Annotated in this window: 56 protein-coding genes and 2 tRNA genes; 34 read left to right on the forward strand and 24 right to left on the reverse strand. The window is 42.6% G+C overall.

All coding sequences use genetic code 11. The features are described from left to right. Window positions 1–107 precede the first annotated feature (107 nt). Window positions 108–1,538, reverse strand: coding sequence for an IS4 family transposase (locus EO93_RS08680; protein ID WP_048162073.1), 1,431 nt, complete (start codon window positions 1,536–1,538; stop codon window positions 108–110). A 52-nt stretch (window positions 1,539–1,590) separates the two neighbouring features. After that, window positions 1,591–2,151: an acyltransferase family protein gene (locus EO93_RS08685; RefSeq protein WP_048162140.1), complete on the reverse strand. Its 561-nt coding sequence runs from the start codon at window positions 2,149–2,151 to the stop codon at window positions 1,591–1,593. A gap of 578 nt (window positions 2,152–2,729) precedes the next feature. Between EO93_RS08685 and EO93_RS08690 the strand changes: the two genes are divergently transcribed. Continuing rightward, window positions 2,730–3,266, forward strand: a complete 537-nt coding sequence (locus EO93_RS08690) for a cupredoxin family copper-binding protein (RefSeq protein ID WP_048162075.1) — start codon at window positions 2,730–2,732, stop codon at window positions 3,264–3,266. 362 nt (window positions 3,267–3,628) lie between these two features. Here the strand turns inward: EO93_RS08690 and EO93_RS08695 are convergent, their stop codons facing one another. Beyond that, window positions 3,629–4,534, reverse strand: a complete 906-nt coding sequence (locus EO93_RS08695; protein ID WP_048133768.1) for a RimK family alpha-L-glutamate ligase — start codon at window positions 4,532–4,534, stop codon at window positions 3,629–3,631. Window positions 4,535–5,118: 584 nt separating this feature from the next. Beyond that, window positions 5,119–6,315: a tetratricopeptide repeat protein gene (locus EO93_RS08705; protein ID WP_048162079.1), complete on the reverse strand. Its 1,197-nt coding sequence runs from the start codon at window positions 6,313–6,315 to the stop codon at window positions 5,119–5,121. A 219-nt stretch (window positions 6,316–6,534) separates the two neighbouring features. Here EO93_RS08705 and EO93_RS08710 point away from each other — a divergent pair, with 219 nt between their 5' ends. Beyond that, window positions 6,535–7,326: an HAD family hydrolase gene (locus EO93_RS08710; RefSeq protein WP_048162081.1), complete on the forward strand. Its 792-nt coding sequence runs from the start codon at window positions 6,535–6,537 to the stop codon at window positions 7,324–7,326. Between the two features lie 221 nt (window positions 7,327–7,547). Here EO93_RS08710 and EO93_RS08715 read toward each other — a convergent pair whose 3' ends face one another. Next, window positions 7,548–8,426, reverse strand: coding sequence for a tetratricopeptide repeat protein (locus EO93_RS08715; RefSeq protein WP_048133761.1), 879 nt, complete (start codon window positions 8,424–8,426; stop codon window positions 7,548–7,550). A gap of 1,017 nt (window positions 8,427–9,443) precedes the next feature. Continuing rightward, a complete protein-coding gene (locus tag EO93_RS08720) occupies window positions 9,444–9,956 on the reverse strand; it encodes a response regulator (RefSeq protein ID WP_048133817.1) in 513 nt (170 codons plus the stop codon). Window positions 9,957–10,201: 245 nt separating this feature from the next. Between EO93_RS08720 and EO93_RS08725 the strand changes: the two genes are divergently transcribed. After that, entirely contained in the window at window positions 10,202–10,483 is a 282-nt protein-coding gene (locus EO93_RS08725) for a helix-turn-helix domain-containing protein (RefSeq protein WP_048066210.1), read from the forward strand. Between the two features lie 166 nt (window positions 10,484–10,649). On the opposite strand, the gene trxB is transcribed toward EO93_RS08725, so the two are convergent. Then, entirely contained in the window at window positions 10,650–11,567 is a 918-nt protein-coding gene (trxB, locus tag EO93_RS08730) for a thioredoxin-disulfide reductase (RefSeq protein WP_048162083.1), read from the reverse strand. A gap of 72 nt (window positions 11,568–11,639) precedes the next feature. After that, a complete protein-coding gene (locus tag EO93_RS08735) occupies window positions 11,640–11,882 on the reverse strand; it encodes a thioredoxin family protein (RefSeq protein WP_048162085.1) in 243 nt (80 codons plus the stop codon). 164 nt (window positions 11,883–12,046) lie between these two features. On the opposite strand from EO93_RS08735, the gene dph5 reads away from it, so the two are divergent. From dph5 to EO93_RS08760, 5 genes are all read left to right on the forward strand, one after another. Then, window positions 12,047–12,847, forward strand: coding sequence for a diphthine synthase (dph5, locus tag EO93_RS08740; protein WP_048162087.1), 801 nt, complete (start codon window positions 12,047–12,049; stop codon window positions 12,845–12,847). A gap of 57 nt (window positions 12,848–12,904) precedes the next feature. After that, the gene (locus EO93_RS08745; RefSeq protein ID WP_048133755.1) at window positions 12,905–13,186 is read left to right on the forward strand and encodes a DUF357 domain-containing protein; all 282 of its coding nucleotides are present in this window, start codon (window positions 12,905–12,907) and stop codon (window positions 13,184–13,186) included. A 405-nt stretch (window positions 13,187–13,591) separates the two neighbouring features. After that, window positions 13,592–13,981, forward strand: coding sequence for a DUF555 domain-containing protein (locus EO93_RS08750; protein WP_048133753.1), 390 nt, complete (start codon window positions 13,592–13,594; stop codon window positions 13,979–13,981). Between the two features lie 276 nt (window positions 13,982–14,257). Continuing rightward, a complete protein-coding gene (locus EO93_RS08755; RefSeq protein ID WP_048133752.1) occupies window positions 14,258–15,157 on the forward strand; it encodes a carbohydrate kinase family protein in 900 nt (299 codons plus the stop codon). Window positions 15,158–15,290: 133 nt separating this feature from the next. Then, window positions 15,291–15,962: a diphthine--ammonia ligase gene (locus EO93_RS08760; RefSeq protein ID WP_048133750.1), complete on the forward strand. Its 672-nt coding sequence runs from the start codon at window positions 15,291–15,293 to the stop codon at window positions 15,960–15,962. Between the two features lie 85 nt (window positions 15,963–16,047). Here EO93_RS08760 and EO93_RS17400 read toward each other — a convergent pair whose 3' ends face one another. The 4 genes from EO93_RS17400 to EO93_RS08775 all read right to left on the reverse strand — a co-directional run bounded on the left by EO93_RS17400 (window position 16,048) and on the right by EO93_RS08775 (window position 18,036). After that, window positions 16,048–16,206, reverse strand: a complete 159-nt coding sequence (locus EO93_RS17400) for a hypothetical protein (protein WP_156161271.1) — start codon at window positions 16,204–16,206, stop codon at window positions 16,048–16,050. 247 nt (window positions 16,207–16,453) lie between these two features. Then, window positions 16,454–16,849 carry an AIR carboxylase family protein gene (locus tag EO93_RS08765; RefSeq protein WP_048162089.1) on the reverse strand — a complete coding sequence of 132 codons (396 nt, stop codon included), beginning with the start codon at window positions 16,847–16,849 and terminating at the stop codon, window positions 16,454–16,456. Between the two features lie 21 nt (window positions 16,850–16,870). Next, entirely contained in the window at window positions 16,871–17,158 is a 288-nt protein-coding gene (locus EO93_RS08770) for a chorismate mutase (RefSeq protein ID WP_048133745.1), read from the reverse strand. Beyond that, window positions 17,155–18,036 carry a shikimate kinase gene (locus EO93_RS08775; RefSeq protein ID WP_048162141.1) on the reverse strand — a complete coding sequence of 294 codons (882 nt, stop codon included), beginning with the start codon at window positions 18,034–18,036 and terminating at the stop codon, window positions 17,155–17,157. The genes EO93_RS08770 and EO93_RS08775 overlap by 4 nt, the downstream gene beginning before the upstream one ends. Before the next feature lie 242 nt (window positions 18,037–18,278). Between EO93_RS08775 and EO93_RS08780 the strand changes: the two genes are divergently transcribed. The 7 genes from EO93_RS08780 to EO93_RS08810 all read left to right on the forward strand — a co-directional run bounded on the left by EO93_RS08780 (window position 18,279) and on the right by EO93_RS08810 (window position 24,754). Further along, on the forward strand, window positions 18,279–19,274 hold the full coding sequence (locus EO93_RS08780; protein ID WP_082107612.1) for a phosphate uptake regulator PhoU: 996 nt from the start codon (window positions 18,279–18,281) through the stop codon (window positions 19,272–19,274). Window positions 19,275–19,733: 459 nt separating this feature from the next. Next, entirely contained in the window at window positions 19,734–20,375 is a 642-nt protein-coding gene (locus tag EO93_RS08785) for an Era-like GTP-binding protein (protein ID WP_048133742.1), read from the forward strand. A 5-nt stretch (window positions 20,376–20,380) separates the two neighbouring features. Further along, window positions 20,381–20,740: a DUF2073 domain-containing protein gene (locus EO93_RS08790; RefSeq protein WP_048133813.1), complete on the forward strand. Its 360-nt coding sequence runs from the start codon at window positions 20,381–20,383 to the stop codon at window positions 20,738–20,740. Between the two features lie 14 nt (window positions 20,741–20,754). Next, window positions 20,755–21,267 carry a hypothetical protein gene (locus tag EO93_RS08795; RefSeq protein WP_048133740.1) on the forward strand — a complete coding sequence of 171 codons (513 nt, stop codon included), beginning with the start codon at window positions 20,755–20,757 and terminating at the stop codon, window positions 21,265–21,267. 275 nt (window positions 21,268–21,542) lie between these two features. After that, complete coding sequence (gene hxlB, locus EO93_RS08800; protein ID WP_048141169.1) at window positions 21,543–22,157, forward strand: 6-phospho-3-hexuloisomerase; 615 nt, start codon at window positions 21,543–21,545, stop codon at window positions 22,155–22,157. A 127-nt stretch (window positions 22,158–22,284) separates the two neighbouring features. Beyond that, the gene (locus tag EO93_RS08805) at window positions 22,285–23,397 is read left to right on the forward strand and encodes a pyridoxal phosphate-dependent aminotransferase (RefSeq protein WP_048141171.1); all 1,113 of its coding nucleotides are present in this window, start codon (window positions 22,285–22,287) and stop codon (window positions 23,395–23,397) included. A gap of 421 nt (window positions 23,398–23,818) precedes the next feature. Beyond that, entirely contained in the window at window positions 23,819–24,754 is a 936-nt protein-coding gene (locus EO93_RS08810) for a cytochrome c biogenesis CcdA family protein (RefSeq protein ID WP_235284169.1), read from the forward strand. Window positions 24,755–25,052: 298 nt separating this feature from the next. On the opposite strand, the gene EO93_RS08815 is transcribed toward EO93_RS08810, so the two are convergent. Then, window positions 25,053–26,066 (reverse strand): NOG1 family protein, encoded by a 1,014-nt coding sequence (locus EO93_RS08815; RefSeq protein ID WP_200895022.1) that lies wholly within the window; start codon window positions 26,064–26,066, stop codon window positions 25,053–25,055. 672 nt (window positions 26,067–26,738) lie between these two features. Here EO93_RS08815 and EO93_RS08820 point away from each other — a divergent pair. After that, window positions 26,739–27,614 (forward strand): CBS domain-containing protein, encoded by an 876-nt coding sequence (locus tag EO93_RS08820; protein ID WP_048133733.1) that lies wholly within the window; start codon window positions 26,739–26,741, stop codon window positions 27,612–27,614. Window positions 27,615–27,773: 159 nt separating this feature from the next. Here the strand turns inward: EO93_RS08820 and hisE are convergent, their stop codons facing one another. From hisE to EO93_RS08835, 3 genes are all read right to left on the reverse strand, one after another. Then, window positions 27,774–28,088, reverse strand: a complete 315-nt coding sequence (gene hisE, locus EO93_RS08825; RefSeq protein WP_048162092.1) for a phosphoribosyl-ATP diphosphatase — start codon at window positions 28,086–28,088, stop codon at window positions 27,774–27,776. Window positions 28,089–28,157: 69 nt separating this feature from the next. Further along, window positions 28,158–29,420 (reverse strand): 3-isopropylmalate dehydratase large subunit, encoded by a 1,263-nt coding sequence (locus EO93_RS08830; protein ID WP_048162093.1) that lies wholly within the window; start codon window positions 29,418–29,420, stop codon window positions 28,158–28,160. Window positions 29,421–29,996: 576 nt separating this feature from the next. Further along, window positions 29,997–30,839: a YkgJ family cysteine cluster protein gene (locus tag EO93_RS08835; protein ID WP_156161275.1), complete on the reverse strand. Its 843-nt coding sequence runs from the start codon at window positions 30,837–30,839 to the stop codon at window positions 29,997–29,999. Between the two features lie 1,056 nt (window positions 30,840–31,895). Here EO93_RS08835 and nikR point away from each other — a divergent pair. Together nikR and EO93_RS08850 are read left to right on the forward strand one after the other, a co-directional pair. After that, window positions 31,896–32,318 carry a nickel-responsive transcriptional regulator NikR gene (gene nikR / locus EO93_RS08845; RefSeq protein WP_048133730.1) on the forward strand — a complete coding sequence of 141 codons (423 nt, stop codon included), beginning with the start codon at window positions 31,896–31,898 and terminating at the stop codon, window positions 32,316–32,318. 605 nt (window positions 32,319–32,923) lie between these two features. Further along, window positions 32,924–33,427, forward strand: coding sequence for an amino acid-binding protein (locus tag EO93_RS08850; RefSeq protein WP_048133809.1), 504 nt, complete (start codon window positions 32,924–32,926; stop codon window positions 33,425–33,427). 138 nt (window positions 33,428–33,565) lie between these two features. On the opposite strand, the gene EO93_RS18145 is transcribed toward EO93_RS08850, so the two are convergent. From EO93_RS18145 to EO93_RS18155, 3 genes are read right to left on the reverse strand one after another with little or no spacing between them, the layout of a single operon-like run. Further along, on the reverse strand, window positions 33,566–34,255 hold the full coding sequence (locus EO93_RS18145) for an ABC transporter permease (RefSeq protein WP_235284173.1): 690 nt from the start codon (window positions 34,253–34,255) through the stop codon (window positions 33,566–33,568). Then, window positions 34,233–34,427 (reverse strand): ABC transporter permease, encoded by a 195-nt coding sequence (locus EO93_RS18150; protein ID WP_235284174.1) that lies wholly within the window; start codon window positions 34,425–34,427, stop codon window positions 34,233–34,235. Before EO93_RS18150 ends, EO93_RS18145 begins: the two co-directional genes overlap by 23 nt. After that, on the reverse strand, window positions 34,408–34,803 hold the full coding sequence (locus tag EO93_RS18155; protein WP_235284176.1) for an ABC transporter permease: 396 nt from the start codon (window positions 34,801–34,803) through the stop codon (window positions 34,408–34,410). Before EO93_RS18155 ends, EO93_RS18150 begins: the two co-directional genes overlap by 20 nt. A 358-nt stretch (window positions 34,804–35,161) precedes the next feature. Here EO93_RS18155 and EO93_RS08860 point away from each other — a divergent pair, with 358 nt between their 5' ends. The 3 genes from EO93_RS08860 (at window position 35,162) to EO93_RS08870 (ending at window position 39,667) form a co-directional block, all read left to right on the forward strand. Continuing rightward, window positions 35,162–36,337: a DUF2117 family protein gene (locus EO93_RS08860; protein ID WP_048162097.1), complete on the forward strand. Its 1,176-nt coding sequence runs from the start codon at window positions 35,162–35,164 to the stop codon at window positions 36,335–36,337. Window positions 36,338–37,338: 1,001 nt separating this feature from the next. Beyond that, on the forward strand, window positions 37,339–39,270 hold the full coding sequence (locus EO93_RS08865) for a VIT domain-containing protein (RefSeq protein ID WP_048162099.1): 1,932 nt from the start codon (window positions 37,339–37,341) through the stop codon (window positions 39,268–39,270). Between the two features lie 196 nt (window positions 39,271–39,466). Next, entirely contained in the window at window positions 39,467–39,667 is a 201-nt protein-coding gene (locus EO93_RS08870) for a hypothetical protein (protein WP_156161272.1), read from the forward strand. Window positions 39,668–39,824: 157 nt separating this feature from the next. Here EO93_RS08870 and EO93_RS08875 read toward each other — a convergent pair whose 3' ends face one another. The 3 genes from EO93_RS08875 to EO93_RS08885 all read right to left on the reverse strand — a co-directional run bounded on the left by EO93_RS08875 (window position 39,825) and on the right by EO93_RS08885 (window position 41,642). Further along, a complete protein-coding gene (locus EO93_RS08875) occupies window positions 39,825–40,562 on the reverse strand; it encodes a hypothetical protein (RefSeq protein ID WP_048162102.1) in 738 nt (245 codons plus the stop codon). Window positions 40,563–40,859: 297 nt separating this feature from the next. Beyond that, the gene (locus EO93_RS08880; RefSeq protein ID WP_048133725.1) at window positions 40,860–41,159 is read right to left on the reverse strand and encodes a DUF3303 domain-containing protein; all 300 of its coding nucleotides are present in this window, start codon (window positions 41,157–41,159) and stop codon (window positions 40,860–40,862) included. 90 nt (window positions 41,160–41,249) lie between these two features. Beyond that, the gene (locus EO93_RS08885; protein WP_048133724.1) at window positions 41,250–41,642 is read right to left on the reverse strand and encodes an RDD family protein; all 393 of its coding nucleotides are present in this window, start codon (window positions 41,640–41,642) and stop codon (window positions 41,250–41,252) included. Window positions 41,643–42,274: 632 nt separating this feature from the next. Between EO93_RS08885 and iscB the strand changes: the two genes are divergently transcribed. Then, window positions 42,275–43,555, forward strand: a complete 1,281-nt coding sequence (gene iscB, locus EO93_RS08890; protein ID WP_048162104.1) for an RNA-guided endonuclease IscB — start codon at window positions 42,275–42,277, stop codon at window positions 43,553–43,555. Next, window positions 43,552–43,914, forward strand: a complete 363-nt coding sequence (locus EO93_RS08895; RefSeq protein ID WP_048134362.1) for a hypothetical protein — start codon at window positions 43,552–43,554, stop codon at window positions 43,912–43,914. Before iscB ends, EO93_RS08895 begins: the two co-directional genes overlap by 4 nt. Window positions 43,915–44,146: 232 nt before the next feature. On the opposite strand, the gene EO93_RS08900 is transcribed toward EO93_RS08895, so the two are convergent. After that, a complete protein-coding gene (locus EO93_RS08900; RefSeq protein WP_048134360.1) occupies window positions 44,147–44,467 on the reverse strand; it encodes a hypothetical protein in 321 nt (106 codons plus the stop codon). Window positions 44,468–44,975: 508 nt separating this feature from the next. Between EO93_RS08900 and EO93_RS08905 the strand changes: the two genes are divergently transcribed. The 11 genes from EO93_RS08905 to EO93_RS08960 all read left to right on the forward strand — a co-directional run bounded on the left by EO93_RS08905 (window position 44,976) and on the right by EO93_RS08960 (window position 55,544). After that, on the forward strand, window positions 44,976–46,112 hold the full coding sequence (locus EO93_RS08905; RefSeq protein WP_048162105.1) for a DUF373 family protein: 1,137 nt from the start codon (window positions 44,976–44,978) through the stop codon (window positions 46,110–46,112). Between the two features lie 69 nt (window positions 46,113–46,181). After that, complete coding sequence (gene mtnP, locus EO93_RS08910; protein ID WP_048134357.1) at window positions 46,182–46,958, forward strand: S-methyl-5'-thioadenosine phosphorylase; 777 nt, start codon at window positions 46,182–46,184, stop codon at window positions 46,956–46,958. A 559-nt stretch (window positions 46,959–47,517) separates the two neighbouring features. Continuing rightward, a complete protein-coding gene (locus EO93_RS08915; RefSeq protein WP_048134355.1) occupies window positions 47,518–49,998 on the forward strand; it encodes a DUF5814 domain-containing protein in 2,481 nt (826 codons plus the stop codon). Window positions 49,999–50,175: 177 nt separating this feature from the next. Next, complete coding sequence (locus EO93_RS08920) at window positions 50,176–50,574, forward strand: DUF3467 domain-containing protein (protein WP_048134353.1); 399 nt, start codon at window positions 50,176–50,178, stop codon at window positions 50,572–50,574. Between the two features lie 895 nt (window positions 50,575–51,469). Beyond that, the gene (locus tag EO93_RS08930; RefSeq protein ID WP_048134348.1) at window positions 51,470–52,891 is read left to right on the forward strand and encodes an APC family permease; all 1,422 of its coding nucleotides are present in this window, start codon (window positions 51,470–51,472) and stop codon (window positions 52,889–52,891) included. Beyond that, window positions 52,875–53,180, forward strand: a complete 306-nt coding sequence (locus EO93_RS08935; RefSeq protein WP_052735414.1) for a hypothetical protein — start codon at window positions 52,875–52,877, stop codon at window positions 53,178–53,180. Before EO93_RS08930 ends, EO93_RS08935 begins: the two co-directional genes overlap by 17 nt. Window positions 53,181–53,191: 11 nt before the next feature. After that, window positions 53,192–53,512 carry an AcrB/AcrD/AcrF family protein gene (locus EO93_RS08940; RefSeq protein ID WP_327037153.1) on the forward strand — a complete coding sequence of 107 codons (321 nt, stop codon included), beginning with the start codon at window positions 53,192–53,194 and terminating at the stop codon, window positions 53,510–53,512. A 539-nt stretch (window positions 53,513–54,051) separates the two neighbouring features. Further along, window positions 54,052–54,276, forward strand: a complete 225-nt coding sequence (locus tag EO93_RS08945) for an LSM domain-containing protein (RefSeq protein ID WP_048134347.1) — start codon at window positions 54,052–54,054, stop codon at window positions 54,274–54,276. Window positions 54,277–54,315: 39 nt separating this feature from the next. Next, window positions 54,316–54,717, forward strand: a complete 402-nt coding sequence (locus EO93_RS08950) for an Lrp/AsnC family transcriptional regulator (protein ID WP_200895030.1) — start codon at window positions 54,316–54,318, stop codon at window positions 54,715–54,717. Window positions 54,718–54,909: 192 nt separating this feature from the next. After that, window positions 54,910–54,987, forward strand: a tRNA-Glu gene (locus EO93_RS08955). A 479-nt stretch (window positions 54,988–55,466) separates the two neighbouring features. Next, window positions 55,467–55,544: transfer RNA gene (locus EO93_RS08960), tRNA-Glu, on the forward strand. Window positions 55,545–55,884: 340 nt separating this feature from the next. Here EO93_RS08960 and EO93_RS08965 read toward each other — a convergent pair. After that, window positions 55,885–56,865: a hypothetical protein gene (locus tag EO93_RS08965; RefSeq protein ID WP_235284180.1), complete on the reverse strand. Its 981-nt coding sequence runs from the start codon at window positions 56,863–56,865 to the stop codon at window positions 55,885–55,887. Between the last annotated feature and the right edge of the window lie 321 nt (window positions 56,866–57,186).

Raw genomic sequence — 57,186 nt, forward strand, 5'->3', positions numbered from 1 at the left:
AACCTAAGTTTGACAGTATCCACTAATTGGTACTGAATATTTCCCTTCTTTTTTGACCCAACTGGACTTGACAATTCTCTTAATTTTATAAAAATTTATTACATATTCTATGTAATTCCATTCCATTTTGCTACTATCAAGCTATTGATCCGGTCAAAATTCGCAAAAATATAGTTTTTGACTCTATTTATCTTGAACTTGATTGTAAGTGTCAAATTCTTCAAGCTTTTTTTAATGAATTTTGTAGATGTATGTTTTAGCTCTTCAAATTCATATCGCATCAGCGATATGAATAATTGAGCGATAAATCCAAGGATAATAGCTCCATAAATGCTATCCTCCGACCACACTCTTAATGGCTTGATATTAATTTCGTTTTTCAAAGAATGGAATATTTTCTCAATAGAATCCTTTTTTCTGTATATTATCAATGCATCTTCAAGTGTCAAATCTCTGTTCGATTTCAGACAGAAAAATCCTTCTCTTCCATTAATCAGTGAAGCTTTCAGGAGTTCTATAGCTTCGTCGTCACTAAGCTCTTCGAGCTTAGTTCTAAAAGAGTAATCAATCTCAATCAACTCATTATTTACTCTGAATTTCTTCGGAAGCTTTTTTTTGTTTATGACCGCTTTGTGAATCTCTTTTGCTTCCTTTAGTTTCCTCACAACAGCTCTTGCCTTTGCTTCCAACTGCCTTTTCTGTAAAGATTCAGAGAAATAGAAATACTTAATGCTGCTAGGCTTAACGATTTTTATCCCATATATACCTTTTTCGGAATCTATACATTCCGCTCTTTCCAGATCAAATTTCTCAATAATTTTATCGTCACTCGTATTCAGTTTCATGGCAGTGAGATAGTCCATCTCAGAATCCTGTATACTCTTGATATTCTCTGTAGTATTGGCTCCTTTATCAAAAACAATAAGAGAACCTTTTTTAAGTCTGCTTTTTACCTGGTTATATGTGTCAGAGAAGTGCTCCAAATCAAGAACGTTTCCCTTATTCACTGTCACTCCAATAGGAATGTTAATGGGGTCAGCTAATTCACTTATTCCAACGGTTATTTGCAGCTTATCAGGCCTGTGATCTCTACTATACCCGTATTTACCAAGGTTGGATTTAGTTCCGTAAAGGACTATACTCGTCCAGTCAAGGTTTATATTCGTCTCTTCAAAATCGTAGACAGAAAACAGAGAATCCAGAATATCAGAAATAATCTCCTCTCTGTTACGTCCTAAAAGCTCAAGAGTTCTGTAAAGAACTCTTTCATGAAACCTTTCGAGATTTAAGATGCCGAGAATTTCTTCCTGATTTAACCATTTGCCAGCTTCTTTGATACTAAAATTCTCAGTCAATTTGTAGCTTAACAAACCGATTAGTAAACTATTGATATCAAGACCTTTGCTTTTATGTTTGCCAAAAATATCGCAGAAATTAAGCTTTTCATAAAAGAGTTGGACGGCAAGGATCGAGCCGATAGGAACACATATATTCTTGTTAGGAATTGTAGGGAATGCTCTCTGTTTTGTGATGTTCATTTGACCGAATTACACAAAATAGAGAGCACTTATTTTTATCTAACTGTCAAAGTCAGGTTAAAAAGAATCCGAGATATACAATGGTAGAGGAAAGTAAGAGACGTTTTGTAGTCTTTGAGTACATAATGAGAAACGGATAAATGGCATAGAAAATAACAATTAAACCTACAAAATAAAGCGTTAGCATAGGAGATGCATAAGCCGGAGCAAGCAGGATTTGCAGCCCAAGTACATGTACAAATATATTAAAAAAACCGAATACATTTTCCGAATTGGGAAAAACAAAGCCCGAATTTAACCTCGGGGCAAATACGAAAAATACCAGTACAAATGTGGCCAGTGCAGCCCAGTAAAGGGGATAGATTCTAAGAAGCCTTTTTCTATAGAAATCGAATGCGTTTTGAAGCGAGTTTATCGAGTGATTATTGTAATATATCAGGTATCCACTCATAAATATAAAGAGACCCAAACCCATGTTTGCAAAGTAAGGATCAAAGGCATAGAGTGCTAATTTCCCATAAGTAGAATATAAAAAATTACTCAAGTGAGCTGGAATAATCATAATTATTGCTAATGCTCTTAAAAAGTCAAATGCAATTATTTTGTTTTTCATTATATCAGTCCCTACACATATCTTAAAATTGTCCCAGAAGTTTACCTCATGAATTAATTTTAGTTACCCAGAAGTTTATCTTATAAATCAAAGTTGCGCTGGCGCACCCCGGAGCAAGCTGGCGGGGTATTCGACTGAAGTTAATTTAAACTACCCAGAAGTTATCTCAGGAATTAATTTAAGCTAATTTCATTGGTCATCGGTCAAGGAATTTTCTTGCCTGAAGGCTATCGATTTTGTACCAGAAGTATGCCTCAAATTTTGTCCAATTAACCTCAAATCGATACCTTGCTCCATCTTATAAACTGATGTTTTTTTTGAAAACTTTTGTAGAAATGGATGCGATTTATCATGATTCCTCACTTAACCGAAGACGCATGAAGCCCTATTTTATAAATAGAGGACAATAAAACGCATAGAGAAAAAAATGATATGAGTTGACATCAAATAGCCATCATTTAAAACTCTTATTGACATACAATAATCCCGAAAAAGAACTATATTCCGAATTTGGTAGGAATTATTATAAAATCAAAACGTTATTTATAAAGCATTCTTATTTTGCATGGGGGAAAATAATGAGAAGAGAATTGGTTATTTTGCTAGTCTTATGTAGCGTATTTCTGGCAATAGGATGCGCAGAGAATGGTGCCGAAGAGCCTGCAACTCCGGTCGAAGAAGTGACTCCCGCTGAAACCGTAACTCCGGTTGAAACCGTAACTCCAGTTGAAACCGTAACTCCAGTTGAAGCTGTAACTCCAGTTGAAGCTGTAACTCCCATTGAAGCTATTACTTCAATTGAAGCTGTAACTCCCGTTGAAGCCGTAACTCCAGCTTCAAATGCAACGTCTGAAACCGGAGGGGAAGGCCAGACGGTTGATGTGTCAATCAAGGATTTTGCCTTTAACCCTGAAGAAGTCACAATATCAGCCGGAGATACCGTAAGATGGACGAACCTTGATTCAATTACCCATACAATAAAAGGTCCTGATTTTGAGTCTGATACACTCAGAGACGGAGACTCTTACTCTTTCGTGTTTACCAAACCGGGAGTCTATGAGTACGAGTGTTCTATCCATCCTTCTATGAAAGGAACTGTTACGGTTACGGAATAAAGGCTTTGCAGGGCAAAAGAGTATTGAGATTTAAGGTACTGGAGTTGCTGGAAATCTTCATTTTAAGTTTTTAAAAAACGGCGCTTTGCTTTTTACTCACTTTTCGCAGGCGTCTGTTCAATTCTTACTATTTTTTTCTGCTATTGGATTATCTAAAAACTGCATAAGTTATTCATACCTGTGGTTTTGAAATCTTCCACACTTTTTGACCTTGTACCTTCATTCAAAGATTTCAATTTCAATTTCTCGAATATTCGGTCAAAATAATAATTGCAGATTTTGGAGTAATTCTCCAAAAATGATAGCAAGAGGAATGCTTTATTTGAGGACATCTGTGGAATGTCAGATCAAAGATTTGACCTTTACTTTTCCCCCACCTTTCCCCTCACAAAATCGTAAATCATGCCTGCAACATTGACTTCGCAGCATTTTTCTATGCCCTCGAAACCAGGGGAAGAATTTGCCTCGCAGACTTTGAAGTGGTCGCCGTTGAAGAGAAGGTCGATGCCAGCTATGTCGAGTCCGAAAGTGCGGGCGGTTTCGGTTGCCAGCTGTTCTATCTCGGGGGTCATGTCGAATTTGCGGACTTCTCCGCCTCTGGAATAGTTGGACTTGAAACTACCTGCGGGAGCAATTCTTTCCATGCAGGCGACTGCCCGGCCTCCGATTACGAGGACGCGGAGATCTCTTCCGAGGCTGGATTTAATGAACTCCTGAAGGATTATGTTTGCATTGGGGTTGGTTACATGGATCAGTTCCATGATGTCCCGGAAATTGTCGTGGTTTTCCGAGAGGAAGATTCCTTTGCCCATGGAGCCGGAGAGGGCTTTTACTATAAGAGGGAAGCCCAGGTATTTTTCAACCAGGTTTATGTTGACCGGATTTTTGGCAAACATTGTATTGGGGGACGAAATTCCTCTTTCGGCCAGGATCTGCTGGGAATAGAGCTTGTCCTTGACGGTATCAATGCTCTGCGAAGAGTTAAAAACGCGAACTCCGAGGCGTTCCAGGTGGCGGATAACCGCAAGTGCGAAATATGTTGTGCCTGCACCCATTCTCGGCAGGAGAAAGTCCGGAAGGGGGACAACTTCCCCGTCCAGAAGAATGCTTTTTCTGTCATCCCTTGTTACAATCAGGTCGAACTGGTCGGGTTTTACAACCCTGAGCTCTATTCCCTTCTCACCCGCAACCTCGATGAAGCGGTGAATTTCGTACAGGTCGGGCCTTAATTCGGCAGCCGTGCTCTTGTAAAGAATCCATCCTTTCATTCTTTCATCCGCTCCACCCTGTGGGGAAGTGTTTCTAAATTTAAAGGGAGATGTACATCTATTTGAAAAGCGTTTCCGGTATATAGAATTATGCTTAAAATCATGCTTAGAATCATGCTTAGAATTATGTTTTTCGCTGCTGAGTCCTGTATTTTGCAGGATTTTATCTTTTTACGATTTTTAGATTTATCGGTTTTGTCGGACATTCCGGAAACCAGGAAACGAATCTAAAAAAGTGAAAATTTCCAAGATAAATTATAAAGTAGGAAGGGTGACTTCTTGATGACAATCCGTAAGGTTCAGGCCCTGTCGGAATTAACTGTGGCTTCTCGACCATGCATATGAGCCTGAGGACGTCGGATGAGGTCGTGAGATAGATATTCTTCGGGTCTCTGAACTACTCCAGAGATTCCATCACACAGCTTATCACGCGGCTTATCACGCAGCTTATCACGCAGCTTATCACGCAAATGCCCATTCTTGCAGCGAGCTCATTAAACCCAGGGGCTTATAGTTAAAAGAAGAAAGTGGAAAGTAAGAAGAAAGTGGAAAGTAAGATCAGGAGGGAAAAGATCTCTCCGGATTTACTGAATGTTCCCACCAATCTCAGAATATCTGGGGTCGATTTCCACAGCTCTTATATATGCGTCCTCAGCTTCGTCTTCACGTCCGAGGAAACTCAGGCAGACAGCTTTTCCAAACCAGGCGTCTGCAGCATCCGGGTAAAGGTTAAGTGCCTTTTCATAAGTTTCCAGGGCTTCTTCAAAGCGTTTGAGCTGAGTCAGCACAAAACCGAGGCTTGAGTAGGCTTCCAGATATTCAGGGTCAAGCTGTGTGGCTTTTCTGTACGCTTCGACAGCTTCTTCAAACCTCTGCACCTGGCTGAGGGTAAATCCTTTGTTATACCAGACATCGGAGTTTTCGGAATTTATTTCGATTGCTTTTTCAAAAGCATTAATTGCTTCATCATACCTTTCCAGGTTTTCCAGATCTATGCCCATATTATTCCAGGCATCGTCATTTTTAGGATCAATTTCCACGGCTTTTTCGTAGGCTTTCAGAGCCTGCTTGTAACTGCCAAGGCTATCAAGGTCCACTCCTTTGTAATACCAGGCTTCAAGAAAACCAGGGTCGATCTCAAGTGCTTTATCGTATGCAATAATTGCTTCATCGTAGTTCCCCAGCTGTCCGAGAGCTATACCTTTTCCTGTCCAGGCCTCTTTATAATCCGAATTTTCCTCAAGGACTTTCTCATAGGCTTCAACAGCCTCTTCGTATTTTTCTGCCTGGCTGAGGTTCAGGGCTTTTCCATACCATGCATTAGGATAGTCCGGCCTGAGCTCAAGGGCTTTCTCATAGGCTTCGACTGCTTTCTCGTATTCCCCCACCTGAGAATAGGAAAAAGCCATGTTGTTCCAGAGGTCCGCATCTTCAGATTCAATCTCAACAGCTTTTTGATAGAGTTTGAGAGCTTCCTCAAACTGCCCAAGGTTTTCAAGAGCTGCGGCCTTATTATTCAAAAGATAGATATTCTTCGGGTCTCTGTCAATCGCCTTATCAAAGGCAACAATTGCCTCATTTAACTTGCCAAGCCTGAGAAGATCAAGGCCGCATTCATTAAGTTCGGCTGCAAGAATTTCGTTGCTGACTTCCTCCCTTGCCACACTCTCCGAGTCATCCAGTACATACATATCATCGGAAACTGACCCCTCTCCGGTTTCAGTTTTATCTCCATTTCCTTCTTTTGTGAAGGGTTCGTCCTTGTGTTCTCCAGAGTTCATGTCCAAATTTCCTTTACTGTCTTTTACAATTAAGACCCACAATTTTTCAAGTACTCGCGTTCGTTATCTACTTAAGTTTATTGTTCGTTATGACCTATACATCTGTCATTTATGGCTTTTATAGCCTCCCCCAAAAAGTAGTCTGAAAAGTCCGGAAAAGGGGAATAGAAAAAGAAGAAGGTCCGAAAAATTCAAAAAACATAAAATAGATCCGAAAAAATGAACCAGATCAGGGAAACCATGGAAAGTGTCCGGAAGAATGTACAGCAAAATCGCCCGAAAACTCTGAAAGCTGTTCTCTTTGATATGGACAATACTCTTTTTGATTTCGTAGCCGTAAAACTCATAGCATGCAGGGAGATCCTTTCCTATCTTGGAGAGGGGGATAAGAACCTTAAGAAGGATCCCGCAGAACTTTTCAGGTACTTTCTCAGGGGAACTTACGGGTTTGAAGACTATGAAAACATAAAGGACTACATGCAGGAGAGAAAGCTTTTCACAGCGCAGGCATACAGACAGTGCTGTGAGATCTATGACAGGGAAAAACTGCAAAACCTCGAACTCTATCCGGGGGTCAGGGATACCCTTGAGGAACTGAAGAAACTTGGGCTCAGACTTGCAATAATAACAGACGCTGACAGGTACCATGCCCATGCAAGGCTTACAAGAGTCGGGCTTCTTGATTCCTTTGAGTTCCTTGTGTCTGCAGATATGACAGGTACGAAAAAGCCGGACCCTGCCCATTTTCTCTTTGCTCTTGATGCCCTCGGGCTAAAGCCGGAAGAAAGCCTGGTGGTGGGAGATAGCATCAAAAGAGATATGGCTCCTGCACGCAGGCTAGGCTTAAAAACAGCATATGCTTCCTATGGGGACTGGAGACCCACAGAGGAAACAGAACAATGCTTTGACTTCCAGCTCAACACATTTCAGGATCTTATGGGATATATCGGCACCCTGAACAGCCCTCATGTTCAGACAGCTCCGCAAAACAAAAATCAAATTGATCCGTAAATAAAAGTCCGGCTGGATAAACTATGATAAAAAAGACAGTTTAAAGATAAGGGAAAAAGATAATTTTAGCCAATGTGCCTGTCAGTTCCTGAACAAGTTTTTCTGGCTAACGGCTTTTTCTGGCTAACGGCTTTTTCTGGTTAACAGCTTTTTCTGGCTAACGGCTTTTTCTGGCTCTGTATCTGCATTTTCTCTGGAAAGATGCTCTATATTAAGGTTGCTTAAATAAGGTCTGAGTATATAGGATTTATATCAACTGCCCTTTCATAGGCTTCCATTGCTTTCTGGTGTTTCTTAACTCTGTCGTATACTATTCCTTTGCCAATCCAGGCTTTTGTAAAGCTCGGGTTGATGTCTATAGCCTTTTCAAAAGCTTCAAGCGCTTCTTTGTATTTCTCAAGGTCTCTCAGGGCAATTCCTTTGTTGTACCAGAACCTTGCATTCTCGGGATTTGCTTTGATCTTGTTGTCAAAAATCTCCACAGCTTTCTCAATGTATAATTTTGCTTCATCATTCTTCTCGAGCCAGCGCAGAGCGACCCCTTTGTTGTAAAGGGCTTTTCCGTTAGTTGGGTTTAACTCAAGTGCCCTGTTAAAAGCATCAAGAGCCTCCTGATAACTTTTTATTTTACAGAGCCCCATTCCTTTCTTGCACCATTCGCTTGCGCTCATGGAGCCCATGTCGTAGTTCTTTGAATAGAGCCGGATAGCTTTCTCAAGGTCGTCCATTGCATCTTCGTATGCTCTCATCTCCCTGAGAGCCATTCCCCGCCTGTACCAGACTTCCGGGTCTTCAGGAGCCAGGGATACCGCCCGGTAGAATGCATCCAGGGCTTCCTCGTATTGCATGAGACTCAGGAGAAGTTCAGCTTTGAAGCACCAGGTTTTAGCATCAGCAGGGTTGATCTCCAGGGACCTGTCAAAAGCATCAAGAGCATCCTCGTACCTCATGAGGCTTTTGAGAACAATCCCTTTGCTAAACAGGATTTTTGCATTATCAGGGCTTATTTCCAGAGCCTTATCGTATGCATCCAGAGCTTCTGTAAACCTTTTTAGTTCATGGAGTGCAACGCCTTTATTATACCATTCATTCAAAGTCATAACTTTACCACACCTATTTGCCACACCTTTTTTGGGTTACGTTTTTCCACAGCTTTACCACATCTACCTTGAACAACAATATACTTTCAGAGCATTAAATCGGTTTTGTACTTTAGTTCCTTATCAGAAATAAGGATGGAAAAACAGTTACGCATGATAATTTACGTTTTATTCTTTTTTAAACATTTTGAAATATTCATAAACATAATTATTTTAAAAATAGAGTTTTCAAAACATACTCAGTAATAAAGTCGATATTTAGCAAATCTATGATATATTAGTAAATAACTTAATAAATTTGATATTAGTAGACTAAAATATGATTTTGAAGGGCTCAATATACACCTTGTTTCTTATAGATATCAGTTCAGTTCCGCTTTCGCCAAAAAATTCTTCAGGTTGTCCCTGAAAAGTAAATAGGTAAAGACCGGGGAAAATATCTTCTGGATAAAAAGAAGCCGATTTCTACGCGCGACCTGTATGGAAATCATTACTTGTTACCCTAATATCGAAGTTGCGGCAGAGTTCTCAAGGAACTTCAACGAAGCTATGTAATTTTGACGGAAAATCTAATTTTAATGATAAATTTGATTCTACGGGAAAATGTAATTTTAAAAGAATCTGTAATTTTAACGAAGAGACCCATTTTAAGAAGTGATCTAATAGGATTTGTAAAAAGGAATCTTTATTAAAATAATTAAAAACTAACATAAGTATATCTGAGGAACTTACAAACTAAATGTATAGATATGTATTTCACACAATTATTTAGTAAAAGTAATAAACATAGTTGATAAGCATATTAACAGGATACAAGTAAAGAGGGCATCTTAAGGAGTGTGTAAATAAAGATCTTAAGATGCCTCAAAGAAATCTGCCGAATTTCAAACCCCGGAACAATCTGTAAGAGTATGCAGAACCTGAAAAGGAGAAAGAAAAGTAAATTTCACCTTTCAATAAATCTGACTTCCTTATGACAGTATTACTGCTTATAAGAAAGGAAATTTCCTCCCGGATTCAAATCCGGTTACGTCTCAGGATCATTCCGACTCTTGCTTTCAATTCCAGAGGATTAAAAGGCTCAGCAACGTAATCGTCAGCTCCTGATTTAAAGGCTTTAACACTGTCTTCCGCTTTATCCCTTTCACTCAGCATCATAACAGGAACCCAGCAGCACCTTGGGCTGGCTTTAAGCTGTCTGCAGATTTCAAAGCCATCTGTATTCAGAAAAGCCGTATCAAGCAGTACCAGGTCTGGTCTTTCCGCATTCACTGTTTCAAGGGCTGGAAAGCTGTCCGATGCATTGACAACGTTATAGTTTTCAGCTTCGAGAACCTTCTTAAGGGTCTGGTGGACATTATGCCTATTACCCATAATCAGGATTTTTTCCCTGATATCATGAAGGTTTGCAATCCGAACTTTTACTAACTCTTCCGAAACAGAAAGAGTTCGGGCAATATCTCTTTCGCTTATTTCAGGTTGTTCTTCTATAAGCTTTAAAATTTCACGGTCAAGATTAATGTTATGCATTTCCCTCCACCTCATACAGTATAGATTTTCTTAGGTATTAAACATTTCTCAAATATTAAAACGAAGAGAGTCACTAAAAATGTACACAGTGAAACGAGAGGGAGCAGAGTTATCCAAATATTTCGGAGATTTCATATGAATCGTCTGACTACCCAATACGGAGATAAGTTTATAACCATAAATAGCAAGTTAATATTGGAAATCAGAATCACTTACGGAGAACAGCCACCTCTGAGATGATAACAATGGATCCACTTGAAAAAATCTTTGGAAAAACCGCACAGATGACCGTCCTTAAAAATCTGATCGGGCACCAGAACGAATCGACCTACCTATCAGGAATAGCAGAAGAGACCGGTCTGTCTCACTCCAGTGTCTCAAGAGTCATTACCCCGCTAATAGAGTCGGGTATTGTCATAGAAAAACCTCTTGGAAAGCAGATCCGAACTTTTCAGTTGAATATGGAAAGCGACGCGACAAGATTGATCATAGATTTTTACAATAAAATTAACCAGATGCTGGAATAAGCCATAAAGCGAATTCCCGAATGCGTAAGTTAGGGACAGGGTAATCTTACTGTTCCTTTTTTAATTTTGCATGAATAGTGTTGACTTTACGATCCTGGCAAGAACCATACTTATAAGAACCATGTTTCCAGGCCGAGTTCCGGTTTGAGTCATTCCAGGACATATATTATTTAAGGCTTTCGATATATTCGTTTGCGGCCGTGGCTGCGATTGCTCCATCCCTCACCGCTGCTACGAGCTGCCAGATAGGAGTGTCGCAGCAGTCTCCTGCAGCATAAATTCCCTTCTCTGAGGTTTCCATCCAGCGGCCGGTCTTGATGAAGCCTTCATTATTTTTTTCCACACTAACGAATTCGGTATTCGGGTGGATGCCCACATAGATAAAAACACCATTTGTAGCAAGCTCTCTTGATTCTTTGCTATTGAGATCTTGCAGGATAACTTTTTCGACCTTTTTTATTCCTTCCCCGCTCCCGACTATTTCCAGGACAAGAGAATTGAGGATGAGCTCAATGTTTGGAGTTGCAGACGCCCGGTCCTGAAGGACTTTTGCAGCCCTCAAACGGTCCCGCCTGTGGACAAGATATACCTTCTGGGCAACCTTTGAAAGAAGAAGAGCATCTGCAACTGCAGAGTTGCCGCCTCCCACAACAACTACAGTTTTGTTTTTGAAAAAAGGCCCATCGCAGATTGCGCAGTAGGAGACTCCTTTGCTGATAAGTTCCTTCTCGCCGGGCACGTTCAGATGCTTTGGATTTGCGCCTGTGGCAATGATTAAAGCTTTTGCTTCCAGGTCCCCGCTATCCGTTGAGACTATTTTTTTTGCCCCTTCGGTCCGGGCCGAGATAACTTCAGTAATCCTGGTCTTAACCCCGGCTTCCTGAGCATGTGTTCGATATTTTTCCATCAGTTCAAGTCCGGAAATTGACGGAAAGCCAGGATAGTTTTCTACAATATCTGCCATAGAGATCTGGCCGCTGATCTCGCTCTTTTCCAGAATAAGAGTCTCAAGCCCGAAACGCACAGCGTAAATTCCCGCTGCAAGCCCTGCAGGCCCCCCTCCTATAATTATCAGGTCGTACATACTTTCCCCCCATAAACAGAAAATGAGTTCAAAAAATAAAGTTTTAACGCGCAATAAAGTTTTAACGCGCCTTCACGTAATGCGGGCTATAGCATCTACTTTTTTAGGAAGACCCGTAAAAACAGGTTCCCCATCAATAAGAGTTGTAGGGACACCGGCTATGCCGTACTTATCAATAAGAGCCTGACCCTCCGGAGTCTCTACATCAATTTCCTCGTACTCGAAATCGTATTCCGATTGAAGGTCTTTCCAGAACCTGCGTGTTGCCGGACATGCCGTACACCAGCTGGCATGAATAAGCGTAACCTTTACCATAAAAATACATCTCCAAAAACTGCTATTGTAACCCTTATTTCTGTTATTAATTTATAAATATAAATACGTTGAGCGTATCTGAAAATCCAAAAATAGATTCACAGATTCCCTGGATAAGCCTGCGGCGCCAAAAGCTTTAAACCAATAAGCTCCTAAAGCGGGGTATGCTCACATTTATAGGGCTTGGCCTTTTTGACGAATACGATATTTCCTTAAAAGGACTTGAGGCAGTCCGGGAAGCTGACCTTGTATACGCTGAGTTCTATACTTCCTGCCTCATGGGAACAAACCCTGAAAAAATGGAACAGCTCTACGGAAAGAAAGTCCATTTACTCTCAAGGGAAGACGTGGAACAACAACCTGATTGGCTGGATGAAGCAAAAGACAAAAATGTCGCCTTCCTCACAGGCGGGGATACAATGGTCTCCACAACTCACGTTGACCTGCGCCTCAGAGCCGAAAAGCTAGGGATAGAAACCCGCCTGGTTCATGGAGCATCAATCGCCTCAGCCGTCTCAGGGCTTACCGGGCTTCAGAACTACCGCTTCGGAAAATCCGCAAGTATCCCATACCCCTACGAAAGCCGGCGAGGAGCCAGGGTAATTTCGGAAACTCCTTATGATACCATAAAACAAAACTCCGAACTTGGCCTCCATACCCTTGTCTTTCTGGACATCGATAAAGATAAAGGATATATGACCGTTAACCTTGCTCTTGAACTCCTGCTTGAGGTTGAGGCAAAAAGAGGGGAAAGTGTAATGGACAGGGCTGTTGCCGTGGGAATCGCAAGGGCAGGCTCGGAGAAGCCCGTGGTAAAAGCTGACTACGCAGAAAACCTGAAGGATTTTGATTTTGGAAAGCCTCTTCATATCCTGGTAGTCCCCGGAAAACTGCATTTCCTTGAAGCTGAAGCCCTTGTGAAACTTGCAGACGGTCCTGAGGAAATTATGGAAGAGACGGAATAAGATCAAATAAAAAACTGATCGAATAAAAAATGCAAAAAGGACTTCCTGGTGGTCAAGATGCCTGCCGATTTGAATGAAAAGGTCAACAGATATGAGGATATGTTAAAAAGAGCACTGCAGAAAGCAAAGTATGCTCCAATCCCTGACTCCCATATGCATGCAGTAGCAGTGGATTACTACACAATGGCAGAAGCCTACTATAAAGATGGAATCTACTTTCTTGAGAACGGGGACCCTGTAAACGCCCTGGCTTCCTTCAGCTATGGGCACGCCTGGCTTGATGCCGGAGCAAAACTCGGGGTCTTTGCTGTGGACGACGAGACTCTTTTTACAATTTAAGAGACCTGAAAGAACAGGACTGGAATAAAAAATAGGAATACAGTATAGGAATATAGTAACCCTTACATATATACAGGAATAGAAGGTAAGGAATCCTGAAAAAGAAAAACTGAAGGTTAAAAAGTTAATAACTAAAAAACAAACGCTAATAACTGAAAGCTGAAAAATAAAAGCTGAAAAATTAAAGAATAATAAAATATAATAAGTTGAAACTTATAGCTGAAAGTTGAGAATTTAAAAGCTTAAACTGAAAAACCATATCATAAGTAAAGTTTATAAATACAAACGCTTATTCGAAGCCAAAACAATTAATATCCTTTACTCTATTCTTTAGATTTTGTAATACTTTTCCCCACTCCGGGAATATTCTTAAAAACTTATACTAAATAACTACGGTGGATAATTATGAAGAACTTTCATGTGGTACTTGAAGCAGCTTGGTTGGTTAGAGATGTAAAAACGGCTGATGATGCAATAGGGGTTGCGATTTCTGAAGCTGGAAAACGCCTGAACCCCAAACTGGATTTTGTAGAGGTTGATGTGGGAACTACGTCATGCCCGGCATGCGATGAGCCTTTTAGCAGTGTTTTCATAGCGGCAAATACCGCTCTTGTAGGACTGGTTTTTGAAATGAAGGTTTTTGATGCCGAATCTGCGGAACATGCGGAAAGGATCGCAAAATCCGTCATCGGAAAGTCCCTCCGCGACATTCCTTTAACAGTTGTCGAAGTAACGGAATTCGAACGGTCAAACGATAAAAGCGAACCGCAGCAGAAAGGTAAGGCAAATAAATAAACAGATTTCCTTCCCTTAACCTGTTGAAAATGCCGGGGCAGAGGAAGGCGTACCTTTACGGTTTTTTCGTACCGGTACGGCTTCTTATAAGACAGCTTTTCTATAGCCAGGGTTTAAATATCTCGGGCTAAAAAAAGAAGCACCTGTCACGGCATAAATTAATAAATCAGTAATTTTATCTTTTCCTGAGTTTTTACTTTACTTAACTTTCAAGAATATATTTTAATTCCACAAACTCCCGGGCCCCTCCCATACCCATAAAAAAGAGGATACTGCATGGACAGAGTAATTTCCGTAGTGGGGCATATCGCCCTTGATTACATTGTAGATGTTGAAAAAATAGCAGGACTAAACGAGTCTTCCCCTGTAATTGACTATGAAGAATATCCTGGTGGTGGAGCTGCAAATATTGCAGTTGCCATTGCAAAGCTGGGAGGAAAAAGCCAGCTGATATCTCCTGTAGGTATGGATTTCTCAAGCTCGGGATATGAGAAGCTTCTTAAGGAAGCATGTGTTGACCTCTCCCGCCTTTACAGTATTGAAGACCTGAAGCTTTCCAAGGCTTTCATTTTCACGGATCGGGAAGACAACCAGACCACCTATTTTTACTGGGGAGCGTCCTCAAAATTCAAAGAGCTTGAGCCTGAACCTGCAGATTTTGTCCACCTGGCAACAGCAGACTGCGTCTACAATGCAAAAATAGCGCAGATTGCCGGCTTTGTCTCCTTTGACCCGGGACAGGACCTGGTGACTTACTCAAAAGAAAAACTCGAGACAATCCTTGCCCACACTGATATTCTCTTTGCAAACAAGCACGAAATCAGGCGAGTTTCAGAGATGACCGGAAAAACATTTTCCGAGCTCAGGGCTATGATTGATGTTATTGTTGTTACATACGATTCAGAAGGCAGCAAAATTTACACAGGCAACGATGAATGGGCAATTCCTGTAGTTTCCGTAAAGGCTGTAGACCCTACCGGAGCAGGAGACGCTTACAGGGCTGGTTTCCTGCTGGCGTACACCAGGGGGTATTCCCTTCCCACATGCGGAAAAATAGGGTCAACTGTGGCTTCCTTTGCCGTGCAGACTCGGGGCTGCCAGACCGGCCTTCCAACCTGGGAAGAGATGAGATCTCGCTACGAAGCCAGCTTCGGAAAACTGGAAGCAGAGAGCTGAGGTCGCAAGAAATCCGTGGAACGCGGGCTGAAATGGGAAATACATATAAAATGTTATATAAAAACTCCCGAACTATAATCCGCGAATTATAACCTGGAAGTACGAAAAAACGGAATTACAGAAGAGGATGCAGATGAAAATAGCAGCACTGATTTCTGGCGGCAAGGACTCGGTCTTTGCCATCCACAAAGCCCTTGAAGAGGGACACGAGGTAACCCACCTCATCAGTATTATTCCCGCAAGGGATGACTCCTACATGTACCACTCAATCAACCTCCATATGGTAGAACTGATCTCTGCCGCCAGTGAAATCCCGTTGATCCAGCAGCAGTCCAGCGGGATTAAGGAACTTGAGCTTGATGACCTTACTCTTGCTCTGAAGAAGGTGAACGTGGACGGTGTGTCTGTAGGCGCTATTGAGTCGCAGTACCAGGCAAGCAGGGTACAGAAGATCTGCGATTCCCTCGGGCTTAAAGTATATGCCCCTCTCTGGCACAGGGACCCTGAAGAACTCCTGTATGAGATGGCAAAAGTTCTCGATATCAGGATCGTCAGAGTTGCAGCCAATGGAATGGACCAGTCCTGGCTTGGCCGCCCTATTAATGTGAACTCAATAGAAAACCTCAAAGCCCTGAACCGCAGGTACATGGTCCATATGGCAGGGGAAGGCGGAGAATACGAAACCGTAGTCCTTGATGCTCCTTTCTTCAAAAAGCGCATAGAAATTGTAAAAAGTGAAGTTGAATGGGAAGGTGATGCAGGCTCCTTAAAGATCCTGGATGCAAGACTGGTCGATAAGAACTGATTTTTCATAACTGGCAGAAGCCCGAAAAAATATAGGTACTGCAAGAATATCCTGAAACCTCGCAGTATATGCTCATTTTTATATATTATGCGAGATATTTATTAAGTAAGGCATCTGAGAAAAAAAATCTTTTCTCGCTGTAAACCTCAACCAGCTCTTTTATCCCCCATATCCCCACACTTCCAATACTCAGATGCCCTATCCCCCAATACAATTTACTGATAATTCTATACACTTTTTCCATTCTGATTTATCTCTTCATATCCTGTCTTCTCTTTGGAATGAAAGGACTGTGATTTGAAAAGTACTTTCATTTATTTGTGCCTGTTATTTGAAGAATTTCATGTTTGTTTTTACTCAAAAAGATCACCTCCGTAAAGGTGGAAGACCCAAACATGATTACATATGGGAATATATGAAAAAATATGAAAACTGGTTTAGGGAATTTAACTCCCGCAGTGAACAAATTAAAACCAGTATTCTTAAAATAATTAAGGGGTTTCGATTAAATCCAGAATTCTCAGAGCAAGGTGTGCACCGTTTGCTCCGTTGTCAATCCCTACACTTCCCACAGGTACTCCAGGAGGCATCTGGGCTATGGAGAGAAGAGCATCAAGCCCGCCAAGTTTTGCGCTTACAGGTACACCTATTACAGGTTTTTTTGTCCTGGAAGCCACAACTCCGGGAAGGGCTGCCGATAGGCCTGCTATTGTGATAAAGACTTTTGCGTCTGTACCTGAAACATAACTCTCAAGCTCATCAGGGTTTCTGTGGGCAGAGATAACCATTACTTCGTAAGTGTATTTGCTCTTTTCAAGAACAGAAACCGCGCGGTTGGCGATTGATCTGTCGGACTCAGAGCCCATAATCAGTGAGATGTCGACCATTTTTTACTCCTTTGAGGCAAGTCAGGGCAGGCTTCCCTTTCCACTTAATTCGTTCTGGCGTTCAATACTCATCCTGATAAGAATTTCGTAAATTTCCTTTACCGATCCTAAATCAAGGTTGAGCTCGGTTGCAATATTTAATGCCCTGTTTATTACAACCTCGTTTTGCTTACGGTCATTTATGGAGGTTCCATTTATTCTTTTTGATTCAAGCACTTTCTCAGCAAGGTTAACTCGTCTATCAATGAGGGAAAGGATTTCCCTGTCAATCTCCTCGATTTCTTTGCGGACAGCTTCAAGTTCACTCAAGAGGACCTCTCCCTGTTAAAGGATATCGCATCTCTGTTATTTATACTGGTCTCTAGGACCTTTCCTTCCATACCGCAGCTTTCCCAGGCAGATTTAAGTTCTTTTACCTGCTCGGCCTTCACCAGTGCTACGTAGGAAGGGCCGGTTCCGGAAAGGCTAACTCCTTTTACTCCGCACTCCAGAGCCCTGAGCATGTATTCCGTATCAAAACCAAGGGCTCCGCAGTAAAGAAAACCATTAAGTGTCATTGCGCGCTCGTATTCCCCTTCAAGGGCAAGCCCGTATGCCATTTCTACATAAGGTGCAATCAGCCGGGAACGTTTCACATTTGTGTCCGCACTGAAAGCCTTTTTTATCGGGGTAAATATCAGGACTTTTGAATCGGCTTCTTCGCGCCTGATAAGTTCCATATTTCGGTTATCAGTGACAACAATCCCACCTAAAAAGGAGGCACAGGCATCATCAAAAGCTCCTGTTACCGTAACTCCCACTTCTTTTGCAGCCCTTACCCCCAATTTTATGATCTCAAGAGGAGGCAGGATCTCACCAACTGCACGGAGAGTTGCAAGGACTGAAGCGTTTGCTGCGGCACTGCTGCTCTTGAGCCCTCCTGCAAGAGGAATTTCACTTCCTGTACTTATCGTACCTTCGAGGTCAAGCCCGAATCGCTCAAGGACGAGTTCTACACAGCGTTCTATAAGGCGAGTGTCTCCTTCAGGCATCTCTTCAATTGAGCCAAAAATGCCAGATTTACCCTCTGAGAGTTCCACCTTTGCAAAGGTTTTTAAGTCTATCCCGAACGCTGCACCTTTCCATGTAGCTATGGCGTTTATTATGGTTCCAGCCCCGAAAGCGCAGGCACGCCCTTCAAGTGTCATCATGTCCAGAATGCTCTGATCTTTAATATTTTTTACCTCTCTTCAGAGCAGAAAGTGAGGTAAACTTAAATACAGGGTTCAGGATTTTATCTGCCAAAAAGGAAGAAGCCCCTAAATATACATAGTGAAGCCAAATTATATATATTGCATATTTATCTAAACACTAATAAATACTATAAATATGGAGTGAGCATCATCTAACTTCCAGGCCTGGCCTGAGCAACCGAAAATGGGGAATCCACATAGAGACCAGAAAAGTACAGCAGACAGGCGGATCCACTTATATTATTTCTCTCCCTAAACAGTGGGCCGAAAAAGTAGGAATCGAAACAGGGATGAGAGTATCCATTCAGGCTCAGCCAGACGGAAAACTGTTGATTGACCCTATTCTGGAAGGGCACACGATAAAAACGAAAAGTATCGATGTTACAGGCTATGAGGCAAAAGCTCTGGAAAGGGATATCATTGCTGCATACCTCTATGGTTATGACAGGATGGAGTTTACCTCAAAAAGAATACTTGCCGAGCAGAAACAGGTCATCCGGAAGGTGTGTTACAAGCTCATAGGCCCTGAAATCATTGAGGAAAGCTCAAACTGCGTGGTCATTCAGGACCTTCTTAACCCCAATGAACTCCATATCAAAAAAGGTATACACAGGATGTTCCTGATTACAGGCTCCATGCAAAAAGATGCCATACGAGCCCTCAAAACTGTTGACCATGACCTTGCTCTTGATGTAAGCCAGAGGGATGACGAGGTCGACAGGTTGTGTCTTCTGATTTCCAAACAGTTTCGTTCCGTGCTTTGCGGAGGAAGAATGCCCGATTCCTCGGAAACAAGTATCGAGGAATATCATGATTTCAGAATGGCGGCAAGCCCTATCGAAAGAATAGCAGACCATTCACAGAGGATTGCAAACGTTGCCTCAAAAATGAAGGAGCCATTCAGGGAAGACGTGATGGAAGTCATAGAGGACCTCAGCAACACCTACATGGGACTCGTTAAGCAGGCAGTAGATGCTCTCTATAATGCTGACACCTCTCTTGCGAACCAGGTAATAGACAGTATAGACGGTATGAGCTCGCGTGTAACGGAACTGCATGCGTATATTCTCAAACTTGAATCCCATGAAATCATGATCTCCCTGGGGATGATCGTAGACAGTCTCTCAAGAATAGGAGACCTTGGTTCTAACATAGCTGAGATCGCCATAAATTCCGCGATAAGGGACAAATGAGGGAACAAATAAAAATCATTTATATTTTTAAGAGATGATGAATAAAAATAGGAAAAAATATAAAGGAAAGTACAGAACATCAGTACAAACATAAAAATTTAATAGGAAATGAAAAGAGTTACAGATGGGCTGAAAAAGTTCATTATAAAAAAGTTTTTTATTAAAGATATCCGGAAATCAGGCGATAAGAAGTAATTTATTTATATTCTGGTGTTATTTCACGGAGGCACTTTCTATATTTCACATAGAAAGAATGCAATGTTTGCTATTTATTCCAGGTATATCGGAAGGGAGATGTCAGTATCTCCAAGTTCTCTGATTTCCGCAGCTTAACAAATGGAAATTATTTATATGCATGGATCACTTAAATGAAAAGGTCACGAAAACACCAGTAAACCCATAAAGGAAAGCAATCCGAGAAATCCTTTGGTGTTATGCTTTTCCCAATGGAGGGAAGCCATGAATATGATAAAACGATTTAAGGTAAGCTTTTCAAAAGTGTTTAACAAACTGTTCAAGAAAAAAGGAGCATGCATAGGCATCTACGGCCCCCCCAATGCCGGCAAGACCACCCTTAGTAACCGCATTCTCAGGGACTGGGTCGGAGGCGAGGAAACCATGGGCTCGGTTTCACATATTGCCCACGAAACCAGGCATGCAAAAAGAAGAAACGCAGTCACTATCGAAACTAACGGGCATACTATCAGCCTTGATATTGTGGACACTCCCGGGCTTGCGACAAAGATCGACTTCCATGATTTCATGGAACAGGGAATGAGTGACTCAGAATCAAAGAAGAGGTCAAAAGAAGCGACAGAAGGCGTAATTGAAGCTGTCAAATGGCTGGATGACCTTGACGGAGTCATACTGGTAATGGATTCCACTGAAAATCCTTATACGCAGGTAAACGTAACCGTTATAGGGAACATGGAAGCCAGAAACCTGCCGCTTCTTATTGTAGCAAACAAAGTAGACCTTCCTGACGCTGATCCAGGAGTCATAAAGGAAGCCTTTCCTCAACACCCTATGGTACCTGTTTCGGCGCTTGACGGAGTGGGAATGGATTCATTCTACGAAGCTCTGGCCAAACAGTTCGGGTGATCAAAATGCAGGGAATCCAACTTGATCTGATATCCGAAGCCAGAATTTCTCAAATGGCTTCGATGGAAAAAGTTCGATACATAATCGATGAGGTGCGGAAAGGTAAAATCCTTGTGCTTGAAAAGGGTCTCAACCCTATGGAGGAAGCAAAACTAATTGAGATGACAATGTCAGCAATTCAGCCGGATGTGTTTTCTGGAATAGAGATGCAAAGCTACCCTGCAAACACGGACGTTTCCCTGCTGGGAAAGTTTTTCAAAAAACAGAGCAACAAGAGACTTACGGTCATAGGGCCCGCAAACCAGCTCAAAACTCTAAAAAAGGATAGGAATCTGATCAGTGCACTTGTCTCTGCAAGTAAGTAAACGAAGTGGAAACAATGTGTGCCCAGAAGACCCAAGACCTGGAAGCAAAAATATCCTCTCCCCAGCCCCTAGGCTCCTTTGAGATGGGCAGGAACGACGTTAACGTAGTCTGTACCTACGGGAAAATTGCAGTATGGTTCGGACGAAAGGTTCCTGATTACATCATAGCGCAGGTACTGATAGGAATCTCAAAGGTAGACCCTTCTACTGTTCACGAGTTTGAGATCATCTGTGACTTTGATGAGATCACGGAGTATGAAAGCAAAGGGTACATACTGGTGTCCTATGGTAAAACAGCCGGCGGCTATCGTGTAAACTACAGCATTCCGTTTTCCAACAAAAAAGCTCTCTTCCATCTATCCAGGTTCGTACTTGAAGAACTCCATAAAGGAGAGGTACGTAAGGACTTCTACTGGAACGGGAGTGACTGCGATATCCAGCGGCTCTACAAGGAATTCAAAAATAATATTGACAACTGGGAATTAAAAGCTATTAATTATAAGACTGAGCCGCAAACAAACCGTTAAAGTTCCGGCGCAGAACGGGATGAAAAGAAGCTTCCAGAAATTTATCCTGAAATCCTTACCAATAAGTTTAAGAAAATGAAAAAAGGTTATCTGGAAGGGATTTCAGGAATTATAATCTCAATATTTCTAGTGTTTACAGTCGTAGTCTCAGGAACTCCGCCAGTTTTGAGATTATTATTCAGTTATCCGGTAGAAATAAGTAAATAAAAAGTTAAGCAATTATTATAATTATTACTTTATTGAGAACTCAACTCAATACTTTTTGGAGAACTTATATGAAAAAAGATCAGGTAAAAGACTGCGAAGATGTAATCTCATCAATGGAATTTATCGTGGAAAACATCAACGAGGTGATTAAGCTGCTTGACCGCGAAGCTATAATATGCATGCTTCAGAAGATCCTGGGAGGGGAAAGGGTCTTTTTAATGGGAGCAGGGCGGTCCGGGCTTGTTGCCAAAGCTTTTGCAATGAGGCTAATGCATCTCGGGTTCACTGTGTACGTTGTAGGAGAGACCACAACCCCCGCTGTCCGTCCACAGGATGTTGTGATTGCCATTTCGGGATCTGGAGAAACCCGTTCCATAGCAGACCTGGGAAAAATAGTAAAGGATATTGGCTCAACCCTCATAACTGTCACCTCCAAAAAGGAGTCCACACTCGGCAAAATCTCTGATATTGCCATGATCCTTCCGAGCAAGACCAAAAATGATCATGATGTAGGCGGCTCCCTTGAAAAAAGCATGAGAGGAGATTACAAGAATTCACCTCCGCTGGGAACTGCTTTTGAAATCATCTCACTTGTTTTCCTGGACTCATTGATTGCCCAGTTGATAACGCTTACAGGTGCTTCGGAAGCAGAACTCAAATCCAGGCACACAAATATCGAATAATGGATTGAGCATTGAATAATGGCTTTAAAATAACCGTTAAAATAACCGGGAACCGGAATAGTGGGTAACTTAAGAAAAAGCAGGATTTTAAAGGATATAATTTGCAGGGATATAAGGAGGGCGCAACTTGAAGGAAATTAAGTTTTCAGAAAACGTATCCAGGATAGATACATCCGGAATCAGAAAGATTTTCGAAGCTGCAGGCTCAGATGCCATCAACCTCGGATTAGGGCAGCCTGACTTCGATACTCCCGAACACATAAAAGCCGCAGCAATCAAAGCCATAAATGAAGGTTTTACAGGCTACACCGTAGGTTCCGGAATCCCTGAACTGAGAGAAGCCCTGAGCCACAAATTCCAGGAGGAAAATGGGTTTTCTGTCTCACCTCAGGAAATAATTGTAACCTCAGGAGCATCTGAAGCCCTTACCATTGCCCTTGCAGCCCTCCTCAATACGGGAGATGAGGTCCTGATCTCAAATCCCGGATTTGTGTCCTATAATGCCCTGACGGAGATCATGAACGGAAAGGTGGTAAGCGTCCCCCTTGCAGAAGACCTTACTATGAAGCCGGAATCAGTTCTTGAGAGAATTACCCCTAAGACAAAAGCCATTATCCTTAATTCCCCTTCCAACCCAACAGGCGCTGTCTCAAGCAGGGCAGATATCAAAGCTCTTGCCGAGATTGCAGACGACCACAACATAACCATCATTTCTGACGAGGTCTACGAGTACTTCATCTATGAAGGCGAACACGTAAGCCCTGCCAGTTATTCGGATAATGTGGTCACTGTAAATGCGACCTCAAAAAGCTATGCTATGACAGGCTGGAGGCTCGGGTACCTGGCAGGCAGAAAAGAGTACATAGCCCAGATGCTCAAAGTGCACCAGTATATACAGGCGTGTGCAAACTCAGTCGCTCAGAAGGCTGCATATGCCGCAGTGACCGGACCAAAAGACTCTGTCAATGTCATGCGTGAAGAGTTCCGGAAACGCAGGGACGTGCTTGTAAAAGGGCTCAACGATCTGGGAATGGAATGTGCTCTTCCGAAAGGAGCTTTCTATGCCTTCCCTAAAGTCTCAAACTCCGCAGAGGTCGCCTCAAAACTGATCTCAAATGGTGTTGTCGTTGTCCCGGGAACAGCCTTCGGAAGCGCAGGTGATGGTTACATAAGGATTTCCTATGCAGCTTCAATGAAAGATATTGAAAAATCCCTGAGTATTATGGAAAAAGTGCTCTGAGACTTTTTTAAAGAGAAAGATCTTTTCTCTTCCTTTTTTCCAATTCCTTTATTCAAACTCCTTTTCATGTCTCTTTTCTCTTTTCTCTTTTCTCTTTTCTCTTCCTTTTGTTCAACTTTTCCTTTTCTTTGCACCTCTATTTTTATTCAGTTCCCTGTTTATGGGAAAACACCGTTTACTTTGGGAGTATTTATATTGAGGCATCCAGATACCTTGATATAAAGAAAAGAGCTTTTTGCAATTTTTCCACTGTCAGCTAATCGATATTATTTTGCAATGAGCTTTTTTTAACCAGTGATATTTCCAAAAATATTCCTGCGCATCGGAGGTATTCGCTGAAAGCGGTCTGTATAAAAAAGTATGTGTCACCAATAAGGGGAATTTCTGGATGTTTCCACAAGAATAGTTTCGGAAGAGAAGTATGAAAAAGCGATCTATGTTCCCGCTGGCTGCAACTAAGGGAACTCTTGTGTTCATATCTGTTTTTTTGTTGCTGAGCCCTGCTTCCGGTTCAGCGATCTCAACTCCAAACAGATCAAATGGCTATTTTTACGGAAGCGCAAACACCATAGAAGTTCTTCTGCTGGAAACCCTCGAAACTCCGGCTTTGCTTTTCACCCCGGAATCCTCACCTCCTTTAACAGGAAGTAGAGAAGGAAAAAATAACCACCTTGAGATAATGAGCCCCTTCTTAATCCTGGTTGCAGGCATCCTTGCCGGTTTTAATCCCTGCCTGCTTGCAGTAATGGCTTTCCTGGCTTCTGTCACCCTTGCCCAGCAGGGAGGAAGAAAAGAGATGCTCAAAATTACCCTGGGCTTTTCTGCAGGAATTTTCACCATGTATATGTTTGCAGGGATAAGCATTTTGAGTACTGTCAGTTTCCTGCCTGAAGTCCGGAGTCATTTTACGGTAATTACAATCCTGCTGACTACCTTGCTGGGGCTCTGGCACATTTATGATGCCTACTGGCTGAGAACACATGCAAAATCGACCTTCAGGACTCCGAAATCCCTGAAGGACTTTATGAGCAGGATGGGTGAAAAAAACCTCCTGCTTCTGTCCTTCCTTGCAGGAAGCATGTTCTCCCTGGTCAAAGCCCCCTGCGTCGGAGCAATCTATCTCTCAATCCTGAGTATGCTGGCAATAAAAACCGATATAGCAAGAGGAATAGCATACATGGGAATATACAACCTTGGACTTCTGCTGCCTGTAATGTGCCTTGGCCTTTTGCTGGCCTTCGGACTCAGCCCGAAAAAAGTCACGGAGTTCAGAGAAAAAAGAAGAGTGGAGATAAGGCTGATAACAGGGCTGATTCTTATTGCCCTTGCCCTGTTGATGCAGCTCAGGATACTCTGAGTAGCCAGAAAAAGATCTGAAATTCTGATTCTAACAAAAATCAGATTCCAACTAAAATCAGATTCCAACTAAAATCAGATTCCAACTAAAATCAGATTCCAACTAAAATCAGATTCCAACTAAAATCAGATTCCAACTAAAATCGGATTCCAACTAAAATCGGATTCCAACTAAAATCGGATTCCAACTAAAATCGGATTCCAACTAAAATCGGATTCTGGCCTAAACAACAAATCCTGCATGAAACAGGGTTCTGGATAAAACATATCCTGAAAATAAATACAGGTAAGATAAGGAATCAGAAAGTGGATTCCTCATCCGGCTCTTCTGTTGAGGCCTCTTCTAAAGACTGACGACGCTTTTCTTCAATCAGCTCCAGAAGCTTGCTCATTACCTCTTCTATTCCTTCTTCGGTAATTGTGGATATGTTCAGCTCAACCTCATCTATTTTTCTGAACTCTGGCCTGTCAGCTTTGTTGGCAACCACAAGCATAGGAAGGTTAAAGTTTTCCCGAATTTCAGCAAGCAGGCGTTTCTGGTCTTCAATCTCATATCCGCAGCTCTCGCTTGGGTCAATAATGAACATTACAACTGCATCCAGGAAGTGGATTGCGGTAATTGCCTGCCGTTCAATATTGTTTCTCTCAGCCATAGGGCGGTCAAGGAGACCCGGGGTGTCCATAACCTGATAACGGACTCCATCCCGTGTGAAGTGACCTATGGTTACTCCTTTTGTTGTGAAGGGATACGGAGCAATTTCAGGGGTTGCACCGGTAATCTTTGTAACAAAACTTGACTTCCCTACATTGGGATAGCCAGCGATTACAATCGTTGGCTCGTCCTGGACATCAGGGAGTTTTCTGAGAATGTTTCTGGCTTCATTCAGGAAGAGAAGGTCCTTATTGATGGACTTGACAATGGATGCAATCCTTCCGAAGGCTTCTTTTCGGACAGGCTCGGGAAGATCGGCATCCCGGATTTTTCCGACATAGCTTCTTGCAACTTCATGGATCTTCCGGCTTGCCCAGTCCACGGATGCCAGAGACATCTTGAGTTTCTCGACACCTACAAGGACGTCGGTCAGTTCATAATAGAATGTGGGCAACTGTTCAAAACTTGGAAAACGCCTGACTATATTTGCAAGGTTATCAGTGAAAATGTTTGCAGCCGTCAGTACCATGGACTCGTTGGCTCTGAGCCGGCTGTCCCTCCCCTCAATAGTTTTCCCGGACATAGCTCTTGCTGCCCGTTTAAAAGCTTTATTAGTTAACTCCTCTGAAGTAGGAACTGTGTGAATTTTCTCAAAGATCATAATATTCTAACCCTCTGGGGGCTCTTTTAATTTATATAAAGGTTTTTCTGAGTGAAGAAGTTTAACAGAACAATCTAAAGTCCGTAAGCAAAAGTTTCGCAAAAGTTCCTTAGCGGGTTTTCTTTGCTTTTCTTATCCGGATTATCTGAACAGCTTCAGTCCAAGCGTTTTCTGCCCAAAACTTACAATACCGGAATTATTGCCCGGAAACATGATTAAGTTCTGGTCTTAAAATACCGCAACATACGAAATATTAATATAAGTTTGAAGTCTTCTGAGGTACTTCTCTTAAGATAGATTTGGAGCGGTATTTAATAACTGTAAAATTACTGTTTAATTTATTGTTGTCTATTACATGATCAATAACCAAATTACAATTATGGTTCTATCAAGAGTATTAATTACAAATTATTATAATAATTTATTAAGAGTTTTATTACAAATTATTATAATAATTTAAATACAGACATGAAACAAGCTGTATTTCTAAGCAGAACCGGACTTTATTTATATTTGTAATTATAATTTGTATAAGGAATTTATAATCATTAATTATGGTAAATTAAGTGATGCACTATTCTCGATATATAGATTTTCAACGTATAGGTATTCTTGATGTATAGATATTATACATCATCCTGATACAAGGTATATGAAATTGATGGTGGTAGTATGGAACTCACTCCGATTCAAAAAGACATTATAATTACATTAATTAACCTTCAGCGGCAAAAAGATAGGGCAATTAAAGGGGAAGAAATTGCCGAAGTTATCCAAAGAAACCCTGGGACAGTCCGCAACCAGATGCAATTATTAAAGGCTCTTGGACTAGTCGAGGGTGTCCCCGGGCCAAAGGGAGGGTATAAACCAACAGGGGCAGCATATGATTCTTTACGCATCCAGCAGTTGAAAAACGAATCCGTTGTTCCGCTCTACAGGAATAATGTAATCGTTAATGGGGCAACAGCTGCAGAAATCAGCTTTACGACCGTCCGGAATCCCGATGCCTGTAACGGGGTAATCAGGGTAATAGGAAATATCAAGGACTTTGTAATGGACGATAAGCTTCAGGTGGGTCCAACACCTGTAAACCGTCTTATAGTCCGTGGAGAAGTTACAGGAAGGGATGACACCAATAACGCAATCCTTTTTAACATTACAGAAATGATCTCCCTGCCTAAAAAACATGTCAAACATTATATGAAGTATCCTCCGCTGCTTGTGAATTTCAATGCCAGTATTCAGGAAGCAACAAGGCTTTTTATCCGGAATAATGTACACGGAACTCCTGTGGAAGACAAAGGAAAAATCGTAGGGATAATTACTTACACCGATATCGCACATGCCATTGCACAGGGAAAACCCAATGTAAAGGTTAAGGACATAATGACAAAAGAGCTGATAACTGTTGATGGAGACATGCAGCTCTATGATGTGGTAAAACTCTTCCATAAATATAACGTTGGAAGACTGATTGTAACAATCAACGGAGTTCCAAAAGGAACCCTGTCAAAAACCGATGTGTTGAATGAACTTGCGGTGTATTGAAACTGCAATTTAATTAAGGGTACGTCAGACCGGAGGACAGAAGTCCCGGGTCTTCAAACCCTCTCAGCTTCTTTTAATATTTCTTTAGTCCTTTCGGTTCTTATTTTGCCTCTATATTTTGCCTCTATTAACCTTTTATCGTGTTTTAAATCTCTTTATTCAGTCTCTTTTCATATTTTCGTGCCTGGCACTTAGCTCCTCTGCGATTTCATCAAGGGTAACGTTGTTTGCTGCAAGCATTACCAGTAGATGGAAAATAAGGTCTGAGCTCTCCGAGACTATTTCTTTATGGTCTTCGTTCCTGACTGCAAGTATAGTTTCAATAGATTCTTCTCCCACTTTCTCAAGGATTTTATTCATACCCTTGCGGTGGTTTAAAAGTTTGCAGACATATGAATTTTCGTCATAATTCTGTTTTCGATCCAGGATGATCTCATACACCCTGTTTAAAATGGATAAGTCAGCCTCCGGCATTCTAACACCTGTTTAAGATAAATACTCAGTTATGGTAAAATTCAAAAGAAGTAAAAACAGGAGGGTTATTCAAACCTTCCTGGGGTCGGTAATTTCTCCTGTGAGAGCGGATGCTCCTGCTGTTGCAGGGGAAGAAAGGTACACAAATGATTCTGCACTTCCTTCTCTGCCTTTGAAGTTGCGGTTGGAGGTCGCAAGGCCAACTTCTCCCGGGCCGAGAAGGCCGAAAGAGCCGCCCATGCATGGTCCACAGCAGGGAGATTCTACTATTGCGCCGGCGTTCATGAGTTTTTCAATATACCCGGCTTTTAACAGTTTCATGTATTCTGTCCTTGAAGCGGGCACAACAAGGAGGCGCACATCTTTTGCAACCGGTTCGTCACCCATGATATCCGCCATGAGCTTGATGTCTTCGAACCTGCCGTTTGTGCAGGAGCCCATAAAGATCTGGTCAATTTTCGTGCCTTCTACTTCAGTTACCGGCTTTACGTTATCAACATTGTGAGGGCAGGCTACCTGGGGTTCAAGGTCAGAGACATCATAATGCCTGACCTCCAGGTATTTAGCACTTTCATCAGACTTCCAGTACGGGTCAAGTTTATAGCCCGGAATACGCTCTTTCAGGTATGCTTCGGTAACCTCATCGGCTTCAATGATTCCTGCTTTTCCTCCCATCTCGATTGCCATGTTGGACATGGTCATGCGCTCAGGGATGGAGAGGGAACGAATTGTCGAACCTGCATACTCGGCTGCCATATACCTGGCACCTTCTACCCCGACATCCCCGATAAGATGCAGGATAAGGTCTTTGGAGTAAACGTGCTTCGGCAGTTTACCTTCGATTTCAAACCGGAAGGTCTCAGGAACCCTGAACCAGAGTTTGCCTGTAGCAAAAACGGCTGACATATCAGTAGATCCTATTCCGGTAGAAAATGCCCCCAAAGACCCGTATGCACAGGTATGGGAGTCAGAACCAACAACCAGGTCTCCGGGCAGCACATGCCCTTTTTCAGGCAGGACCTGGTGGCAGACTCCTTCATACACATCATAATTTAAAATGCCCTGCTCTTTCGCAAACTTCCTTAGCATGATATGGTTTTGTGCGGCATTAATTGAGTCTGCAGGGACCTGGTGATCGAATATGATTACGATTTTGCTGGGGTCCCAGACTTTTTTTTCTTCCTCATCTCTCATGATTTCGTAAAAGCCCTGGACTGCCAGCGGACCTGTGATGTCGTGGGTCATTGCCAGGTCTATGTTTGCCAGTACAAAATCCCCGGCTTTAACGGGAGTTCCGGAGGCCTTCGAAAAGATCTTCTCCGAAACGGTCATCGGGCGATTGTCACTACCAGACATTCCGGTCATGGGGAATAACTGGCGCTTTCTAATAAATAAATTTAATTGATGATTCCGAACATAAATGAAATTCAGGGCAGGAATAGCAGAATTTTTCCGCCCGAATTGCGCCGCCCGAGTTTCGCTTCGGGATCACAGGAAATCAGAGATTTTCTGGGAGTTGCACTGCAAGTGCAACAGTATTCGATCCTTTTCTCTGCACTCAAGAGGGCTAATTTATAGATTGTAGTAGTGAGCTTCGCTCGCTCAAGCGGACTAATTTATAAATATGAAGGGCCACCAGACAAGCTGGCGGAGGCGCTTATGTTTACCTCTGAATTAAAAAGCGGTTTCCGGGTTTAAGGAAAGTATTCTCTCAGTCCAGGGAATATTTCTTCGGTATATTATCACTCTTAATTGCGGCACTGGTTTTTCTGGTTGTTTTTTTAGCTGGTGGCAGGCCGACCCAGTTCCGTGCAGCGCGGGGGGAGGAAATGATAAATCTCCTCCCGGATTCCGGAATAGATCAAACAACTAATCAGGGACCACCGGGGTATCCTGAAATCCCGTGCCTCAATCGATGATTTTTGTAATTCCTCTGCTGTCGTGGACTATATAAGCACACATGTCTTTTTCCAGATTATTTCTTGCAATATCCGGACCTTCGTCCCCTTTTTCAAAATCCTCGTATTTTTCGTACATGGCAAGCGTATCCTCAAGTTCCGAGATATATCTGGAAAGCAGGGTATCTGCAAGTTTTCGGCTCTCTTCCGCAGAAATGTGATCCCCAAGTCCTTCACATTCGCATGTGTACAGTTTAAGCCCTTCAATGTAAAAAGGATAGGTGCTGCAGAGCATCGGGCGCACAGGATAAATCCTGCACTTGTTTGTGTCATTTTCGAGGAAAACGCAGTCTCCACTTCTTTTCCGCCTGAGCATCCAGCCATAGGTATGTATATTTCCCTCTGAGTCGATATCGTCCTTCAGGAGATCAAATATCTCAGGGAATTCCGGAGAGGACCCTCCATTTGCTTCTAAAGCTCTGGAATAACCTTCTTTATCCCGGCCTGCGTCCTCATCTCCGGTTTTCTCAGGCTGGCAGGCTTCAGGGATAAGAGGTCCTGCAACCTCAAGTTTTGAAAGCCCTGTATACTCCCGGATTTTCTCAATTTCCTGAGGAGTCAATACTACCCGGTTGTCCCCAAAAGCCCGTCTACAGCATTTCCCGCAGTGCTGGCAGGAAAAACCTGTTTTTTCGATTTCAGCTGCAAGCTTTTCAGGGTCAAGTCTGCGAGCTAATTCAATTTCTTTTTTGAGGGCGGCAATAAGAATGATCTGATACTTTGTTTTTTCGGATTTTTGTTTACTGCCTGAACCTGGAATTTCCATATACAGGTTCCTGTCCTGCAGGTACATCAAATTAACGCAGGCAACGGTATCACTTAATGTGAATATCATACCTGCAATTTCCCTGACAGCCTCACCGAATTCAGTCGATTTCGGAACAGTCTGCCCGGGAACGCCGAGCGAGTCCTTAACCCTGACCCTCCAGAACAACAGGGGCATCAATATAAAGGTGACAGCTGAAGTGAAAGACCAGGAGAAAGGCCCCTTCATAACGGGACTTCTGCTTGACAAGGGCGTGTGGTCCAGCTACAGCAAAGTCATAGCTTTTGTCTGGCTAGATTTGAGGGCCATTTTATTCTTCCAATTTCCCGTAACTGACTCCGGCCCTATATCGATTGGATCTGAAAAGCCAGAGACGCAACAGAAGATACCTAACAGTTTTCATGCGGAATGTAAAAAAAGTTAAATAATGAGCATAAAGCCAGAACATTTTCTGGCTCCACCTTCGCACCTGAGGCTCCCCACCTGCCCGCTTTACAGGTGAGGAATTCCAAGCATTGCAGGTGCCATCCACAAATTTGGGAGGTCTTTATGTTTTTAATGTCTGTTCGTATAGACATATGAATGTATAACAAGCTTATACTTAATACTTTTCATTTAATATATCGTATTTGATGTTATTAAATATAAAATATGTATTACTTATAAAGAGATTATGGCAATTCACTTTTATTCTTCATAGTATTCTCATCCTAACGAATTATCAAAGTTATCCCCCTTGATTTCGTGACATTGTCATGTGAGTTTCACACATAAAAGTTGCTATTCATGTATGTCACCAGTAGGATTGCCTCAAAAGGCAGAGGCAGCACAATGGCGTAATATAGCATAGCTTCTTGTCACGCCTTGAGAAAGTAGGTGCTATACTAAAGATGTTTTCAACAGAGATGCTTCGGGATTTCAGTCAAACGTTAGTTTTATTATTCATTAGTGATATATAATAAAGTTCGCACCAGCCAACTCTTTTATTTTAGAGAGGAAGTTAAAAAAACATATATAGTAATACGTATCATAACTAAAGTAGAATCATTCAAATGAATTTGAAATTACCTGGTGAGTGATATAATGGAAACAGAACTTATGAGGATAGGGGTTTCCCTTCCCGATACTCTTCTTGGTAAATTTGATGGGATTATTGAAAACAGAGGTTATTCTTCCCGCTCGGAAGGCATAAGAGATGCCATTAGGAGCTATATTTCCTATTATGAGTTGATGAATGACATTAAAGGCCATCGCGTCGGAACAGTTGCGGTTATTTATGATCACACAAAACGCGGGCTTTCAAATGCCATAACTGATATTCAGCATCACTATTCTCACCTGATAAAGTCTTCCGTGCATATTTATCTTGATCCTGATGACTGTTTTGAAGTAGTCGTTCTGAACGGGAACGGCAAAGAAATTGCAGAGCTTGCTGAAGCTATGATGGCTCTTAAAGGGGTAAAATTTTCAAACCTCACAACTGTAGAATCAAACGAAAGTATCTGACCTTTTTATATAAGACTCGAACCAATACTTCGGAATCTTAAAGAAACCAAACCAGATAAGTAGGTGAAATTCACCTCGATTTTTTTCAGTGAGGTTGAGGTTTGCATTTTCATTGAGTTAAAACATTTAACTAATGATTTTGAACCCGAAGCCTGCCTTAAATTTTAGCCTATTTACATGAAATCGATACCCTGTTCCAGTCTACAACAAGATCTAAATATTTGGGAACTGTTTTAAAAGTGGAGGTGATTATCACGATTCCTCACTTAACCGAATACACATGGATTTCTTTTAGTTGTGTTGCAGGCACATACATTTTTATTAGTATGTTGCGGGTCGGGCCAGACCCTGTGCGATGCAGGGGAGATTACTGAGAGATTCCTCTATGGATTCCGGAATAGATCAACCAACTTATCAGGGACAAAACACAATTTCAGAAACTGCAAATGCTTTCTCAGCTGGATTTAGCAGGCTACTTCAGGTTCGATTCCTTCCTCAGGATTTGGGGAAATATCTGTGGGAACAGATGCAACTTTTTATCAATCCCGCATCTCAGGTCTAATCAGTAAGCTTTATATTGGAGACTCAATTTAATGATAATTTCTATGTGGCAGACACTACTCAAAAAGTTCGAGAAATACCCGGCACAGGCAAAAGTACTTAAGTTACTTTTTGAACGCGGGTTTCAGGTGAACGAGGAAGGAAAGGTAACTTCCGGAAGCATCGAGATAGCACACACTCAACTTGCAAAGGAAGTAGGGGTTGACCGGAGGGTGGTTGACGCGACCACAAAGACCATCATCTCTGACGAACTCCTGAGCACCATATTCAAAAATGTTCATTCAATCCCTTTTCTCAGAGACGTTGCCCCTGCTCTCGGGCTCGGGGTAATCATCATCATCCCTGAAGACGCTGCTCACGTTGGAATCCTTGCAGAAGTTGCAGGCCTGATTTCAAGACACAACGTAAGCATTCGCCAGGCCGTCTCAGATGACCCATACTTTACGGACAGCCCCAGGCTCACCATCGTTACCGACCACAAAGTCCCCGGAGACCTTGTTGACGATATCCTTAGCCTGCCCTCAGTAAAAGGAGTAAGCATCTACTAAAAAAAAGGGAAGCAGGAACAGCACTCCGACTCCAAGAAGCCCTGCTATTAAGATCTTGTTTCCGGTATTCAAGGCAGCTCATCTCCTGAGATTATATATCTCCTCTTACAACCCCTTCTGCAACTGACTATCTCCCTTTCAAAGCTGCCTTAAAGCCCTGACAGGATCCAGTTTTGAGGCCCTCCAGGCAGGATAAAGCCCCGAAAGCACGGAAACGAGTAAGGAGACAAGAATTCCGGCTGCAAGAATCTTGAAGTTTAAGGTAGTTAGATGTTCGAGATTTCCTATTTCAAGCCTTGAAATTAGCAGGGACCTTCCAACCCTGTCTATGAGGGTTGCAAAAAGAACGCCGAATAAGTCTCCTAAAATTCCTCCCACGGTTCCTATAAACAGGTATTCGGCTAAAAACATCCGCAGGATGTCAGACTCCGAAGCCCCGAGGGCCTTAGAAATTCCGCTTTCCCGGGTCCGTTCATAGACCGAGACTACCATTGTGTTGACCACCATCAGGCCGCCTACAAGCAGGGAAATACTTGAGAAAAAGGCAAGTACAAGGGTCACCCCGTTCATGATCCGGTTGACCGAGTCGATTTCGTCCCGGGCACTTGAAGAGGAAAACCCGATTTTTTCGACCTGCTCTCTTGTTTCGTGAACCTGTGAAGAACTCTCCACCTTTATCAGGACCCCATCATAATACTCCTTTTTGCTGAGTTTTTTTGCATATTCAAGCTTCATGAAGGCCCCTGTATCTATATCGTTTTCTGCAGGTTTCAGATGGCCCACAGGAATAAAACTTATTTCCCTATCAAGAGGCCCCGTCTTCTTCATAAAGGCGCAGCCGGGTTGTTATTGGAGTTCCTATTCTGGCCCCGTCTATTTTTTCCAGTTTTTCCCACAGATCACTTCCAAGTACGATCTGGTTCTGTCCACTATCGAACCAGCTCCCTTCGGCAAGTTCAAGCTCATTTGCAGTCCTGCAATCATCCTGGACCCCGAACAATTCGAAATAGGTCCCTGAAGGGCTGACATAAGCATCCTTTACATAAGGGCATGCCACTTCCCCGTATTCTTATATCCTCTACTTTCGAGTCGCTTATGAGGACAAGTCCGTCTTCCCTGAGCCCCGGAGATACCTCAATTAAGGTCAGGTCCCGGGACTTCTGTATCTCTTCGATTGCATTGATACGAAGGTCTTCTCCGAACGAGACGACGGCTACTACCGTTGCCACTCCGATAGCGATTCCGAGGAGAACAAGCAGGGTTCTGAGCTTTTTAAGGCGTAACTGCCGTATTGCCATTGCGAACTCTTCAATCAAACCGTTCATCAATCCCTTTTTCCAGTTCCTGCCATGGGTGCAGGGGTCAGATCCACGCATATGAATAGATATAAGCGTAAAATATAAGACTTAAAAAATATCGAAGATTACATTATTTCATAATACAATATTTAAATTAGTTAACATAAATTACGGAAATATAACTTTTTGATTTTTAGCGGAGATGTCCCTGAAGCAAACTCTTCACCGGATATAGTATAGATACGTCTCTTCAGACAATACAAATAAATTATCAAATAGCTCCATGCCTTTATACTGGCTGAATCTTATGATATCTGCCGGGAATTTGAATGATGAAAAAGCAGACATCCCAAAATATTTAGGAAAAATTATTAAATTATTAATACAAAATTAATTCGATGAGTATAATTAGTTTGACTATATATGTTTTTAATATATGCAGATTGGAATAGTGATTCATAACCTACAGCTTATGGATTCTCCCCAGACAGTTAAAGATATTCTTACACTTCTCTCCAGGGGAAATTGCATAAATGCCTGCCTCTGCGGTACCCTGGGAAAAGTTGCGGCGATTGATGCCGGCCTTGAAAACTTGATTGATATAGAGCAGTTTCTGAAACCCAGCGCCTGCATCGAGTCTCTTTTCGGGTCTAACGACATGGTGTGCCTTTTGAACCACGGCAGGGAGCTTCAAACCGGCCGGACTTTCGGAAGGATCGTGGTTTCGCATATACAAAATCCTGAAGAGAAACCCCTTATTCAGATTGAAAGGCCCGGATGCCTTGATGGGGAACTCATTCCCTGGAACCAGGCTGCAGACCCCCATGCTAAAAAACTCTCCGGCCTTCTGACCCTTAAAATTTCCCCGCCTCCGATGCCAGTCAACACCATAGAAATCAGCAATCAGGGAAGGCATGTTCTGAGACGAATCTCAACCTTTCCAGGGGCAAACATAATGGTTGAAGGGATTGTGGTTGGAAAAGCTACTTCCTCTGAGGTCGTCCTCGTATCAGAAAACGGCTTTCTGACTTCAATAGAAGGAGGGAACATAAAGGAACAGGGTATCGAAATTCTCCATAAACATGGAGAAAGAGTGCCTGTTGACCTGTCCGGGGCATGGGTAAAAACCACAGCTTCCCGAAAAAATCCCGACGTCTGCAAAAGCCCTATGGAATACAAAACCGAAGGGATAACGAAAACCTCTCCTTTGAAACAGAGTTTTTTGCAGGAGAAAATCCCGGAAGGTGGAGTTAAGGTCATTCTTATAGACCACTGCGCAGAGCATTCATTTGAGATGATGGAAGGGGCAGGTCTTGCCATTACTGTTGGGGATGACACAACAGAGCTTGCAGGAAATATCTTTTCCAGATTTGGAATTCCTATTCTGGGAATTACGGACGGGGACTGCGATGAACTTGCAACTGCAGTGAGCTATGCCCCATGTTCTCTAGTCCTGCGTTTAAAGCCCGGAAAGGATGATGAGTTCGGAAGGAAGCTTCAGCAGGATATCTTTTCAGGAGAACATACAGCTTTTTTTGAAGATGTAGAGAGTCTGAAGCTGAGGATCATAAATCTTGCAGAAAATTCCCTGGAATCCATCTCAGAATACTGAGCCTTTACCTGCACTAACACAAAACTCGGAAAATGCCGGAAAACCCAAAAAACCGGAAAACTCGGAAAAACATCATTTTGCCTGTAGAAATTAATATTTTCGGATCTTCGCTGTTTTGTATGGGTTGAAAACAATTTCTTAGTTCTAAAGTAACCAGGCAAAAGAGAGAAACATCGAGCTTGAATGTGATTTTCAACAACAAATGATTCTAAAGTTTATACATACTAATTCAACATTTAGGGGATGAATGTAAGTTACCCACATGAAATAGCGAAGAGCCATTATAAATGATTCCCGAAAAGTTCTGGGGTCCTCCAGCCCCAACCTGAACTGAAACAAAATTAGGGTATTAGCGTAAAGCTAAGGGCTGTTACCCGGATAAATGGTTATAAATAAAAAAATGTGTATTTATTAATGTCGCTTCCGCCGACTCATAATCCACAAATATATGTCTCCAATTATCTCTTTTTTCAGGCGGAAGCAGGACTCCATAATTCTCAGATCCATAAGGGAAAAGTACATTACTTTTTCAAACCCTCAGACAAGTGTTGCCGAACTGAGCGTTCCGTCTTTTTTATAATCATAAACTGTTATCACCTTAACTTCATCTGTTCTACTCTTATTAATTTCATAGAGGTTGCGTGAATGCAGAGTTATTCACTTATAGAGAAAACCAGGCACGCATATAACTTTATTAATTTATCACTTTACACATATTTTAGAATTAACAATGATGACGGATCTTTTATCTTTTCAAAAACCTCTTTTAAAGGAACTTTTTATATCTCATGCATTACACGAATTTCCTGCATAACTTTGAAATAATCCGCAGCTAAAGTCAAATATAAATAAAACAGTGGCATATCTTCATACATATCAGTAATAAATATTTGCTGAATTATTCCTGAATTCTTGCATAAAAAAGTCAAAAAATTTTCCTGAATATCGGATCAACTGAAGGGGGATTTTGTATAAGGAAAGTTCTTATTATCTGCCTGGTTTTGCTGGCATCGATTCAGATTGGGGCAGCCAGCCCTGTTGCAGAGTACCTGAAGCTCAGTACGGATGTAAACAACGGATATGCAATTACCACTGTTGAAGAAAAGCTCAGCAACCCGGCTGAAACGGCTGTTGAAGACAAGTTCAGTTTTTTGATTCCTGAAGAAGCTTTCATTTCGGGCTTTACCCTGATTATTGATGGAAAAGAGTACAGGGCTGACGTACTTCCAAAGAAAGAGGCTTCCGAAAGATTTGAGTCTGCCGCATCGGAAGGAAGGACAGCAGGCCTCCTTGAAACAAAGGATGAAAACCTTTTCGCCTATGCCCTGAGCTTTGAGCCCGGGCAGAGCATCATCGTGAAGCTGACATATGAACAGGCGCTTAAGAAAACTCTTGGGGAATACGAACTCGTGCAGTTCCTGGAAAGCAGCCGTTCAGTGGCAAACTTTTCGGTAACCATAAACGTAAATTCTGCAAACCAGCTTATCCGCCTGGAAACCCCTGCTTTCCCGGAAGCTGAGGTGGAGTACCTTTCCTCAAACAGAGGGCAGGTACATTATAAGGAAGACTCGATCCCCATCTCGGAACTCAGGGTAGTGTTTGAAACGGCAAACCCTCCGTTGAACGGGAACATGCTTTTTTACGAAAATGAAGGCCAGGGGTATATGATGCACATCTTTTCCCCTAGCGAAGAAGACCTCGGGACCTCAGCCATGAGCAAAGAAATAATCTTTGTCCTTGATAAGTCCGGCTCTATGCAGGGATACAAGCTCGAACAGGTAAAGGATGCTTTCGGCAACATTATTGAGGACCTGCCACCCGGAGATTACTTTAACATTATTTTCTTTGACAGTTCCATACAGAGCTATTCCGGGACCCTAATGGAAGCAAACGAGGAGCAAAAAACCGGGGCTCTGGACTTTGTAAATAACCTTGAGGCAAACGGCGGCACAAACATAAATGAAGCCCTGCTTACGGCTCTTGGGATGTTCAACCCTGAGAGCGGAAGAGTGCCTATAATTGTTTTCCTTACAGACGGAGAGCCAACTGAAGGCGTTGTTTCCCCTTACGCAATCCGCCAGAACATTAAAGATGCCAACACCGCACATGTGTCTATCTTTTCTATTGCCTTCGGGATTGAAGACGAAAATAACTATAGTTTCCTGAGAGCTATGAGCCTGGAAAACAACGGGACTGCAGAGAGGTTCGCTCCGGATGATAACGCTTCTGAGGAAATAGGGAGCTTTTATAAAACGATTTCAACCCCCCTGATCACGGACATGGACTTCTCCTACAGCAATGGGCTCTCCGAACTCGTAAACACCGGGGAAAAGAACCTCTTTGCGGGCTCTGATGCTATTGTCCTCGGGAAATACAGCTCTGAAACCGGCAAAATCCAGGCGGATGTTTCGGCCAGTACCAGGACCGGAGCTAGAATTTTTTCAAAAGAGTTTACTATAAGCCCGAAAGGGGAAAATGCCTTTATTCCCAGGCTCTGGGCCTATACCACCATCGAATCCCTGCTGGATAGGATAGAAGTAGAAGGAGAAAACGAGCCACTTGTGTCTGCAGTAACGGACCTCGCCCTTGAATATAAATTTGTGACACCCTATACATCCCTCTTCGTGGAGGTACCTGAATTCTCCGGTCCGGGAGCTGAAGATGGCGAAGAAACGGTTCCTGAAATGCCTGCTGGAGAGCCAGCTACAAAAGACGAAAGGGCTGTTCCATTAAGTAGCCAGATACAACCCTCCTCGGATTCTCGTTATGAGAGCAACATGGAAATTGAAGAGCCGGTAGAAGGGGAAGTTGCAGAAAAGGTTGCAGAAAAGGTTGCAGAAGAAAGTACACCTGGATTTGGAGCCCTTTTCACCTTTAGTGGACTCACCGGGATTGCGTATTTACTTCACAGGGAGACAGAGATGAAAAGATGAAACGAAAGGTAGAGGAGGTTTTACTGAAAAAAAAGATCAAAATCCTCTTCCCTTTTAAGCTTTTTTGAAAATCAAGAAAACATCATTTATACGCCTGAATTTTTTCCTTCCTGTGTCCCATAATCCAGGGGAAAACGGGAGGAATGAGGGAGGATGAGCCCCCGCCGGGATAAAAGATCTGTTCGATATGATTAACGTGTCAAAAGTTACGCGTCAGAGGTTAGCGGGAGCACAAACAATAGACAAAATACAGCTTTATTATTTAATTTATGTTATTTTGCTAAGAATTGTAAGCTTCCAGGATAAGAAAGAATTTTCAGAAAGAGCCTCAGGAGTTAAAGATCATCATCCTGGAATTAAGGTTTATTACCCGGACAAGCAGGTTAAAATCAATTAATTGTATTTTTGCTTATGATGCATCGCCCGCCTACGCTTCCAGTAACAGATGTTTCCGGAATAAGCCGCTTTTCTATAAGTGGAAGCAAAATCCAGAAAAACCTGCGGTTCAGCCTGGAAGAGGAATAAGAACCTGGAAAACGTAACAATTTAAATAATTAGAATCTTTGCTCGAGTTTAATAGTTTTGCTTAAACACCTGATTGTCCTGTCCGTGCTCTTATGCAGGATAGCTGTCCCTCCTGCTTCTTCCCATTCACGGATATTATCGGAGTTATCATCGATCAGGACCCTTGAGGTTCCGGACTGAAGAGCTTTTTCCGGGCGGAAACAGAGGATTGCATTGTTTGCGTATGGAGTTCCGAGTTCTTTTTTCAGCCACTCTATTTTTCCTTTTCTGGCATTAACCAGAGCAATCTTTCGGTCCGGGGTAGGAAGGGCAGAAAGGATTGTAGGGTGTAAGCCGGAACTATTAAGAAAGCCATGAAGTTCCTTCCCTCCAGCCATCCAGGGCATATCTGACCAGAACCTGGCTCCTGCAGCCGTAATGTGCTTCCAGAAACGTTCCTTATCGGCAGTGTACCAGAACATCATATGTTCACTTAATCTCTCGCATGCGCCTGTAAAATCCGTAAGTACTCCATCCATATCCAGAAAAACTTTAAGCCCCGAATACTGTCCGGAAAAGAGCGAGACAGGGGAATTCTCTGGAAGGGTAGGGTGAAAACTAAGAGAGGTGCCCTGAATCGGACTGCTCTGAACCGGATAATCCTGAAAGGAACCATTTTGAGCTGGGCTACTCTGGACTGGATAACTCTGCACGTAATCAACAGGAGTTGAGTTGATCTTAATAGAACTTTTCTTTGCAGACCTGCGCTTTTCAACATAAATGGACATGTCAACCGTTCCTTACTTTCTCTGGCGGCAAATAGTTTCCTACTTCTTTATGTAAGGAATCATAAAAGTATTTTATCACTATATAAATATTAAAACCTTTCTACAGTAGTTGATTGGATTGAGATGAAAAAAGAGTAAAAAAGAGAAAAAGAACATAAAAAAACTGAGCAAGGTAATTTTCTAGAATCCGAATTCGAACATCCGTAGTCTTCTGAGCTCAATATTCGGATTCATGCTCCAGAATTCAGAATAATCCCTGAGAACCAGTTTCTGAAGAATTTCTATGGCGCCTGATCTTCAACTTTTTATGAATGGGAGTTTAAAAGCTTCTTCAACGGTCATAATTGGAGATATCTTTCCGCTGTGGTGCGTCAGCATCGGCGGTCTTAAGAAATCAGAGATCGCATTAAAATTATCAGCTTCGAGGACAAAATAGAAAGTATGCTCATTAGGGCTGACATAAGCCCCGTGTACTTTTATATCCAGTACTTCACCCAATTTCCTCATTTCCTCAACCCATTTTTTTCCATCGGCCTGGTATTCATCTCTTGCGAAACAATGTTCTGGTGTATGCGAAAGGGTTGCCATAAATAACATGTTTTCATTCCCCCATTAATTCAATGTAATGAATATATTTAAATGTGTTTATAAAAAATGGGGAATAAATACGGGGTCAGAAAAAAGAGTTCAATCCTCTCGAACGAGAACCAGAGTTTTTGCGATTTTATCATGCAGTCCCTGTTTGTTTTCAGTAAAAAGAATGGGCAAGAATCCTGCGAAAAAAGGAAGGAATGCCAGAATCTTTCCCACAAAGCGTTTTGTTGCACGCTCAAAGGAAATTCTGTTTCCGTTAAGATCAGTTACAATAATATTCATCGCCTGTTTCCCAACTGTTCCCTGCCTTACTGAACTCTCCTGGTATGCAAAATAGTTCCAGGAAAGCAGGATTAAAAGAATATAAAAAAAGGCTCCGCCCATGGCTCCTGACATGAACTGAATAAAAGCCAGAAGAAGGATGATTATAAAAGAATCAATTATAGAGGCTATTAACCTCCTTAGAAAACCCGAATACGTTTGCATATTTTTTCCCTCAAAGAGATTTTATACATTAAGCAGGACTGAATTATAAAATTACCCATTATGAACAAAACGTCTTGTTTAAATACGGGAAGTTTGGAAAAAGGCTGCGAAGGCTGGATTTCTTTTCCCGCCAGTACCCACGGATTTGATTGTGTATGTGGGATCAAGCCTGAGAATTCCCTTGCTTAAATGCCTGCTGGGAGTATTCGTTGGGGAATCCGTACTTAATGCATTTCACATCCTTTTGACAAGACGGAATTTAAGGCAGATAAGATCTTAAATAATTATTAAATACTTTCGTTTTGTACTTCTTTTTAAAAAGTAAGCTAGAAGAAAAGGATAAAAACCTGTCAACTACCCCTGAGCTAAAGACTCAGGGGCTTGTCTAACAAGCCCTGGTTGACCAGATCACCGATTAGGAGCAACGGAAAATCGGTAAACGATAGGAAAGAATACATAGTTACCCTTGAATGTCGCCTCAGTTTAAGGCTCTAAGGATGCCGGTTAAACAGTCCTGAGAGGTAGGGACAGTGCTTGCATCGTTAAACCTTTCCATATCAGATCGAGAGGAGGACGGATTCCTGAATTGACTCCACAATTCGGATACGCATAACTCTTCGGAGGAAAACTATATGTTAGTTTTCGTAATCAATCAAAACAAAAAACCACTGATGCCCTGCAAACCCTCAAAAGCCAGAAAGCTACTGCAAGCAGGCAAAGCAAAAGTGGTCCGAAATACGCCATTCACAATCAAGTTACTTTTCAGAAGCAGTGGCTATACTCAACCTGTAACTGCAGGGATGGATACCGGCTCTAAGGTAGTGGGCTGTGCAGCCATTGCTAACGGAAAAGTGTTGTATCAGTCCGAAATCTACCTGAGAGAAAACGTTTCGAAAAAGATGGAACAACGGAAGATGTACCGGAGAAGCCGGAGAAGTCGGAAGACAAGGTATAGACCCGCAAGATTTGATAACCGGGGAAATTCAAAGAAAGAAGGAAGATTGGCTCCTTCTATCCGAAGCAAACTTGAAGCTCATTTCCGGGAAAAGAGGTTTGTGGAATCCCTGCTTCCTGTAACCGAGTGGAAGGTAGAACTTGCTTCCTTTGATATTCACAAAATAACAAATCCGGAAGTTTCCGGGATCGGATATCAGGAAGGGGACCTTAAAGGGTTCTACAATATCAAAGCTTACGTTCTGGACAGGGACGGATACACCTGCCAGCACTGCAGGGGAAAGTCAAAGGATTCCAGGCTGCATTGCCATCATATCGTTTTCAGGTCACAAAAGGGAACAGATGCACCGGAAAACCTGATAACGCTCTGTGAAACCTGTCACAAAGCCCTGCACAATGGAGAATTCAAGCTTTCAGGGAAAAAGTCAAAAACAAAACATGCAACAGAAGTAGGCATTATCAAATCCCAAATCCGGAAATCAGGTTGGAATTTTGCAGAGACTTTCGGGTACGAAACCAAGTACAGGAGAGAGCAGGTCTTGAAGCTGTTAAAAACACATTACTTTGATGCTGTTGCTATTTGTTGCAGGGACGACCAGAAAGTAGAGGTAGAAGAGTCTGTTTTTTTAAAAAGAAACGTTAGCAAGGGGGATTACCAGCAAAGGACAGGAAAAAGATCCGAAAAGAAAATACATACGGGGAAACTGTTCAACCTGAGAAAATTCGATCTTGTAAAAACGAGTAAGGGAATTGGGTTTGTCAAAGGTAAAAGGTCTTCCGGATTCTTTGCTATATCGGATATGTTTGGAAACAAAATCTCAGATAGTGTTAACGTGAAGAAAATTTGTGAACGATTGAGGGCCAGGACAAGTACATTAATTCAACAGAGCAGGACGGGGAAGTTTACGCATTCCTCCCCTGAGCTAAAGACTCAGGGGTTTCCTGCTGAGGGTTTATGAAAATCCGTTTTATTTTCCCCCTGCTTCTGATAGTTTTCTGTATTTCTGTAACCATATCCGGCTGTACCGAAAGAACTGACAATAACAATGATGGATTAAATGAAACCTCGAAAGGAGAGAGTCAGCAGATAGCTGAGGATTATGTAAGAGACCTTGACTCTTACAAAACCTACAATCTGACCGAACCGGTTTTTATTGAAACCAGAACTCTCAACTGTACCTCGTGCTGGCAGTTCGTCTACAAGTTTGATCTGATTTCTGAAAAAGATCCGGCTGTAATCGATACAGCTACAGTGACAGTCACAGTGACCGAAGGCGAGGTTGTCGATGCGATCTATGCGCAGGGAATCCGATACTAACTGGAATTCAAACTAAATTAGTGGATGCTGAATCCTTGAAAAAGCCAGAAACGAAAATAAGAAAGAGAATAAAGAAAGAGAATAAAGAAAGAGAATAAAGAAAGAGAATAAAGAAAGAGAATAAAGAAAAAGAATAAAGAAAGAGAATAAAGAAAGAGAATAAAGACGAAGAAGACCTCCGCTTCCTCATCCTCGATCTCATTTGTTTCTATTTTTTTCTTTTAAATTATCCTTAAATTTTATCCATTAACTTTTTGATATCTGCCTTGATCTCCGAGGCAAGCTTTTTCGCACTGTCTCCGGTCGAATCAACCAGCTTTTCGACTCTACTAGTAATGCTTTTTACCTCGTCCTTTACGTCAATAGACCTAATTTCCCCGGATAGGGACTTAATTTCTCCATTGATATTCTTTGAAAGTTTTGAGGCTTCGTCCCCAGTCTTTTTTGCAAGGCTATCAATATCATCCCCTAGCTTTCCAATTTTTTCCTGAATATTGAAACCTTTTTTACCGGCTCCGGTTTCTTTTGTTTCAGTCTCAATTGCTTTTGCCATATAAACCCCTTTAAATGTTCAATAATAAGAATAGATTTCTCTCCTGGAGAGAGCCTGTTTTTAAACACTTATATATCGGCATCCAGAATTATAACACTATCCTTGAAAGTGAAGGTTTTTTCGGGATTTGTAAAAGAATAGTTATCATGTAAGATACCAGCAGCCGAAATTTATAAAACGAAGATAAAATATATATAGAGTTCATACCATGTAAAAGGGTCTGCCCATTTTACAGAACTTCAAGTAGCTTGTGTGCGCAGTTCACTATATAAACCATCAATTGAAATAGTATACTTGTAAAGAGTAAGGAAGTTCAACAAATTCAAAGAGTGTATCAGGTCAGGAATAAATTACCGGAAAGAAGGGGAAAGGATCCGGCGAGTATAAAAAACGGCTCCTGTAATGCATCCTCTGTAAGCTGATAAATCGGAAACCTGATAAGATACCTTTTTCAGTAGATAACTGGATCTCCGGGACAGAATATCTCCATAAAAATGATAGAGGAGACATGCAGACCTTAGTTATATGCATAGACAGGGATAACGACCTGGGCGAAAAAGCAAAAATGGGAACTCCCATCGTAGGGAGGGAGGCAAATGTTCAGGCAGCAGTTGCACTCGGGATTGCCGACCCTGAAGATTCGGACACAAATACGATTTTCGGAGGGATCCGGATCCTTGATGAGCTTCGGGCAAAAGGAGTTGACGCTGAGATCGTCTCTTTTGCAGGTGATAAGAATGTCGGCGTGATCTCAGACCAGAAGATCGCCGAACAGCTCGAACTTTATCTCCAGATGAACGAAGTGCAAAGAGCCGTTTTTGTCTCGGATGGGGCAGAGGATGAAACTCTTGTCCCTATTGTGCAGTCCAGAATGAAAATTGACTCCGTAAAACGTATTGTCGTTATGCAGAGTGAAAATCTGGAAAGCACATATTATATCCTCAAACACGCCTTCAGTGACCCCAAGATTTCTCAGACTTTTTTTGTACCTATAGGTCTTGCTTTTCTGATTTATGCCATCTTCCTGCTTGCCCGCTACCCCGAAGGGGCAGTTGTGGGAATTCTTGCAGCTGTCGGGCTTTACATGCTGTACAGGGGCTTCGGGCTCGATGATATTGTTGCCCTCGAAAAAGAAAGGCTCTGGGATGCTTTCCTTGAGCAGAGAATGGTCTTCATCAGCTACACTGCTGCCCTGCTTACCAGCCTTGTAGCCACTGTATACGGAGCTATGGAGGTATGGAAACTCTACTCCGCAGAAGGGGTCTGGTATCACGGCACCTTGACTCTTATTTCGGTCTTCATCAATGTATCTATCTGGTGGTATGCAGCAGCCCTCCTGCTTGCGGACCTGGGAAAGATTTTCGATCTCAGGATGGATGGCAGGCCCATATATAGAAGTGTCTCCCTCTCCCTCTTCGTGATCGCAACCGGCCTTCTTTTCTGGGGGGCAAGCACATACATCCTGGCAGTAGCCTCCATATCGGACGGGGTCTTAAGTGATCCTTCCCTTGCGCTGCAGTACTTCGTATATTCGATTGCAATTGCAATCCTCATTGCACTTGCAGGGATAAAGTATTCCCTGTCAAACCAGACTCCGGAAAGCGAGAAGAGAGTGAAAGGAAGAAGAAATAAAAAAAGCGCATGAACTTCGGAGAAACAAATCAGTTGAAAATTAATACGTTCACTATTAAAACGCGGAAAAGGAGATATAAAAATGGAGAAGGCAGCTGAAATTGCAGAGATTGCAGTGCTTGGAGGTGTGGGTTTCAGCTCATACAGAGACTGCGAAAGCCAGTTGGTGAAAACCCCCTATGGAGAGGTTACCGCATATCTAACCAGCATAAAAGGAAAACGCGTTGCAATAATTCCCAGGCATGCCGAAGAAATTCATATCCCGCCGCATAGAGTTAACTACAGGGCAAATATCTGGGCCGTACACTCCCTCGGAGTAAAACGCGTAATATCCACAAACTCGGTCGGGTCAATGCGAGGGCATCCCGTGGGCAGTTTTGTCGTGCTTGACGATTTCATTGATTTTACCCGCAGCAGGCCCTCTTCCTTTTATGACGATAAAACTGTTCACGTTGATGTTACTGAGCCCTATTGCCCTGAAATAAAGGCAGCCATTAAGTCTGCCCTGGGAAAACAGGGACTTTCCTATACCGAGGGAATTTATGCCTGTACTGAAGGTCCCCGCTTTGAGACCCGGGCTGAAATTCGAATGATGAGCCAGTTTGCAGATGTCGTTGGCATGACTGGTGTGCCGGAAGTCGTCCTTGCAAAGGAACTCAGTCTCTGTTACGCTTCCCTTGCCATCGTTACAAATCAGGCATGTGGGATGACCACGCAGAAATTAACAGCAGATGAAGTCACAGAAGTTGTTGGGAAGGCTCAGGACTCAATCTTCGAAATTCTCTCGGATGCTATCGGAAAAATTCCCGAGGTTCAGAGCTGCATGTGCAGGTTTGCAAAGGAAGGAGCCTGCCTTTAAAATTTATATAAAGGGTGTGTGAGGAAAGTAGCAACTGAAAGAAAGCAGCAACTGAAAATATAAAACTCTCTCTTCAGCCCCGCTTCTTCCCAGCTCTTTATTCAACCAGGCTGCTGCTCAACTAAACTTCTCTATTTAACCCGATTTCTTTATCCAGCTTAATTTCAGGTTCAGCTGAACCCGTATGCTAGCTCAATCGAAGATCCTGTGTTCTGAAAATAAGGAATTTTTGTTGCCATAAAACAAACCAAAACGATTCTTATATAATAAGAAAGTAATAAAATATAAATACGATAGATACTATATACGGAGATACTAAGGAGATACTCTGAAAAAAGTACTCAGGAAGGCATACACGATAGGAAAAATCAGGTGGTGTGCCCTAAAAAATGTTTATACTCTGGAAGAGTTACTGAAAAACGTAACCTCATTTTTTACCCTAATTTTCACAGGCGATGCTGCGGTATTATTGGATAAAGACGGCAAGACAGCAGAGTACTATCATTTTTCGACCTCCGAAAGGAAGCTTACTTATACCATTCACATATCAGGATAAACAATGACGCTATGGGTCCTAAGCTATGCTGAAAAATCAAAAATTGTAGTGATGACCATAAAGGACCGTATGAAACAGCCGCTTTCCATGGCTGAGCTCCATATAAAGGACAGTTATAAAGGTCCACGACCTCATAAAATCCGGCTTCTTACCGGCAAAAAAAATGAGGAATTCATTCCTCCCCAGCAGTTCATAGAGCTTTTGCGCAGTGCAAACAGGATTATGCTCAACGAAGGAGGGGACCCTGCAAATGAAGAGGCTTTTCTTGAAATGCTCAAGGGCTTTCAACTCAGTTCTGATAGGGTAAAGATCTGTAAACACTGCTGGATCAATAAACGTTTTAACTTTGTAAACAGCAAGTCCATCAAGTACCACGATGAGCTCATCTGTGAAGACTGTGCAAAAGAAGAATTGCTTCGGGCAGTCCGTTCAGCAGGAGCACCGTACGGGGAAAAATCAGTTGATTTCCTTGAGCAGGTTCTTCACAAAACAAGAGACCTTGACAGGACAATCCGTATGCTGAGCCCTGAGAGGCTGGACCCCGAATTCACACGTTATGATACTATCAGGACAAACCCCTCCGAATCCACTTTCAGGGTAAAGAACCTCCCCCTTGCAAAAAAGTTCAAAGAATTGCTTCTCCAGAAATCCGAGACCCTGCTTCCAGTGCAGGCATTGTCTGTAGAATCCGGGCTTCTGGAAGGAAAAAACCAGTTTGTGGTTTCTGCAACCGCAACCGGGAAAACTCTGATTGGGGAAATGGCAGGTATTCAGAACCTGATGGATAAAAAAGGGAAAATGCTCTACCTGGTTCCCCTTGTAGCTCTTGCAAACCAGAAGTACGACCAGTTCACGGAACGCTATTCAAAGCTCGGGCTTACAACCTCCATTAAAATTGGTGCAATTCTCATAAAGACCTCTCAGCGCGTGAAAATGCGGACAAGCCCGAATGCGGACATAATTGTGGGAACCTATGAAGGCGTAGACCACATGCTCCGCTCAGGAAATGCTGATTTTCTTGGCAAAATCGGGACTGTTGTTATAGATGAGGTACATATACTCGAAGACCAGGAAAGGGGACACAGGCTAGACGGGCTTATAGGAAGGCTTCGTTATGCGACACCTGAAGCCCAGTTCATCTACCTCTCAGCAACCGTTGCAAACCCCGAAGCCTATGCAAAGAAACTCGGAGCCCAGCTTATCCGCTATGAACACAGGCCTGTTCCCCTTGACAGGCACCTCCTTTTCTGCCAGGAAAACGAAAAGTCAAAACTGATTTCCCAGCTTGCAAAAGAAGAGTATTCAATGTCCTCTTCGAAAAAGCACAGGGGACAGACAATCGTCTTTACGAATTCAAGGAGAAACTGCCATAAGCTTGCAGGATCTCTTTCAATCCAGGCTTCTCCTTACCATGCAGGGCTTTCGCAGTATGAAAGAAAAAAAGTGGAAACCCATTTTGCAAAAGGGGAGCTTCCGGTAGTCGTGACCACTGCTGCCCTTGCAGCTGGAGTGGATTTTCCGGCTTCCCAGGTTATATTCGAATCCCTTGCAATGGGTATAGACTGGATTTCGGTCCAAGACTTCTTGCAGATGAGCGGAAGGGCAGGCAGACCTGATTATCACGATCGGGGTATTATCGTGCTCATGCCCGTGCCAGGGAAGTCCTATTCAAGCTCACAGTCCGATACTGAAGAAGAGGTTGCAATCAAGTTACTGCAGGGTGAGATGCTCTCTGCAGGAGTCGAGTACGGGGAAGCCGAACAGCTTGAAGAGGTCCTTGCTTCAGTTGCTGTTACCTCTTCGGTTCAGGACTTAAGGAATATCCATTCCCTTATGTTTGGGGGCTTTGACCTGAATAAACTGGTTTCCCGTCTCCAGAGCTACAGATTCCTTGAGAAAAAGGGAAATAAAGTAACACTTACTTTATTCGGAAAAATTATTGCAGCCCATTTCCTTCCGGTTTCCAAAGCTTTCCTGATTCGAGATGCTGTGCTTGAGGGGAATAGTCCCATTAAAATTGCAACCAATCTGGAGTTTTTTGATGCTGCATACTTCAAATATTCAAACCAGATCGGAAGCTCTCTGCACGTGAACATGCCTTCGAGGGTTTTTCAAGGAGCAGCCCTTGATATTGTCTTTGACGGTGAATCTCTGTCCCATCTGGATCAAAAAATAAGGGTACTTATGCTGAACTTTGCCTCGGATTTTTTGACCTGCACGTGCAGAGACTCACCTTACTGCGGATGCGCAGAACAGAAGTTTTCGGAGAAGATTATCCGGCTGCGTATGGAAGGTATGGACCCTTCCCAGATAATTAAGATACTTGAGGATAAGTACGGCATTTCCGCATACCAGGGCGATGTTTTCGGATATCTGGACAGTGCGGTACGCAACCTTGATGCTGTGGAACTGATCGCAAGAGTCCATTCGAAAAAGGGAGTCGCAGAAGAAGCAAAGAAGCTTAAGAAGAAAGTCCAGGGCTGAACAAATCGTAAAAGTTTTTGCAGACAAGTGATTTATAAGTGATGAAGAGGTAAATATTCCTATTCACACCGGGAAAAATAACTTACAAGGAATAATCTGCCAGTATATGAATAACTGGCAAAAACCAGAGCTCGGATACCCGGGCTCTCGCGAGAGCAAAGCACAGAGGTAATTTTTATGGCCGAAGATGTCGAATCCAGGGAAAATATTGAAAGCGCAGCTTCCAAAAAAGGGAAAAAGAGTATTACAATAGAGTTTGTAAAGCCTGAAGACTTCCGGCAGATATATGCAATAGGAGCTGCAGGCGGGCATAGCCCTTACGATTTCAGGATCGGTTTTTACAACGATACCCCCAAGATGTTCGGGGATGCCTCCGAATCCAGGGTTATCGAAAGGCGCGTTGAAGCCGAAGTTATACTCTCGCCGGTTGCTGCCCTTGAACTGAACCGCTGGCTTACCCAGCACATTAATGAATACGAATCCGTTTTTGGCCCCATTGCAAGAGCGATCCCCCGGCCCAAGAAAGAAAATATAAAACCTGTTGAAGACAGCACGGAGATCCAGGGTTATATCTGAATCCGGGAGAAAGTATTTTATTAAAGCTCACTGGCTGAAGCTAAAATGAAGCTTAAAATTAAGTTTTAAAGGAAACTTGAAGTTTGAGCCTCTTAATTGAGAGGCTCTCTCAAGAATTCTGAGGATAGATTTGCACATTCATCCTTCAGATGCTTTTTCTGGAAAATTGAGGAATGTTCAGGTTATAATTTTTGCGACAACGGTAGGCAACTGATGGGTAACCGATGGGTAACCGATGGGTAACCGATGGACACATTATGAACAGCTGATGGACATCCGTTAGAAATAAGATGGAAAACCGATGGATTGTTTTTCCTGAGCTTCAAGAAATATTGCAATGTAACCCTGTCAGACTACTTGAAAAATTACAAGTAGCCAGGAATCAAAAATTGAATGCTTGCAAAGCTCAAATTTCCCAAATCCGGCATTTTTTCAATTTAATATTGTATTTATACTTTGTGCTAAAAAGATAGCTATTTTCAATATTTGTATATATATTTTGCTTATATTTATGAGGTTCTGTACATCAATTATATAATGTACCATTTATATAAATCTCCGGGCGTAAAGTTTAAACATATGGATGTTTCGTACGTTTCTAGCATTTATAATAATGGCAAAAATAAATGTTGGATCAAAAATGGCAAAATAAGTGTGTATCTGCCTCTTCCAGGGGTTACTGTTCTGAAAAACGTCATGGAGAATCTGTCGGAACACACTATTAAAAAAATACGGAGCACATCCATGGATATCTGGACGCTTGTAAACGGCTTGATCTACCTCATGGCCTTTGCCCTATTCGGCTGGGTTTTGTTAGATGCGAGCAAGGTTTCCAAAAAATGATTTTGTATTTTCGAGATATAGACTGGATTTTTGAAAACGGAGGTATAAAAAAATGGCAGAATCGAATTCAGATGCCTCACATGCCGGAGGCCTTGTAAAAACCCTCAGGCCATACCATGTCTGGGCTCTTGGCGTAGGCATCGTGCTTGTAGGGGAGTACATGGGCTGGAACTTCACCATCGCAAAAGGAGGTGTTTTAGGGTCTCTTTTTGCAATGCTTGTGGCAGGTACCATGTACACTATAATCTCCCTCTGTGCAAGTGAGTTAGGCTCGGCAACAAAGCTTGCAGGAGGGCCTTATGACTGGGCAAGGCTTTTTGTCGGCCCGGGGGCTGCGGCGATTGTGGGGCTTGCAGTATACATGGAATTTATCGCCCTTGAAGCCGCAGATGCGATTGTTGTTGCTTTCATCGCAACCGAAATTTTTCCTCAGCTTCAGGTTTTTCCCGTAACTTTGCTTGTGATTGCACTTTTGACCTTTATCAACTATCGCGGAGTCGTTGGAGCTCTTACCCTTAACTTCGCCCTTACAATGCTGGCTTTCTTTGCAATCATTGCCTTCTTCTTTGCAACTGCCTTTGGAGTGGTTGAGACCCATCCAGGATACCTGCTTGAAGGAGCTATGCCAAACGGGCTTATCGGGCTTTTTGCAGCTCTTCAGTTTGGGCCCTGGTTCTTCTTAGGAATAGAAGGTGCGGCAATGTGCGCCGAGGAATGCAAACACCCCTCAAGGGCTGTACCTCTGGGCCAGCAGGCCGGAATGATCACCCTGCTTGTAGGTGCGGCAATGACGATTTTCCTTTGCTCCATGCTGATCCCCACAGATACGCTTGGTGTTTCGGTATACCCACTCTTTGAAGCTGCCCAGAACGGCGGGATTTTCATCTTTATAGCCCTTCTCGGCCTTGGGACCTTCCTGACCTGTATCGCCAGCGCCAACGGATGCGTCTGTGATGCCTCACGCTCCTGGTATGCCCTCTCAAGGGACGAATACGTTTCCCCCTGGTTTGCCGCGGTGCACCCGAAGTACAGCACCCCTTACAGGGCAGTGATCTTTACAGCCCCTATTGCCGTAGCCTTTGCTTTCAGCGGTTACCTGGACCAGGTCATCACCTTTTCCATCATATCGGGCCTGCTCTGTTACGTGCTGATCCCCTTCTCTCTGATCCGCTTCAGGAAGCTCTTCCCTACAAACACAAGCAAGGTAAGGCCCTTTGCAGGCCCGCTTCAGCCCTATATTGCATACTTTGCAATCGGGATTGCCCTGCTGATAATGTCAACCCTTTTCTGGGGTTACAAGTATAACCTGCTCTTCGGGCTCCTTTTCTACACAATTGCGTACTTTTACTTTTCTTCCAAGCGCAAGAAAAGCTCAGGAAACGAGCCAATCTGGAGTGAACTTGGCTGGCCAGATCCCGAAACAGCAGGCAGCCAGCACATAAAGGAGGTGAACGGTATTGAGTGCAGCAGGTAATACGAACGTTAGTTCAGCAGGCAATACATCCCTGAATGCCAGATACAAAAGCAAGCTAAACATGGACTCGGCCCTGATTGCGCTTATGCTTTCCCTCCTTTACGGGGTGCAGCTTTTCCTGGTCTACTCGGTCTTTTCGGCAACAAAGCCCGTGCTCCTGGAGTTCTCAGGGCTTATCCCTGTTTACCTGCTCTTCGTGGGCCTGATGTTTTTCATAGAGACCGTAGGCTGCCTGAAAGTCCGCCAATCTATAAAGCAGCACATGCACGAATTCCGCTATTATGACTGAGGAGGCATTTCATGAGCGCAAATAAAAAGAGTGCAAATAATAATTGTGCAAGTAGAAGTAGTTCAAGTAGAAGTGGTGCAAGCAGAAAGGCAAACAACAAAGAAAGGAGCCTGCTCATGCAGGTCCTTGACATAGCCTTCATCTTCGTGCTGGCCTTTGTCTGCCTTGTGGTCCCTACAACCCTGCAGGGTGCAGTCCTGGTTTCCTGGGAAGAAGGCGGAGCCGGGATAGGCTTTGTCTGGGACCCGGTAGGTTACTTTGGGCTCATGCTTGTTATTGTAGGCTTTTTTGCCTTCATCCTCTTCCATTCAGTGAGGAATTACAGGGTTTGATGCCTGCAAAAAATCTTAATTCTGAGCCTGCAGAAAAATCTTAATCCCTAAATCCGGGCTCTGGATAGTTAGGGTCTGCCACAAGATACATCCGGCAGACCTTCTTTTTAGTTTCATTTTTTATCTTATTTTTTATTTTATTTTATTTTATTTTATTTTATTTTATTTTGTTTTGTTTTTTTGATTCTGGTTAAAATCAGGTGATATTTAGAATTTTTATTTATTTTTACCACATAAAAATTGGAAACCCTGCATGCAGATCTCAGGATTGAAAGGCTTTTATAATAGTTCTAGAGATCGATGGTTATATATCTCTGAAAAGGGTATGTAATTTCAGTTTTCTTAAGAGCCGGTGGAGTGACGATTCGGAATGGTTTTTCAGTTGCTGGCAGGAAGCAGCTGATAAAGGCAGCAGGCTTATTGTAAATGCGTATACAGCCCTGACACAATTTGCCCTGCGCCGGCTTTGGAATAAGAGAAGCAGGAACCCGGGAGTACGGGGAACCGAAAATCCATAATAAATCAGCGAGGGTTTAATTTTGTTCCCAAATAAAAAAGTTCAGAAAATCGTTGGATCAAGGATCCAGGTAGAAATGAAAGGCGACCTTAATTTGCTTGAAGGCACTCTGAAGAGTGTGGACGACTATATGAATCTTCATCTTGTGGATACAATGGAGATAGTAAGAGGGGAAAAAGTCCGCTCCCTTGGTTCTGTAGTGCTTCGAGGCAATAATATCATACTGATCACTCCTGTCGAAGACTGAAACGTCTGAAGAAGGAACCTCATTAGTGTGGAAGCAGGCATGGATCTTGAAGACGAAGCATACAATATAATAAGAAGACATAAAGACGGCGTTTTCCAGAATGTTATCTGGAAAGAGCTGGATATCGACAGCAGGAAATGCTCCAGAATCATAAAAAAGCTTCTGGACAAGGACCTGATTATCCGTGAGGTGGGAGTCTCAAACGGAGCAAGGACATACCTCCTGAAAGCAAAAGAGGAGGTTAAAGAGAAATACGACCTTCTGCTCTCCAGGGACCTGTTTTCAGCCTGTACTGGTTGTACCGGGGATTGCGAGCCCGAGTACTGCGGAAGACTCAGCGAATGGATCGAAAACCTTATGGTAGAAAATGCTGAGGAACCTGGAGAAGCCGAAGAAGACATGGATATCGAAGATGATGACGAAATCGGAGAAGAGATCTGAAAGAAAAGTTGAGATCAATAAAAAACTTTGGTAAAGTCTAAAGAAACCTGAAAGGTCTAAAAAGATCTGGTAAGATCTTAACTAATACCTCCTCAGAAGCTATCCGCAATAGATAACTATTTATAAGAGAGCCCCTTATTGAAGATCCCCCTTCAATAAGGGAAATAAAACTCACTTAAGTACAACCAAAGTGCTCCGGTAGTGTAGTCCGGCCAATCATTCCGGCCTTTCGAGCCGAAGACTCGGGTTCAAATCCCGGCCGGAGCACCATACTATTATTAACTGTTCGGTAAACTTTTTATTATTACTTCCATTTTTCCATTATCACTTCTATTACTATTTTCTTTACGTTCTCCATAACTATTCCCTATCATCTTTTTGTTGTATCCTTTCCTGTTACATCCTTTCCTGTTACATCCACTGTTACATCCTTTATCTTTTTACTTTCATTTGACTTTTATCGTATATTTGTTAATCGAGTTTGCTTCTCGCATCTTTGTTACTCGAGTTTGATTTACTAATTCCCCCCTGTTGCCGCGCTTCCCTAAATTTCTGAACCCTGAAGAGGGGTTTCTAACTAAATATTTTTCAGTCAGTTATGTGGTAATTTATAAAAAATTACAGCCACGGCCTTAAATATACGACCAGATTAACTGTGTTTGATCGGCTAACTGCACCCAAAGCCATGGGGAAGGGACAGATTTATATATTACAAAGGATATTGTTGGATTCGCTGTGAGATGCAATGTGCTCCGGTAGTGTAGTCCGGCCAATCATTCCGGCCTTTCGAGCCGAAGACTCGGGTTCAAATCCCGGCCGGAGCACCAAATTCCAATTCCTTTTTCTAATATGTTTTAAATTCTTTTTCTAATATGTTTTTGTGTAATGTGAAAAATAGATTTTTGGACATTTTTATTGTAATATTTCTTCCAGATTATTTTGCCTGAGGGTGAGCTAGGAAGTTGAAACCATGTCTGAAAAACTGCATTCTGTGTCCGGATTTTATTTAAAGATCTCTTAATATCTGGAGTTTACATTTGATCCCAGAACTGTGTGACCTGCCTGAAGTTCCTTTCAGGTCCAGAGTTTTTACACTCATCTTTTTCCTTCTCCTTTTTTACAGGTCAACTTTTTGTCAATCAATTACTATCAATCAATTACTGTCAATCAATTTCTTCTAAGGATACGCTGGTGGAACTCCTTTATTTCCTGGATTCTTTCCAGGTTTTGTGCTTCATCGAGGACTCCTGCTGTACTTAGCGATTCCAGTGCCAGCTCCCCTGCAGCAACAGCAGTTTCCATCCCATATTCCAGCGCAAGGATTCGGAGGGTTTCCAGAGCCCATACAGTTTGAACAAGTGCACTTTTAGAACTCTGCCGGGAAAGATCCTTTCCCAGTTTTCCAAGTGCCTGGATCACATCCTCTACCTGAGGCTCATTCCTTTTCCTTACAGCAGCAGTACCCAGTTCCTCAAGGAGGATCGCAGCCCCGACCGCACTATCCTCCAATTCCTGCCCGGCTGAAGAAGCCCCTATTTCTCCGAGGAGGTTTACGGCAACAGCCAGGGTCTCGGAGAGGTTTTCATCCATTGCTTTCATGGATAACTGCATAAGATATATCTCGGAAAGGCTTGCCAGAACCTCCATTTTTTCCCTTGAAGAGTTTTTCCCGAAGTTTCCCAGGGATTCGGCTGCACTTCTTGCCACAGCATCCATGCCCTTTCCTGCAAACTCCAGGGCAAGACTCCCCAGACCGGAAAGTGCTTTTAATGCAAGTGACTCTCTTTTCTGATCTGCAGCCTCAACAGCCACTTCACCAAGAGAACGGACTGAGGCTACGGATGCAATCTCCATTCCTTTTTCGGCAGTCGCTCTGCCTATGTCCCCCATAGCAATTATCAGAGCTTTTGCATCAAGCTCGTATTCTGCAGTAATATCCATATGTATCAGCTGCACTGCGAAATCCCTCAGGCTGCTAAAAGCATCTACCACCCCTTTAGCATCCCCATCATAGGCTTTCCTGAAGCCCTCTTCAATCATCCTGACTTCAGCCAGCTCACGTTCATCCACCGAAGACATGCAACACCCCGGAATAGTCTTTGTTAATCTTATGTCCTGTCTCATGATCAGTTTTCCTATCAGAGCCATTTTCCTATCGGAAGCTCTCCATGGCTGTAAGAAATTCCTCAGGGCTATATCAAAAACGGAGTATTTTCTGAACAGATTTATGGGCAGATATGGAAAGGTGCGGGTAAAGGCACAGAAAAAAGCGCAAAAATAGGTTGATAAAGCGTAAAGTACATATACTAATGTACAATATTATGCCTTAGTGTACTATGATGCGGAGTGCATTTATTATGTTGATCAATTTACTATGTTTAACTGATTGCTGTGTTAATTGATTGCTGTGTTAATTGATTGCTGTGTTAATTGATTGCTGTGTTAATTGATTTATGATCTTGGACTGAT

Origin of the sequence: Methanosarcina sp. 1.H.A.2.2, assembly GCF_000979975.1 — an archaeon.
Lineage (GTDB): Archaea > Halobacteriota > Methanosarcinia > Methanosarcinales > Methanosarcinaceae > Methanosarcina.

Excerpts from the sequence above, each read along its gene's own strand:
- EO93_RS08680 (WP_048162073.1), bottom strand. The coding sequence starts at position 1,538 with ATGAACATCACAAAACAGAGAGCATTCCCTACAATTCCTAACAAGAAT.
- EO93_RS08685 (WP_048162140.1), bottom strand. The coding sequence starts at position 2,151 with ATGAAAAACAAAATAATTGCATTTGACTTTTTAAGAGCATTAGCAATA.
- EO93_RS08690 (WP_048162075.1), top strand. The coding sequence starts at position 2,730 with ATGAGAAGAGAATTGGTTATTTTGCTAGTCTTATGTAGCGTATTTCTG.
- EO93_RS08695 (WP_048133768.1), bottom strand. The coding sequence starts at position 4,534 with ATGAAAGGATGGATTCTTTACAAGAGCACGGCTGCCGAATTAAGGCCC.
- EO93_RS08705 (WP_048162079.1), bottom strand. The coding sequence starts at position 6,315 with ATGAACTCTGGAGAACACAAGGACGAACCCTTCACAAAAGAAGGAAAT.
- EO93_RS08710 (WP_048162081.1), top strand. The coding sequence starts at position 6,535 with ATGAACCAGATCAGGGAAACCATGGAAAGTGTCCGGAAGAATGTACAG.
- EO93_RS08715 (WP_048133761.1), bottom strand. The coding sequence starts at position 8,426 with ATGACTTTGAATGAATGGTATAATAAAGGCGTTGCACTCCATGAACTA.
- EO93_RS08720 (WP_048133817.1), bottom strand. The coding sequence starts at position 9,956 with ATGCATAACATTAATCTTGACCGTGAAATTTTAAAGCTTATAGAAGAA.
- EO93_RS08725 (WP_048066210.1), top strand. The coding sequence starts at position 10,202 with ATGGATCCACTTGAAAAAATCTTTGGAAAAACCGCACAGATGACCGTC.
- trxB (WP_048162083.1), bottom strand. The coding sequence starts at position 11,567 with ATGTACGACCTGATAATTATAGGAGGGGGGCCTGCAGGGCTTGCAGCG.
- EO93_RS08735 (WP_048162085.1), bottom strand. The coding sequence starts at position 11,882 with ATGGTAAAGGTTACGCTTATTCATGCCAGCTGGTGTACGGCATGTCCG.
- dph5 (WP_048162087.1), top strand. The coding sequence starts at position 12,047 with ATGCTCACATTTATAGGGCTTGGCCTTTTTGACGAATACGATATTTCC.
- EO93_RS08745 (WP_048133755.1), top strand. The coding sequence starts at position 12,905 with ATGCCTGCCGATTTGAATGAAAAGGTCAACAGATATGAGGATATGTTA.
- EO93_RS08750 (WP_048133753.1), top strand. The coding sequence starts at position 13,592 with ATGAAGAACTTTCATGTGGTACTTGAAGCAGCTTGGTTGGTTAGAGAT.
- EO93_RS08755 (WP_048133752.1), top strand. The coding sequence starts at position 14,258 with ATGGACAGAGTAATTTCCGTAGTGGGGCATATCGCCCTTGATTACATT.
- EO93_RS08760 (WP_048133750.1), top strand. The coding sequence starts at position 15,291 with ATGAAAATAGCAGCACTGATTTCTGGCGGCAAGGACTCGGTCTTTGCC.
- EO93_RS17400 (WP_156161271.1), bottom strand. The coding sequence starts at position 16,206 with ATGGAAAAAGTGTATAGAATTATCAGTAAATTGTATTGGGGGATAGGG.
- EO93_RS08765 (WP_048162089.1), bottom strand. The coding sequence starts at position 16,849 with ATGGTCGACATCTCACTGATTATGGGCTCTGAGTCCGACAGATCAATC.
- EO93_RS08775 (WP_048162141.1), bottom strand. The coding sequence starts at position 18,036 with ATGACACTTGAAGGGCGTGCCTGCGCTTTCGGGGCTGGAACCATAATA.
- EO93_RS08785 (WP_048133742.1), top strand. The coding sequence starts at position 19,734 with ATGAATATGATAAAACGATTTAAGGTAAGCTTTTCAAAAGTGTTTAAC.
- EO93_RS08790 (WP_048133813.1), top strand. The coding sequence starts at position 20,381 with ATGCAGGGAATCCAACTTGATCTGATATCCGAAGCCAGAATTTCTCAA.
- EO93_RS08795 (WP_048133740.1), top strand. The coding sequence starts at position 20,755 with ATGTGTGCCCAGAAGACCCAAGACCTGGAAGCAAAAATATCCTCTCCC.
- hxlB (WP_048141169.1), top strand. The coding sequence starts at position 21,543 with ATGAAAAAAGATCAGGTAAAAGACTGCGAAGATGTAATCTCATCAATG.
- EO93_RS08810 (WP_235284169.1), top strand. The coding sequence starts at position 23,819 with ATGAAAAAGCGATCTATGTTCCCGCTGGCTGCAACTAAGGGAACTCTT.
- EO93_RS08815 (WP_200895022.1), bottom strand. The coding sequence starts at position 26,066 with ATGATCTTTGAGAAAATTCACACAGTTCCTACTTCAGAGGAGTTAACT.
- EO93_RS08820 (WP_048133733.1), top strand. The coding sequence starts at position 26,739 with ATGGAACTCACTCCGATTCAAAAAGACATTATAATTACATTAATTAAC.
- hisE (WP_048162092.1), bottom strand. The coding sequence starts at position 28,088 with ATGCCGGAGGCTGACTTATCCATTTTAAACAGGGTGTATGAGATCATC.
- EO93_RS08830 (WP_048162093.1), bottom strand. The coding sequence starts at position 29,420 with ATGACCGTTTCGGAGAAGATCTTTTCGAAGGCCTCCGGAACTCCCGTT.
- EO93_RS08835 (WP_156161275.1), bottom strand. The coding sequence starts at position 30,839 with ATGTACCTGCAGGACAGGAACCTGTATATGGAAATTCCAGGTTCAGGC.
- nikR (WP_048133730.1), top strand. The coding sequence starts at position 31,896 with ATGGAAACAGAACTTATGAGGATAGGGGTTTCCCTTCCCGATACTCTT.
- EO93_RS08850 (WP_048133809.1), top strand. The coding sequence starts at position 32,924 with ATGTGGCAGACACTACTCAAAAAGTTCGAGAAATACCCGGCACAGGCA.
- EO93_RS18145 (WP_235284173.1), bottom strand. The coding sequence starts at position 34,255 with ATGAAGAAGACGGGGCCTCTTGATAGGGAAATAAGTTTTATTCCTGTG.
- EO93_RS18155 (WP_235284176.1), bottom strand. The coding sequence starts at position 34,803 with ATGCGTGGATCTGACCCCTGCACCCATGGCAGGAACTGGAAAAAGGGA.
- EO93_RS08860 (WP_048162097.1), top strand. The coding sequence starts at position 35,162 with ATGCAGATTGGAATAGTGATTCATAACCTACAGCTTATGGATTCTCCC.
- EO93_RS08875 (WP_048162102.1), bottom strand. The coding sequence starts at position 40,562 with ATGTCCATTTATGTTGAAAAGCGCAGGTCTGCAAAGAAAAGTTCTATT.
- EO93_RS08880 (WP_048133725.1), bottom strand. The coding sequence starts at position 41,159 with ATGTTATTTATGGCAACCCTTTCGCATACACCAGAACATTGTTTCGCA.
- EO93_RS08885 (WP_048133724.1), bottom strand. The coding sequence starts at position 41,642 with ATGCAAACGTATTCGGGTTTTCTAAGGAGGTTAATAGCCTCTATAATT.
- iscB (WP_048162104.1), top strand. The coding sequence starts at position 42,275 with ATGTTAGTTTTCGTAATCAATCAAAACAAAAAACCACTGATGCCCTGC.
- EO93_RS08895 (WP_048134362.1), top strand. The coding sequence starts at position 43,552 with ATGAAAATCCGTTTTATTTTCCCCCTGCTTCTGATAGTTTTCTGTATT.
- EO93_RS08900 (WP_048134360.1), bottom strand. The coding sequence starts at position 44,467 with ATGGCAAAAGCAATTGAGACTGAAACAAAAGAAACCGGAGCCGGTAAA.
- EO93_RS08905 (WP_048162105.1), top strand. The coding sequence starts at position 44,976 with ATGCAGACCTTAGTTATATGCATAGACAGGGATAACGACCTGGGCGAA.
- mtnP (WP_048134357.1), top strand. The coding sequence starts at position 46,182 with ATGGAGAAGGCAGCTGAAATTGCAGAGATTGCAGTGCTTGGAGGTGTG.
- EO93_RS08915 (WP_048134355.1), top strand. The coding sequence starts at position 47,518 with ATGACGCTATGGGTCCTAAGCTATGCTGAAAAATCAAAAATTGTAGTG.
- EO93_RS08920 (WP_048134353.1), top strand. The coding sequence starts at position 50,176 with ATGGCCGAAGATGTCGAATCCAGGGAAAATATTGAAAGCGCAGCTTCC.
- EO93_RS08930 (WP_048134348.1), top strand. The coding sequence starts at position 51,470 with ATGGCAGAATCGAATTCAGATGCCTCACATGCCGGAGGCCTTGTAAAA.
- EO93_RS08940 (WP_327037153.1), top strand. The coding sequence starts at position 53,192 with ATGAGCGCAAATAAAAAGAGTGCAAATAATAATTGTGCAAGTAGAAGT.
- EO93_RS08950 (WP_200895030.1), top strand. The coding sequence starts at position 54,316 with ATGGATCTTGAAGACGAAGCATACAATATAATAAGAAGACATAAAGAC.
- EO93_RS08965 (WP_235284180.1), bottom strand. The coding sequence starts at position 56,865 with ATGGCTCTGATAGGAAAACTGATCATGAGACAGGACATAAGATTAACA.